Raw genomic sequence first — 42354 nt, 5'->3', positions numbered from 1 at the left:
GACCGGCTGCTGGCGCGACGCGTCGCGATCCGGCTCGAAGCCTGGGGCATTCGCGTCGACGACAGCGCCGGGCGGCCCTTCGCAAAGACTGTGCCGGGCGCCTTCCTGACGCTCGTCATCGGCGCTGCCGTTAGCGATTTCGCTCCGGCAGAAACGATGGCGCTGCTGCGTCATCCGCTCTGCAGGATCGGCTTCCAGGCATTTGACATTCGCCGCTACGCGCGCGCCCTCGAAATCAGCGCCTTTCGTGCGCCCTATCTCGGGCGCGGCCTCGAAGGCATCGCCACCGCACTCGATAATGCCGAACGGGACCGGGCGGGGGGCAACAAGCCTTTGCATCGGGCGGCGAAGCGGCTTTGGAAAGAGGACTGCGACGGCGCCCGCGAACTGGTCGCGCGCCTCGCGGCGGCCTTCGATCCGCTGTCGAAACTCTACGCCGCCGGCGGCAACGATGCGCTTTCGGCGTTCGCACGGGCGCACGCGGCAACAGCCGAAGCTTTGGCCGTTCTTCCGGAGAGTGAAGTTGCTACGGCAAACGCGCAAAATCCGCTTTGGCAAGGCGAGGCCGGAGAAACCGCGACGCGTTTCTTCGCCGAGCTTCTGGCGCCGGAGACGCCGAGCGTCGATTTGCGCGCCGCCGACTACGCCGATCTCTATGCGACGCTGCTGTCGCGCGAGAATGTTCGCGAGCGAACGGCGGTACATCCGCGCGTTTCGATTTGGGGGCCGTTCGAGGCGCGTTTGCAGCAGCCGGATATTCTGGTCCTCGGTTCGCTCAACGAAGGCACGTGGCCGGAAGCGGCCGAGCCCGGCGCCTGGCTCAATCGCCCAATGCGCCGCGATCTTGGCCTGCCGTCGCCAGAAGAAGAGATCGGCCGCGCGGCGCACGATTTCGTATCGCTCCTCGGGGCCAAGACCGTATATCTGACGCGCGCCGGAAAGGTCGACGGTGTTCCGACCGTGCCATCACGCTGGCTGATGCGGCTGACGGCGCTGCTCAAGGGCATGAAGCTTGCGAACGTTCTCGAGCCCGATCAGCCGTGGCTCGCTTGGGCGCGCGCACGCGACCGGATCAAGCATCACCTTAAAATCGAGGCTCCGGCGCCGACGCCCGCCGTCGTGCTTCGTCCACGTAAGTTGAGCGTGACCGAAATCGAGCGCTGGATTTCCAACCCCTATGCGATCTTCGCCCGCCGCATCCTGAAGCTCGAACCATTGCCGCCGCTCGGCGCTTCGCCCGATCAAAGCTTGCGCGGCAGCCTCGTGCATGAGGTGCTGCGCGAGTTCGCAAAGACCTTTCCGACTACTCTGCCTGCCGAGCCGCTTGCCGAACTCGAAAAGATCGCGAGCGCGGTACTCGAAAGCTATACCGGCCACCCACGCGTCGCCGCTTTCTGGCTGCCGCGACTGAAGCGCTTCCTGAAATGGTTCGCGGATGGTGAGGAAGAGCGGCGCGGCGGCGTTCGCGCCGTCTTTGCAGAGACGACAGGCAGTCTCGTACTGGGCTCAGGCACATTGCCGTTCACGTTGTCGGCGCGAGCCGACCGGATCGACGACAAGGGCGCGGCTCTCGTTATCACCGACTATAAGACCGGCATGATGCCGAACGATGCAGCCGTCAAAGGCGGGCGCGCGCCGCAGCTGCCGCTCGAAGCCGCGATCGCACTCGGTGACAGCGGATTTCCGAACCTCTCGGGACGTTCTGTCGAAGCCCTGCGCTACATCCGGGCGTCCGGCGGCGAACCGCCCGGTGAAGAACGGCTCGTTCGATCCGATGATATCGCCGGACTTGCAGACACAGCGCGCCTCGGACTTGAACGTCTCATTGCGGAATTCGACAACCCAACCACGCCTTACCGGGCGATACGCCGGCCGGGTTACAGCTACGACTACGACGCCTATGCGCACTTGGCGCGCGTCGCGGAATGGTCGGCGCATGTCGATGAAGAGGCGGCGCCATGAACCTCGAAACCAAAAAGCTACCCGCCGATGCTCTCCGGCAGCTCACCGACCGAGCGCAAAGCGACGCCGCCGATCCCAATGTTTCGGCCTGGGTCAACGCCAACGCCGGCACCGGCAAGACGCACGTTCTGACGTTGCGCGTGCTGCGCCTTCTGCTCGCTAGTACGTCGCCGGAGCGCATCCTTTGTCTCACGTACACGAAGGCCGCCGCCTCGGAGATGTCGAAGCGCGTTTTCGACTGGCTGGCCGGATGGGTGACGGCCGACGACGCGACGCTCAGGAAAGAACTCGGCGATGTAATGGGAACTCGTGTCTCCGACGCTGACATAGAATTCGCTCGGACGCTCTTTGCCCGCGCCATCGAAACGCCCGGCGGCCTCAAAGTGCAGACGGTCCATGCCTTTGCCGAGCGGTTGTTGCAGAGATTTCCGCTCGAGGCCGGTGTGCCGCCGGATTTCAAGATCCTCGACGAAGATGCGGCGCGTGACCTCAAGGCTCAAGCGATCGAGCGAACACTGATTGAAGCTACCGCCGCGCCGTCGACGTCGCTTGGCAAAGCACTCGATGTCGTGGTGCGCTACGCCGCGGACGCGCAATTCGATACGCTGATTTCGAACGCCGTCGCGGAGCGGCGTTGGCTCGAAGCTATTAGCGGGCAGGCGTTCGGCAAGGCGGAAGATGCGCTCGGCACAATCGAAAGCTTTCTGCGCCAAAGCCTCAAGGTTCGCGCGGGTATTGACTGTGCGGAGATTCACCGCGAATGCGCTGGCGTCTTATCCAAAGACGACATACGCGAAATTTGCGCGGCCCTATCGACCGGTACCACAACCGATGAAAAAAATGCCGATCTTCTTCGGTCAGCCGTGAAGCTCGCCAACGCCCAGGCCCGCGCCGACAAATTGTCCGATTATTTCCTCGTCGAAAAAGGAGAGGCGAAGCGCAAAAACCTGATGACGGCGGCGGTCGGACGAACGCGACACGATCTTCTCGATCGGTGCCAGCAGGCTCAGCAGAGATTTTTCGACCTGTCGCAAGAACTCAAGGCACTGATGCTGATCGAAGCGTCTGCGGCGCTTTACAGGCTCGCGGGCGCCGTGCTGCAGCGTTACACCGATGCGCGAAGCGCGGCCGGCGCGCTCGACTTCGATGACCTCATTCTGAAGACGACGTCGCTGCTCAGCGGAGAGCATGGCGAGGCGCAATGGGTGCTTTTCAAGCTCGACGGCGGTCTCGACCACATCCTGGTCGACGAAGCGCAGGACACGAGCCCCGAGCAGTGGCAGATCGTTTCGAGCCTGGTGCGCGAATTCTTCGCAGGAACCGGCACAAGCGCCGTTTGCCGAACAGTATTTGCGGTGGGCGATGAGAAGCAGTCGATCTATTCGTTTCAGGGCGCGGCGCCAAAGATGTTTGCCGAGACGGGGGACCGCTTCAAGGGGCTGGCACTTAGCGCGCTGATGCAGTGGAAATCCGTGTCGCTCAATCTGTCGTTTCGGACGGTCGCACCTATCTTGGGAGCTGTGGATCAGGTTTTTAGCGATGCCATCCGCACCCCGGGACTGACCGCCAGCGGCCGGTTCGTCCCTCACGCTGCGAACCGTTTTGGGCAGGCGGGCCTCGTCGAAATCTGGCCGACCGAGAAACCGGATGACACCGTATCGGCCGATCCGTGGGCGCCGCTCTCCGACACGAGCGAGCGCTCGCCAGCCAATCGGCTGGCCGACCGCATCGCCGACCAGATCAAGCGCTGGATCGATGGGGACGAACGCTTGATTTCGGAAGATCGCCCGATCCGCGCCGGTGACATCCTGATCCTCGTCCGCAAGCGCAATCCGTTCGCCGTGCCGATGGTCGCCGCATTGAAACGACGTGGCATTGCCGTAGCGGGCTCCGATCGGATCGCGCTGACCGATCAGATCGCGGTACAGGATCTGATCGTACTCGGCGATTTTCTGACGTTGCCGGAAGACGATCTGGCGCTCGCGACGGTGCTTAAGGGCCCGATGTTCGGTTTGGACGATGACGATCTGCTGGCGATTGCGCCAGGACGAACGAAGACCCTTTGGGGTGCGCTGCTCGACAACGCTGACGCGAAGCCAGCCTATAAAGTCGCCGTCGAAACGCTAAAGCGCTGGCGGGCCAAGGCCGACTTCACGCCGCCCTTCGAATTCTTTTCAAGCATCCTCGATCGCGATGGCGGGCGCGAAAAGATGCTGTCGCGTCTCGGCCCGGAAGCGGCGGATGCCATCGACGAATTTCTCGACCTGGCCCTGCGCTTCGATGACGGCGCGCCGCCGTCGCTGACGCAGTTCCTTGCCAAGCTCCGCGCCAGCGAGCCGGAAGTGAAACGCGACATGGATCACGGCCGTAATGAGGTGCGCGTGATGACCGTGCATGGCGCCAAAGGCCTCGAAGCGCCGATCGTTTTCCTTCCCGATACGTGCACAATCGCTTCGGGCGGCAATTCGACGGCTGGCATCGTCAAGCTCTCTCACCTCACGCGTCCGGACGGCTTGCCGGATCCAGTCGTGTGGACGGTCAAAGGCACGACGCGCATCGATCATGTCCAGACGGCGCGCCGCGAAAGGGATGAGCGCGATCGTGAGGAGCGCAATCGCCTGCTCTACGTTGCGATGACGAGAGCGCGCGATCGCCTTTACATCGCAGGTTTCGAAGGCAAACGTGGGCGTGCGGACGGATGCTGGTATGACCTGATCTTCGATGCGCTGAAACCCGGCCTCACCGAAGTCGATCTTGGGGATGGACAGTTGGTTTGGCGCAACGAAACGCGGCAGACCGCCGACCCAGAGAAATCGCGAAAGGAAAAAAGCCGTCAGCCGAAAGAGGAGGAGCGCCCGGCGTTCGCAACGCATCCTGCTCAGCCCGAGCCAAAACTTTTGGTACCGCTGGCGCCTTCCCGGCTCGAGCCTTACGCGCCCGACGCGGAAGGCGAGCCATTGATGCCGGCAAAACGCGACGCTGCCGCGACCAATGACGGCCCTTCTCCGCTCTCGGGCAATGTCGAGAACAGATTCTTGCGCGGAACGTTGACACACGCGCTTTTGCAGCATTTGCCGGCCGTGCCCGAAGCCCAGCGCGAGACGATTGCAAAAGCCTTCATCGACAAGCGCGGCCAGGTACTGAACGCAAAGACGCGCGCCGGCATTGTTCGCGAAACCCTGGCGATTCTGACCGAACCGGGGTTCGCCGCGCTTTTCGGTCCGAATAGCGTTGCAGAGGTTCCAATCGCTGCCGTCATTCCGCGCCCCCGAGGCAAGGGTCCGGGACTCGACCTTTCCGGGCAGATCGACCGGCTCGCTGTAACGGACGATCACGTGTTGATCGTAGACTACAAAACGAATCGGCCGCCGCCGTCTGAGGTTCGATTTGTCGCCGACGCCTACCTCTACCAGCTGGCGGCCTACCGGCTGGCGCTTGCTGAGATCTATCCGCGGCGTTTGGTTCGGGCGGCGCTTTTGTGGACGGATGGCCCGCGTTTGATGGAGATACCTACGGAATTGCTGGACAGCTATACCGAACGCCTCTGGGACCTAGATGTCGCAAGCCTTGACGCTACCTAACGCAGTACCTACCTTTGCTTTCGGTTTTCTTTTCAACGCGCGGCGTCGAAACGGGATCGGCCGGTGTCCGAGCCCGTAAATGGAGAATTATCAATGTCTAACGCTGTCACAGATGCAAGCTTCGAGCAGGAAGTCTTGAATTCGAACGAGCCGGTCGTGGTCGATTTCCACGCCGTGTGGTGCGGGCCCTGCAAAGCCATGGCGCCGGCGCTCGATCAGGTCGCCAAGGAACTGACGGGCAAGGTGAAGGTCGTGAAGGTCGACGTCGACGAGAACCCGATGATTACGGGGAAGTACGGCATCCGGGCGATGCCGACGTTGCTGATCTTCAAGGGCGGCAAGGTCGCGGCGCAGCACACAGGCGCGATCGTGCAGAAAAAGAAACTCGAAGATTGGATCAATTCCAGCGTCGCGGCTGAAGTTTAAGCAGCCGACAATCGTAAAATTGGAAAGCCCCGCCTTGCGCGGGGCTTTTTGTTTGGCGCGGTCAGTTCGCAAGTCCATCGGCGGCCGGCACGACAACGGCGAAAATGTCGTGAAGCGCCGTCAAGCTCGCGTCGTGCAAATCCTTGGCAGAGACGACGCCTCCAGTCGGATTGGGAAGCGATCGCGTTGCCGTGGCATTGCCGACGACCGTGGCGCGGTAGCCATGATTGAACGCGGCGCGCGCCGTCGAATTTACGCAGACGTGCGTCATGAATCCGGCAAGCGTCACTTCCTCGACTCCGAATTCCTTCAGCACCTCATCAAGGTTCGTCTTTTCGAAAGAGCTTGGATAATTCTTGACGACGACCGGCTCGCCTGCTCGCGGCTTCACGACATCGGCGATGGCGCCGATGCGATCGTTCAGGTCATAAGGCGATCCCGCGCCCGCGTCGTGCTGAATGTGAATAACTGGGCGGCCGGCATCGCGGAAGCGGTTGAGCAGCCGTTGACATTGAACGAGCGCCGGCTCGACGCCCTCAAGCTGCATCAGGCCCTCGCGATAGGTATTTTGGCAATCAATGAGGACGAGCGCGGATTTGCCGACCGTCGTCGGCGTATGCCCCATGCCGGTAATTTCGCGTAAGGTCTTCGATGCAGGCATGGTCGGGTTCCTTTGCATTCGACGACCCCCTTCCCTTGAGAGGAGGGGAACGTCTTGTATCTCCAAAAAATCGAAATCGGCTCAGAGAGGCGGATGATCGACGCCTGTCGGCGGTGGGCCCATCGTGTCGAGTTCATCGGACTCGGCGTCGCTGAATACGCGCGACCGCGTCAGGAAGCGCACGCCTTCCGGTGCTTCAACCGAAAATCCTGAGCCGCGGCCCGGCACGACATCGATGATCAGGTGCGTATGCTGCCAATATTCGAACTGCGACTTGCCCATGTAAAACGGCTGGCCACCGATTTCGCCGATGTAGACGTCCTGGGCGCCGACTTTGAATTCCTTACGCGGATAGCACATCGGCGAGCTGCCGTCGCAGCAGCCCCCGGACTGATGAAAAAGCAGCGGGCCATGAATGACCTCGAGCTTATTGATCAGGCTCAAAGTATCCAGCGTTGCCGTCACGCGATCGACCATTGGATTCCTCAAAAGTGCTAAGTAGAAAAGGGCATGCACCAGATGTAATGGCGCATGCCCTCAATTTCTAAACTTCAGCGAACATCAGAAGAAGCCAAGCGCCTTCGGGCTGTAGCTGACGAGCATGTTTTTCGTCTGCTGATAGTGATCAAGCATCATCTTGTGATTTTCACGGCCGATACCCGACTGCTTGTAGCCACCGAACGCGGCATGCGCCGGATAAGCGTGATAGCAGTTCGTCCACACGCGACCGGCCTTGATAGCACGGCCCATGCGATAGGCGCGCGTACCGTTCCGAGTCCACACCCCTGAGCCAAGGCCGTAGAGCGTGTCATTTGCAATCGCGAGGGCTTCCTCGTCATTCTCGAACGTCGTCACCGCCAGAACGGGTCCGAAGATTTCCTCCTGGAACACGCGCATCTTGTTGTGACCTTCGAGAACTGTCGGCTCGACGTAGTAGCCGGTTGCAAGTTCGCCTCCGAGGTTGGCACGCTTGCCGCCGGTCAAAACACGGGCACCTTCGCCCTTGCCGATTTCAATGTAGCTCAAGATCTTTTCGAGCTGGTCGTTCGAAGCCTGGGCGCCGATCATCGTCGTGGCATCCATCGGATGGCCCTGCTTCACCTTCACGACGCGCTGCAAGGCGCGATCCATGAACTTCTCGTAGATCGACCGCTGGACGAGTGCGCGGCTCGGGCAGGTGCAGACCTCACCCTGGTTCAGTGCGAACATCGTGAAACCTTCGAGACATTTGTCGAAGTATTCGTCGTCGGCATCCATGACGTCGGCGAAGAAGATGTTCGGCGACTTGCCGCCAAGCTCCAGCGTGCAGGGAATAATGTTTTCCGAAGCGTACTGCATGATCAGGCGGCCGGTCGTCGTCTCTCCGGTAAACGCGATCTTGGCGATGCGCTTGTTCGAGGCAAGCGGCTTGCCGGCTTCAACGCCGAAGCCGTTGACGACATTGAGGACGCCGGGCGGAATAATGTCGGCGAGCATTTCCATCAGCACCATGATGCTCATCGGCGTCTGCTCGGCGGGCTTCATCACGATGCAGTTGCCGGCGGCAAGAGCAGGCGCGAGCTTCCACACCGCCATCAAGATCGGGAAGTTCCACGGAATGATCTGGCCAACGACCCCGAGCGGCTCATGGTAATGGTAGGCGACGGTGTCGTGATCGATCTCGGAGAGCGAGCCTTCCTGCGCGCGAATGCAGCCGGCAAAATAGCGGAAGTGGTCGACGGCGAGCGGCAGGTCGGCGTACGTCGTCTCGCGGATCGGCTTGCCGTTGTCGATGGTTTCGACAAGCGCCAGCACGTCGAGATTTTCCTCCATCTTGTCGGCGATCTTGTTCAGGATGCGGGCGCGCTCTGCGGCCGACGTCTGGCCCCACGCATCGCGTGCCTTGTGCGCCGCGTCGAGTGCAAGTTCGATATCTTCAGCAGTCGAGCGTGCGATTTCGCAAACTGCCTGGCCGGTGATCGGGGTGACATTCGTGAAATACTGTCCGCGGACAGGAGCAACCCATTTGCCGCCGATAAAATTATCGTAGCGCGGCTTGATGACCTGCCGGCCTTTCAACTTGTCCATAGCTACATGTTGCATGGCGTATCTCCTCCGGGAAAAGGCCTGTTGGGGCTCGGTATTTCTTCATTTATAGCCCAGACGCACCGAGCCTCGCCAGGGGCGCTGTCTTGTCCCTTAGTAGGGGCGCGCAGTTGCCGATCCGAATTGTATGACTTTCAGCCAGCAAGCGGCGCAACGAAGCTTGTACTTTCGCTGTCGCATTCGTCGCGAAGCACGTGACGTCATGGCGGCACATCACGTTGTTTCGCGGACAAACTATTGCAGCTCTTGCTGCAGCGTCAGCACGTGTCCGGCAAGATAAAGCGAGCCGCATATCAGCACGCGCTTCGGACCTACAGGAAGTGCCGCGATGGTTTGCAACGCACTCATCACGTTTTCGCGATCGAGTGCCTGGATACCGGCCCCACGTGCGATTTCAGCAAGGTTTTCCTGACTGTGGGGCGTCTCGTGCGCGCCGGGGATCGGAACGGTGTAGATGGCCCGCACTAGGCCACGAAACGGCGCCAGGAAGCCGAGCGCATCTTTCTGTCCCATCATGCCGACGATGAGATAGACGGGCTTCGGTGACTTCTCATCGAACGCAGCGAGGGTGTCGGCGAGCATATCGCCCGCCGCCGGATTATGTCCGCCGTCGAGCCAAAGTTCCGCATCTTCACCGAGTACGCTCGGCAGTGGGCCGGAAACGAGGCGCTGCATTCGTGCGGGCCATTCGGCGGTTCGCAAACCCACTTCGATGGCACGTTCGTCGATGCCGAGCGACGGAATGTTTTCGGCAAGCTGCAGCGCCGCTGCGACGGCGGTGCCGGCATTGATGATCTGATGACGGCCGATAAGTGCCGGAAGCGGTAGATCGAGCAGGCGGTCATGACGCTGCACGACAAGGCGGCCGGCCTGTTCGTAAGCATCGTAGTCGCGACCCCAGACCGACAGCGTCGCGCCGACAGCGCTGGCGCGCGCCTCGATGACGGACATAACCTTGTTCGATTGCTGCGAGATGATGCCCGCAACTCCGCGTTTCAGAATACCCGCCTTCTCGGCGGCGATCTTGCTCAACGTCGGCCCGAGCTTCTCGGCGTGGTCCATAGAAATCGGCATGATGACGGTGAGCGCCGGATCCGGAATGACGTTCGTTGCGTCGAGACGGCCGCCGAGGCCGACTTCGAGCAGCAGCACATCGGCAGGCGTCTCGGAGAAGGCGAGGAAGGCCGCGGCGGTGGTGATCTCGAACTGCGTGATGTCGTCACCGTCGTTCACCGCCTGCACGCGCATCAGCACGTCGACGAGCGAGTTTTCGTCGATGGCGCAGGCCTTGCCGTCGGGACCGGCCAGCGCGATGCGTTCATGAAAGCGCACCAGGTGGGGGGAAGTGTAGATGTGTGACCGCTTTCCCGCGGCTTCGATGATGGCGCGGAGGTACGCGGTCAATGAACCCTTGCCGTTTGTCCCGGCGATGTGGACGACGGGAGGCAGTTTTCGTTCGGGATGCCCGAGTTTAGCGAGCAGGCGCTCGACGCGCCCAAGTGACAGGTCGATGAGCTTCGGGTGGAGAAGCATCATCTCAGCGAGCAACGCGTCGCTGTGCGGGCGAGTTGTCGATAGGGTCATGGCGGCGCGTACTATACCTTCAAAGCCAGCTGAAGCGATCAGGGTCCTCGCGGCGCATCTTTCGGGTTCGACGGCGAGAGCTCTTCACGTCGCGACTTGTCGACCTTGGCCGGCTCGAATCGCTGGCTGTTCGGCACCACCTCGGGCTCGACGACACCGCCCGTCTCGCGCGCTGCCGTCTCCATCACTCTGCTATCAATGGAAGCGCCGTTCATGTACGGCTTGCCATTCATCATCTTCCGCGTGTCTTTGACTTTCGTCGCCTCAACGCCGCTCATCAGCAGCCTGCAAACGCGCGCCAACGTTTCACGCAATTGATGGCGATGGACGACCATGTCGACCATGCCGTGAGACAAGAGGTATTCGGCGCGCTGGAAGCCGTCTGGAAGCTGTTCGCGGATGGTCTGCTGAATGACGCGGGGGCCCGCGAAGCAGATCAGCGCGCCCGGTTCGGCGATATGGACATCGCCAAGCATCGCATAGGAGGCGGTGACGCCGCCCGTCGTCGGATCGGTGAGAACGACAATATAGGGTAGGCGCGCGTCTTTCAGGCGCTGCACGGCAATCGTCGTGCGCGGCATCTGCATCAAGGACAGAATGCCTTCCTGCATGCGCGCACCGCCTGAGGCTGCGAACAGGATAAACGGAGTTTTGAGTTCGACGGCCCGCATCATACCGGTGATGAGGGCTTCGCCTGCCGCCATGCCGAGCGAACCGGCCATGAAGCGGAAATCCTGCACAGCGGCAACGATCGGCAAAGTTTCTAGCTGACCTTCGCCTACGAGGACGGCATCCTCAAGTTTCGTTGCTGTCTTCGCGTCCCTCAGCCTGTCGGTATACTTGCGACCATCGCGAAACTTAAGCGGGTCCTGCTGCACGGACGGCACTGCGACTTGTTTGTACTCACCGCCGTCGAAAAGATGTTGCAGGCGCTGTTGGGAATCCATCCGCATGTGATGGTTGGAGCCCGGCACAACGAATTGATTGGCCTCGAGGTCTTTGTAAAAGACCATCTGCCCAGTCTCGGGGCATTTCACCCAAAGATTGTCAGGGACGTCACGCTTCGCCGTCGACAACAGCCCGCTGATCTTCGGGCGGACAACGTTGTTGATCCAGTTCACTCGTGTTGGCTCCTCGTAGGCCGCCGCAAATTGTGCTTACCGCCTTGACGTGCGGGCACGATGCCAGGCTCTCTGGGCGGGTCGCACAATTTAGCGCCCACCGGGGGGCTGCGCTAGGGCACTGCACAAATATGGGTGCAGCAATATTTATCCAATAGAGCCAATCGGCACAGCATGCTAGTCGGCGCGCAGGGCAGAACTTAACTGTTGCACCAGTTTATGAACGTTTTTGGGTGTTGCGGCCGTCGCCTGACCCTTCGAATTTAACGATTTTTCGATCGTCGAGACGACGGCAGAGCCTACCACTACGCCGTCAGCGCCCCGCACGATGGCCCGAGCCTGTTCACCCGACCTGACGCCGAAGCCGACCACGACCGGCAGGGCGGTCTCGGATTTGATCGCCGCTACCTGTTCGTGAACATCGTTCACTACAGGAGAAGCCGCCCCCGTAATGCCGGTGATCGAAACATAGTAAAGAAAGCCGGAGGTATTTTTCAGCACTGCCGGCAGCCGCGCCTTGTCGGTTGTAGGGGTAGCGAGACGGATGAAGTTGAGACCTGCCTTCAAGGCCGGCAGGCAAAGTTCCTCATCGGCCTCGGGCGGCACATCGACGACGATAAGCCCGTCGACGCCGGCGGCGCGTGCATCGGCGATGAAGCGGTCGTTGCCGTAAACATAGATGGGGTTGTAGTAGCCCATCAAAACGATCGGCGTGGTCGTGTCGTGGGCGCGAAAGTCGCGCACCATTTTGAGGGTCTTGACCATCGTCTGGCCGGCCTTCAGCGCTCGCTGCGAAGACGCCTGAATAGACGGACCGTCGGCCATCGGGTCTGAGAACGGCATGCCGAGTTCGATGACGTCGGCACCGGCCTTTGAAAGACCGGCGAGAATGGCGGCACTGGTTTCGAGATCCGGATCACCCGCCGTGATGAAGGTGATGAGCGCCGGACGCTTTTCTTCTTTCAGCGCCGCGAAGCGGGCGTCGATGCGAGTCGGTTTGGTCATGCTCAGATTTTCAGCCCCAGGTGCTTGGCGACGGTGAAGAGATCTTTATCGCCGCGGCCACAGAGATTCATCACGAGCAGATTGTCCTTCGGAAGCGTCGGCGCGAGTTTCATCACGTGCGCCAACGCGTGGCTAGGCTCCAGCGCCGGGATGATGCCTTCGAGCCGCGTGCAGAACTGCAGCGCTTCGAGCGCCTCCTTGTCGGTGATCGCGACGTAGGTCACGCGGCCGGTATCCTTCAGCCACGCATGTTCGGGGCCGACACCGGGATAGTCGAGTCCCGCCGAAATCGAGTGGCCTTCAAGAATCTGCCCGTCGTTGTCTTGCAATAGATAGGTGCGATTTCCATGCAGAACGCCGGGCGAACCGCCGGTCATCGATGCGGCATGACCGTTATCGACATCAAGTCCGTGGCCGCCTGCTTCGACGCCGTAAATGGAGATGTCCTTGTCGTCGAGGAACGGATGGAACAAGCCGATAGCGTTCGAGCCGCCGCCGATGCAGGCGACGAGCGTGTCGGGCAAGCGGCCTTCCGCTTGCATCATCTGCGTGCGCACTTCTTTGCCGATGATCGACTGGAAGTCGCGCACCATTGCGGGATAGGGATGCGGACCGGCCGCCGTGCCAATCAGATAATAAGTATCACGAACGTTCGTCACCCAATCGCGGAGCGCTTCGTTCATCGCGTCTTTCAGCGTGCCGGCGCCTGACGTCACCGGGTTGAGCTTGGCACCCAGAAGCTTCATGCGCGCGACGTTCGGCGACTGGCGTTCGACGTCGGTGGCGCCCATGTAGATTTCACAGGGCATGCCGTACTTGGCGCAGACCGTTGCGACGGCGACGCCATGCTGACCGGCGCCCGTCTCGGCGATGATGCGCGTCTTGCCCATGCGGCGCGCCAGCAGGATCTGTCCGAGGCAATTGTTGATCTTGTGCGAACCGGTGTGATTGAGTTCATCGCGCTTGAAGTAGATTTTGGCGCCGCCGAGTTCAGCGGTCATGCGCTCGGCGAAATAGAGCGGGCTCGGCCGGCCTGCGTAGTGCAGATTGAGATACGTGATCTCTTTTTGATAGGCGGGATCGGCCTTTGCCGCGTCGTAGGCGCGCTCGAGATCAAGGATCAGCGGCATCAAGGTTTCGGCGACGAAGCGGCCGCCGAAGAGACCGAAGAATCCCTTTTCATCGGGACCGGTCGTATAGCTGTTGAGAGCGACTTCCGCTGATTTTTTCGATTTGGTCGCCATACAAAACCTCGTTCTATTTCCCTCTCCCCATGAAAAATGGGGAGAAAGAAATCTTATCCCTGCTTAGCGGTCTTTACCGCCTGAAGAAAGCGGCGGATCAGCTCGATGTCCTTGACGCCCGGCGCACTTTCGACACCCGACGAAACATCGACGGCCGTTGCCCGCGTCAGCGCGATCGCCTCGGCGACATTTGCCGGGCCGAGGCCGCCCGAGAGCATGAACGGCATGCGGCCGGCTACGCGATTGAGAACGTTCCAGTCGAAGGTTCGTCCGTGGCCACCGGGCCGAGCCGCGCCGGGCGGCGCCTTCGCGTCGAACAGGATCACGTCGGCGCTGCCCGCGTATTGCTGCGCTCCGGCAGCGTCATCGGACGTCGCGACCGCAATGGCCTTAATGACCGGCCGTCCAAATCTCTGCTTGATTGCCGCGACGCGTTCAGAAGATTCTGTTCCATGAAGCTGAAGGTAGTCCGGCGACACCTCATCAATGATTTGCGCGAGCGTCGCATCGTCGGCATCGACCGTCAAAGCCACGATCTTGACTCTGCCGCGGGCATGCCGCGCCAGTTCGCTTGCCTCGTCGATTTCAAGGTGGCGCGGGCTCTTTGTGCAGAAGACAAGGCCAACGTAGTCGGCACCGCTTGCAATGGCCGCGTCCAACGCCTCCCGCGTCGTGATCCCGCAAATCTTTGCTTCGATTGTCATCGGGTTGAGCGCGTCAAGCCACCGGTTTGCCCGCCAGGCGACGCTTTTGCCAGCGTTTCAAGGCAATGAAAGTCCAAACCCCTTCGACCAGGCCGAACGGCCACGCGCCCTGCAGAAAGCCGTAAACCGATCCGAGTGCGCAGGCGAAGGCAAAGCCGAGAACGCACCACGGGCTCGTATCCTCAAACGTATAAAAGAGCAGCATCAGTGAAACAGCCAGTAGGCCGAAGAGCGACAGCGCGTCGAATGTCATTCAGAACCTCGCGGCATCAGCGGCTGGCGATCGCCAAGTCGCTGGCCGTTGATGCGTTGGCTTCACGTTCCCGCTCCAGCCGATCAGCTTCGGCCTGCCAGCGGGCCGCTCGACGACCTTGCGTGCGCGCCGTCTGCCGCCAACGGCGCTGGCCCATCCATGCCGCCAATCCGCCGATGATGACGCCGAGGAGGAGCGCGCCCAGGAGATAAGCATAGAAAGGCAATTCAACCGACAGCGCAGGATTTTCCGGCCGGAACGGATCGAGGATCAGCGCTACGGGTTGCCGGTTCGAAACCGCGATCGCGACGAGAACGGCGCCAAGCGGAAAGGCAATAAGCAGCGACAGTATACGCTTCAGCACAAGCCTACCTCGGTCTCTAGAAACTCTCGGCGGCGTTATGCTCGCCTAGTGCTTGCCGCCGTTGAGCTTGTTCAAACGGTCGCGAAGCTCTTTGCCGGTCTTGAAGAACGGCACAAATTTCTCAGCAACAGAAACGGTCGTTCCGGTGCGGGGGTTTCGCCCTTGCCGCGATGCGCGATGCTTGACGGTGAAGGCGCCGAAGCCGCGAAGCTCGACGCGGTCGCCGCGCGACAATGCATCGACGATTTCGTCGAAGATGACATTGACGATGCGCTCGACATCGCGGTGGTAAAGATGTGGATTGGCTGTCGCAATCCGTTGCACAAGCTCCGACTTGATCACGTTTCGCTCCCCAGCACAGCGATCAATTCTCGTTATTTTTCAGCAGGGTGCCAAACTGAGAGCAGACCGTCAAGGCCGAGAGTCGAAATCGTGCGATCACGGAGCAGAAAATTTCCCAGGTCAGCGGCGGCCGAGCCGAATAACCAGCCGGCAATGCCCGAACTCATGCCGGCAAACCCGTAACCCCCGCTCGATGAGGGCTTCCAATCGACGACCTTGGCGGCCGCGGGGACGTTTTTCACCTCTTTAAGCCATTTGACGGCCTCTTCCTCGCCGCCGATCTGATCGACGAGTTTGACCTGAAGGGCCTCGCGGCCTGAGAAAATACGGCCATCCAGGAGGCCCGGAATTTCGGCGGCTTTGATGCCCCGGCGGGTTTCAACGAGGCCGACGAACCATTTGAAACCGTCATTTACCATGCCTTCGGCGACCTTCCTGCTGGCGTCATCCAGGGTCTCGAACGGCGAGGGCGAAGCCTTCAACGGGCCGCTTTTGACCTCGTTCATCTTGACGCCGATCTTGTCCAGCAGCTGCACGACCTCAGGCCACTGCACGATTACGCCAATCGAGCCGGTTATAGAGTTACCGCGGGCAACGATGTGGTCGGTTGCAAGGCCGGCGATATAGGCCGCCGACGCCGCGACGGTGCCGAATTGGGATACGACCGGCTTCTTCTGGGCGAGCGCACGCAAGCCTTCGTAAAGTGCTTCGCCGCCGGTCGTCGTGCCGCCAGGGCTGTTTACATAGAGAAGGACGCCAGAGACGCTGTTGTCGTCGGCGATGTCTTTCAGCATTTTGAGCTGGTCGCGATCTTCGGTGATCGTACCCTCGAGGGTGATACGGGCGATCTGTTTCTCGCCTGCCAGCGTTGCAAGCTTATCGGTGCCAAGCGTCATAACGCCGATGGCGATCGCGATCGCGGCGAGCCCCGCGGCGCGCCACAAGGTGACCGAGCGGCGAAGCCGGCGGCGGTCGAGAACGGTTTCTGTTTCAAGCATGGGGGGCTGCTCCATCAGAATGTTGCTGCTTGCTTTGACGGCAACTCGGCGCGTTGCGCTTCGTCAAACAAGGGTCGGTAAGGTTCAAAGCGCGAACCGCCGGGTTGCCGCTTTGCCGCGCAAAAGTTAGGCGCGCGGCAGACTTTACCGCGCGCCTCGATTGTTCGAAATAAGTTTCGATTTGTGCTTACTCGCTCTCGTCTTCGGCGCCTTCGCGCTTCTTGATCGCTGCCTTGAAAATGTCGCCGAGAGAGGCGCCCGAGTCCGACGATCCGTACGTCGCGACGGCCTGCTTCTCTTCGGCGATCTCGAGTGCCTTGATCGAAACCGCAATGCGCCGTGCCGCCTTGTCGACGGAGATGACGGCCGCATCGACCTTGTCGCCGACGTTGTAGCGTTCCGGGCGCTGCTCGGAGCGGTCACGCGAAAGGTCGCCGCGCTTGACGAATGCCGTCAGCTCGCTGTCGGCAATCTTGACCTCGATGCCGGCCTCGCCCACTGACGTCACGGTGCATGTGACGGCGTCGCCCTTCTTATATTTGGCCATCGAATCGGCCGGGTCGCCCGCCAGCTGCTTGACGCCCAACGAAATGCGTTCTTTCGCACCGTCGACATCGAGCACCACGGCTTTGACGTTGTCCCCCTTCTTGTAATCCTTGATGACCTCATCGCCGGCCTTCTGCCAGTCGAGATCTGAGAGGTGCACCATGCCGTCGATGCCATTGTCGAGACCGATGAACAGACCGAACTCGGTGATGTTGCGGATCGGACCTTCGACGACCGAGCCCTTCGGATGCGTGGTGAGGAAGGAATCCCACGGATTTTCCTGCGTCTGCTTCAGGCCGAGAGAGATGCGCCGCTTCTGCGGATCAACCTCGAGAACCTGAACCTCGACCTGCTGGGTGGTCGAAACGATCTTGCCGGGGTGCGTGTTCTTCTTCGTCCAGCTCATTTCGGAGACGTGGATAAGACCCTCGACGCCCGGCTCGAGTTCGACGAAGGCGCCATAGTCGGCGATGTTCGTCACCGTGCCGTTGACGCGCGAGCCGACCGGATACTTCGCCTCGATTGCCGACCAGGGGTCCGACTGAAGCTGCTTCATGCCCAGCGAGATGCGCTGCGTTTCCGGATTGATGCGGATGATCTGCACCTTCACCGTATCGCCGACGTTCAAAATCTCGGACGGGTGGTTGACGCGACGCCAAGCCATGTCGGTGACGTGCAACAGTCCGTCGATGCCGCCCAAATCGATAAAGGCTCCGTAGTCGGTGATGTTCTTGACCAGACCGTCGATGATCTGACCTTCGGCGAGGCGCGCGACGATTTCGGTGCGCTGCTCGGCGCGGCTCTCTTCGAGGACGGAACGGCGCGAGACGACGATGTTGCCGCGGCGGCGATCCATCTTCAGGATCTGGAACGGCTGCTGCTGATGCATCAGCGGCCCGATATCGCGCACGGGGCGAATATCAACCTGCGAGCCGGGAAGGAACGCCACTGCTCCATCGAGATCGACGGTGAAACCGCCCTTGACCTTATTGAAGATGACGCCGGTAACTTTCTCGCCCTTTTCGTAGAGGCGCTCGAGGCGCGTCCAGCTCTCTTCGCGCCGCGCCTTGTCGCGCGACAGCACGGCTTCACCGAGTGCGTTCTCGACGCGCTCCAAGTAGACCTCGACGGTGTCGCCGACCTTGAGATCGCTCGGCTGACCATTGAGGCCGAACTCCTTCATCGCGACGCGGCCTTCCATTTTGAGGCCGACGTCGATGATCGCCATGTCTTTTTCGATGCCGACGATCTTGCCCTTGACGACGGAGCCTTCGAACAGATCGTCCTTGGCAAGGCTTTCGGCCAGCAGCGCGGCAAAATCTTCGCGCGAGGGATTCATGTCTCTCGATACTTCAGCGGACATTCGTTCTCCTTGTTAACGGCAGCGCCTTGGGGCGCACTTGGCCCCGGGCAGCAATTGGTTTCGATGTTGAAGCGCCAAAAAGCGGCCTCACGCGTTGCGCGAAGCCTCACTTCGAAGCGTTGGATGTCTGGATGTGATGCCACCGCGATGGGCGCTTAGCCCTGCCGGTCAGAATTCGGAACCCGCTATACAGGTTCCAACCGGCTGATCTTCCTCATGACCAATCCGACGGTGACGCCGAATGGCGGGGATATAGCGGAGGGCGTCTTTGGCCGCAAGGGGTGTCAGGCCGTAAAGGGCCGGCAATCGTGGCGTTGCGTGGCAAACGCAGCAAGCCGGCTGCCGCCGATGGGCGTCTTTAATCACCAGGCGATTAGGCGATGACGGGAGCGACCTTACCGATAATTGGGGGCGGGTGCCGGTACGCCCGAAAACGCCAGCGGAGCAGGCCGCTCCCGTCCAAACAGGCTGGCAGGTGATTCTTACTGACAGATTAAAATGTCAGAACACGTCATATCAGGTCCGGCAAGACGCCGTGCCATGCCGGAGATTTATACGGCCTGGCCATCAACTGACCGCTAGCGAGAGGTAAACCCGGGATGACGGTTTTCCGCAGGTTACAAAGTGAACATCGTCCAGCAATTCCTCAGACGTGCAGCAAATGATCTTTTCACGTCTCAAGTGCTCAAAATGCAGACCAGCAGCTTAAAGTGGTCAGCGTACGTTGAATGTTTGGGGGTCGCTGGGGGGCCGCTGTCGTGCGTCAGCTCATGAAGAATTGGGGCGTCGTCTGTGAGCGCTTGCGTTTGTCTGGCGGCCGTTTCAGCCGCGCCGCTCAATCGGTCCACACGCAGCTTTTGAAGATCGTATCCCGCCCCGCCGCAGCGACCGCAGTCGCCGTGCTAATCGTCTTGCTGATCACCATGCAGCGGTACTTCGATCACGGCGTCATCCCGTCCGTCACCAGATCGCTGACACCGTTCATTGTGACGGCATGGGCGATCGGCATCACTCTACTCCTGCGTCGTGACAGTTTTCCGACGCTTTGCTTCTACGTCCTGCTCGTAGGATTTGCGTGCTTCCTTGAATTTACGAATTTTGGGGCGCCGAGACTTATCAATTCCTGGCTCGTGCTGGCGGGCTTAGTTCTTGCGATTGAGCTTGTTGCGATCGGCGCCATGCGGTCGGTTCCGCGTATTTTTCGGGCGGCGTTCTCGATACTCTATCGTGTCGTGATCTCCAGCGTGCTGCTCGGAGTTCTTTGCTACAACTTGCGCTTTAACGCCTCGATATCCGGTCAAACAAGTCAGGCGCTGCTGCAAACGACCCTTTTCGAAGCGCGTGAGTTTCTATCGATCTACGTCGACGCGCGTTCTGTTCTCGTCGTAACGGCCGCCTTATTGATCATCATCGCCTGTGGCGTAGCGCAACATCGGTTGCGCGATGCGGATGTTCCCAGGAGTGCGATCATTGCTATCGCCATCGTCGCCTTGACCCAGTTCGCGTATCTCTATCGGCCGAGCGGTTTGGATACCGCGACTGTCGGATATTTCTATACGTACTACACGGAACTTGCCGCGCTTCGAACGATCGTGGCGGCGCGTCAAAAATCGTTGCCTTCGATCGGCGCGCACAAAACGACGAAGGGCGAGACGTATGTGCTCGTCATCGGAGAATCACAGAACAAAGACCATATGAGCCTGCACGGGTATTCGAGGAAAACGACGCCTTGGATCGACGAGCAGATATGTCGTCCGAACTGGGTGAGCTTCAATCACGCCTATTCCAACTACGTGCAGACCGTTCCGGCGCTAAGCTTGGCTCTGACAGAGGCCAGCCAGTATAACGGAAGGGCCTACATCAGCTCGCCATCGATACTCGACGTGGCGAAGGCGGCAGGCTTTCGAACGTTTTGGCTGAGCAATCAACAAGGACTGGGGGAGTGGAACAATCCGATTACAGCCATCGCAGAGACCGCTGACGTCTATATCAAGATCAACAGCAACATCGGCAAGTCGCTCGATACCGACTACTACGACTCCAAGCTCATCGAGAAATTCGCTCAGCTGAAAGGCCAAATACACAGCAGCGATAATAATCTGGTTGTTTTTCATCTGATGGGGAGCCATGGCGACTACTGCGACCGGTATCCGCAGAGCTTCGCCAAATTCGGCGACGGAAAGTCTAAAAAATCAAAGGCGTTCTACAACGTGCTCTTGTCGGGGAACAAAGAGGTGCGCCGCCGGGAGATCGACTGTTACGACAACAGCATTGCGTTCACCGACTACGTGCTGTCGCAGATTTTCGCCGAGGCGAAGGAGCTTCCTGGTTTTCGCGCATTCGTCTATTTGCCGGATCACGCTGAAGCCGTAGATGCCGGGCTTATGCACGACCCTCAACGGTTCACGTTTGCGATGACGCACATCTCGTTGCTGGTCTGGTTATCCGATGCGTTCATGACGAGCGAGGCAGATCGCGCCAAGGCGCTCCACCAACACGAAAACTCCGTTTGGACCAATGATCTTCTTGACGATCTTCTGGTCGGCTTGACAGGAATAGACGCCAAGAACCATGACACCAGTTACGATCTGTCTTCAAACGGCTATCGCCTCGATTGGAATTCGGCGCTCACCTTTCATGGAGCCAAAAAGGTCAAGGACGACCCGCAGGTCTTGTCCGCCTCAGCGACGGGCTTGCCCGGCACGACTTCAAATTCGCTTTGCGAAACCCACCTTGTAACTTCGTCGATCCACAAATTAGAGAAATACCCCTGGCGATCTCCCCGGCGACGGCGAAGTTAGAGACGTGAGCTGATTTGGGCTCACGTTCTTTTAACCGCTGCAGGTGACCGCCGTCGAAAATCGTCTCAGTGCGAGCCGCCTGTAATCGTGCTTGATCGTCGATTTGCTCCCTGTGCGGGAGGCGGCGAAGGGCGAAAGGTCGGCGTTGACGGGGCACGCATCGAATTCGCGGCACCGATGCCTGCGGCGACGCCTCCAAGAATATTGGTCAGCGCATCGACCGCGCTTTGGTTCGATGCCTGGGGCGAGTTACTGCCGGCATTGAGCGTATATTTGTAGGATCCGCCGCACGTCAGACAGCAATCGCTGCATCCTTGCTGTGCACCGTATCCGGCGCCCCACCATGAATTCCTATTTCCTCGCCGCCATGCGCCGTAGCAGATCTTCTCACCTTTGCGGCAATTGAGGCGATAACTGTGAACATCGCTATCGGACAGAATGTAAACTTGGTCGCCGCCCGGCCATGCGCGATTGCGATATGTTTGCGAATAGAAAGACAGCTCAACCGCGTAAGTATCTAAACTTTGGACCTCGACAACGAGCGTCGTGCTTTGCCTCTCGCGCTCTTCAGCCAGCCGGCGTTCTTCCCGCTGCCTCTGCAAACGTTCTGCCGATTCGCGTGCTTGCCTTTCATCTTCCTCGCGTGCTTCCCGTTCCCTCTCAGCATCGGCCGCCGCGTTCTCGGCTTCCACGAGGCTTTTGTCTTTGTGATTTCGATCCGTCAGCACGCAAATGAAGCGTTCTTCATCTTTTCGATAAGCGAGAGGCTTGAACTCACCTGTTAGGACATTCGTCTCGAGTCCCTCGACGGCTCTCCTGACAATTTCGTGGGCGCGAAACGTTGCCGCTTTCTTGGCCTCTTCTTCGGTGTCGCCCCGTCCGCACGCAATTCCAATGAATTTCAGACGGTCATCTGTGCCCCAATACTTTCCTAAAAAAATTCCTGTCTGACTCTTTTCAAGTTTTGCGGGTTGAATGTAGCCGCTGATATCTCCCGTCTCGATGTTCCTGCAGGAATATTGGTAGCGGCCCTTATCATCGTCATCGCATTCGGTAGTTTTGAAATCGTACGTTGCGAACCTCTCGAAGCGCTTGAGATCGTCTTCGGATTGCCCGCCAACTGCCAACGAAGGATCAAGCAAACAGGCGCCCAACACAATGATGAGACGTTTCATCTATATCCCTTCCAGCATTCTGGCCAGATCGAGAGGCGCTGCTTGGCAGCCTCCTCATTGACTGGCCGCCCCGACAAAAATCTCCTTTGGCAACATCAGATCATTCCGCAGGTCATCGCTGCGGCGGCAACATGTATTGTGCGGAGGCGGATCATCTGTCCCCAACAAATTGGGTCACCGGCCGGGGCTATAATAGGAAAACGGGATTCAGAATCTGCAGCGGCAACGGATAAGGCCGCTGGGTGTCAAGACGTAAGACAGCAAGCAGCTCGCGCGCAAATCCCGACGCGGTCGATCGCGAAGCGTCGCGACGTTGTTAGTTGATTGTCGTGGGGCCATCTTCCGATCCCCGCCCCTCAATCATCCGCGCCGCTTCGGGCGCCTGATCGGCTAGCGGTGGTGTTGAGGCGAAGCGCTTCGCCGCCGGCCGCGAGGGGCCGACGGCTCGCCCGCTGTCGTAGATTGCTCCGGGCTAGCGCGAGATGCGCGTGATCTTGGAGCCTTCGAGCGTCAGGTTATACATCAGGCCCTTGGGATCGAGGATGAAGCCAACGACGGGGCTCGTGATCTTGTTGGTATCGATGGATCCGCCGATCCCCACCGTGATGATCGCGATCGAGCCGTCGACTCCGACCTTCCATCCAGCCGTGCGCCGGAATTGATTCAATGCCTGCTCGGTCATGAACATGATGACGACGGAGCGCGCCTGAACACCAAGCTGAAAGCCAAATGATGCCGACAACGTATTGTAGTAGCCCGCCGTGCGGCCGCGGATGCGCAACGCGCCTTCGCCGTATTCGCCGCCGACGCCAAACCCCGCCTTCACGACGGACGGGAATACAAGAATACCCACGGCGTTGTGTGCGAGTTCTCGAGCGCCGCCGATTTTGTAAAAGAACCGATCCAGCGTTTCGCTCACGCCAGCGTCGATCTCAGGCGCCGACGCTGCCTCGCCCCTCGGGGCTGCCGTTACGATTGCGACCAGTGAAAAAAGTGCGATCCAAATCAGCTTCCGCGACATTGTAATTCTCCCTCGGCTCCCCTGAGCCAGTTCGTGAACCTGCTTCGTGGCTGAATTCGGGGTTCTTGCGCCAACCAGATCTTGCCGCGATGCCAGCCACACGAATCAGCCCTATTTATTCGAAAGATAGGGCCGTGCTTGCTCGATTGGATTCATTAAAAGGGGCTTGTGGTCCAATTCCGACAATGGTCGCTTGCACTCATTTGCCTACCTTTTTCTCAATTATCTTCATCGCCGCCACAAACGCCTGATCGGCGTCGAGATCGGTGGTGTCGAGGAGAATCGCATCCGGGGCGGCGGCGAGCGGGGCGACGCTGCGGTTGCTGTCACGGGCGTCCCGGCGCCGAATGTCGGCGAGCAATTCCTCATAGGTGATTGTGTCGCCGCGGCCGTGGTGTTCGAGAAATCGGCGGCGGGCCCGGGCTTCGTCGGACGCTGTGACGAAAATTTTGACGCGAGCGTCGGGACAAACAACCGTTCCGATGTCGCGTCCGTCGAGGACCGCGCCTTTGCCCTGCTGCGCGAATGTGCGCTGATAATCGAGCAGCGCCGCCCGAACCTCGGGGATCTTGGCAATCATCGACGCGTCGTCGCCAGCACGCGGGCCGCGCAGGTGGGGATCGCAGAGGGTTGTGGCGTCGATTGCGCGTGCTGCGGCGATGGCCGCGCCCAAATCCTCAAGGCGGCCACCCTTCACGACGACGTCGCGCGCCACGGCACGATAGAGGAGCCCCGTGTCGAGCCAACCGAGGCCATAGTGTGCGGCGATGCGTTTTGCCAGCGTACCTTTGCCCGACGCCGCCGGACCATCGATCGCGATGATCAACTTGTATCTCCTCTTATTACTCAGGGCGCCTGACACCCAGCCGCCGAGCCCGTATGCCGCCACGCCGACAAGCATCGATAGCCCGGCGCCGAAGAGCGACATCGATAAGATCCAGGACGTCTGCTGCGCGGGCGTCGTCGTGATGCCGCTGATCGTTTCGGCATCAAAGGCGATGAACCATCCAATCAGAAACGCGCCGGGAACGAGCAATACGAGCGCCGCAATCAATCCATGCCGCAACAAGCGCACGTATAGGTCGCGCCCCCTCGACGCCGACCAGGCGCCCACTACCGCCAGCACCGCGACAAGGACGACCGGCGCCGCGACCTCCAAAGCCGTCATCGACAGATAGCCCAGAGCAGCGACATCGCCGACGGCCGGCGCCACGCTGGTCACGTGCCCGGCTCTTCGAAGCGTGCTCCGAGGCCCTGCAGGATGCCGCGAAACTCGGGGAAGCTGGTGGCAATCATCGCTGAATCGTCGACCACGATCGGTTTATCGCTGGCGAGCCCGGCGGTCAGAAATGCCATCGCGATGCGATGATCGAGGTGCGTCGCGACGAGGCCGCCGCCCCTGATTCCGCCGCCGCCTTCGATCATGAGGCTATCGCCCGCGACGCGCGCCACGACGCCGTTCGCCGCCAAGCCTGCGGCGGTTGCCTGAAGCCGGTCGCTTTCCTTGACCTTGAGTTCGGCGAGGCCGTCCATGCGGGTCTCGCCTTGGGCAAAGGCGGAAACCGCGGCGAGCATCGGATACTCGTCGATCATCGATGGGGCGCGCTCGGCCGGCACGCGCACGCCCTTCAAACGGGACGCGCGCACGCGGATATCGGCGATGGGCTCGCCGCCTTCCTCACGCTCGTTCAGAAATGTAACGTCGCCGCCCATCTCCTGAAATGTCGTGTAGAGGCCGGTGCGCGTCGGATTGATGAGGACACCCTCGATCGTAATGTCGGAGCCGGGAACGATCAGCGCGGCAGCTGCCAGGAACGCCGCCGAGGACGGATCGCCCGGAACGACAATATCGCGCCCGGCGAGTTCGCAATCGCCCTTGACGGTGATGTGCGTGGCGCCGTTCTGCTGCTCGGTTCGGACGCTAGCGCCGAAGTGGCGCAGCATGCGTTCAGTATGATCGCGCGTCGCCTCGCGTTCGATGATCGTCGTTTCGCCCGCCGCATGCAGCCCCGCGATCAGCACCGCGCTTTTGACCTGCGCCGATGGCACCGGCAGAGCATAGATGATTGGCATAAGATCGCTGGCGCCGCGCAGCGTCAGCGGTAGCGTCTCCTTGCCTGGCTCCAAGACCTGAAGGCCCATTTGCATCAGTGGCGCCAGTACACGCCGCATCGGCCGTCGCGACAACGACGCGTCGCCCGTCATTTGAACCGTGATCGGATGGCCGGCGATGACACCCATCATCAAGCGCGCGCCGGTACCGGAATTACCGAATTCGAGCGGGCCCTGCGGCTGGTGAAGTCCGCCCGGTCCGCGGCCTTTGACTTCCCAGACGTCCCCGTCCTTTGCCGTCGAAGCCCCGAGTGCGGCGACAGCGCGCGCCGTATTGATAATGTCCTCGGCCTCCAGCAGACCGCGAATACGAGTCGTTCCGGTCGCCAGCGCCCCGAAAATCAGCGCCCGGTGCGAGATCGACTTGTCGCCCGGCACGCGAAGCCGACCCCGGAGCGGAGGCGCACGCATTGCCGACAAAGGTTTCGCGTTCGAAGTTTTCAAAAGTCGCAATCCAGGGCTGTACCGGGGGCGGAATCGCCCGTCCGGCGGGGTCAAAGCTCGGCGATAGAGGCCCCGGCCGCGAGGCTCTGTCAACGCCACCCCGCCGTCGGCGTCAAGGTGGCCTCGACGCCGCTGGCGAGGGCACACCTTTTCGTTTTGACAGGCCGCATAGCGTGTGGCAGACGGGCTCCTTGATTTTGCGGATTATCCGAGGCTCAGTTTAATGGCAACCAAGCAAGCGCGTGGGACAAAGCGGACCTGTCAAAACTGCGACGAGCGCTTTTATGATCTCACTCAGGAGCCCATCATCTGCCCGTTCTGCGGCGCCAAATATGTGATCGCGTCGTCGCCCGCCGCACTGGCGGCGCTTCAGGCCGAACAGCGCGAACTCAGCGCCAGAAAGGCAAAGAAACCGGCGGCCGTCGAGGAGGCCGAAGGCGAATTGCCGGCCGTCGAAGGCGATGAAGCGCTGGCGGATGTCGAGACCGAGGATACAACGACCGGCGAAGACGACGAGACCTTCCTCCAGGAAGAGGAGGAAGAGGGTGGCGATGTCACCAACATCATCGGCGGCCCGGCCAGCGACGAAGAGCCCTGACGGTCACGACGAACGTCCTTGATGTTTCGGTCCGGACGACTTATCAGGCGAAACGCAGCCGGGCGGTCAGCCCTCTGCACACCCACGGATTTGGGGCCATAGCTCAGCTGGGAGAGCGCTTGCATGGCATGCAAGAGGTCAGCGGTTCGATCCCGCTTGGCTCCACCAATCCTTCGCTAAGTCGTTGATGCTTCTGACTTAGCGATCCTATCGAACGCGACGACATCGCCGTTCGGCGGCAATTCAATGTCTTTATCGACGACATCGATCACTAGCGGACGCCGCACGTCCGAGGCGGCAAGTCCGGGGATCAGTTTTCGAGAAGCTCGCGAATTTTTGCGCCCAGAGCCTCGACGGTAAACGGCTTGCTCATCATCTGCATGCCGGGGCCAAGAAAGCCGCTTCGAACCCTTGCCTTCTCAGTGTAGCCGGTGATGAAAAGAACCCTGAGATCGGCGCGGTGCTGACGCCCGATTTCGGCAAGCTCGCGTCCATTCATGTTTGGAAGGCCGACGTCGGTAACGAGCAGATCGATAGGCTGATCGGATTCCAGATGCGGGATCGCTGAAGCCGCATCCTTCGCCTCGATATAGGAGTAGCCGAGCTCCTTGAGCAATTCCGTTACGGTGAAACGCACGGAAGCGTCGTCCTCCACAACGAGCACCCTTTCACCACGACCTAGCGGAGGCTGTGTTTCGCCAGGCGCAGCCGCTTGCAATTCGGAATGGAGTGCGCGCCTGAGATAAATCTTTGCCGTCGTGCCGCGGCCGACTTGACTGCTAATCCGTATGTGACCTCCGGACTGTTTCACGAACCCGTAGATCATCGACAATCCGAGTCCGGTTCCCTTCCCGATTGGCTTCGTCGTGAAGAAGGGTTCGAAGGCCTTCGCGATGATATCGGGAGACATGCCCGTTCCGGTGTCGGTGACGGATACGACCACGTAGTCGCCGGCCGGCATTTGATCACCCTGAACGGTGGACGACGCCTCCAAATGTTCATTCGTCGTCCGAATCGTGAGCCGTCCTCCGTCCGGCATCGCATCCCGAGAATTGAGCGCGAGATTTAAAAGTGCATTCTCAAATTGATTGGCATCCGTCAGCGCCATCCACGGCTCATCGGTCAGAATGAACTCGACGGTAATGTTCTCGCCGAGCGGCCGCCGCACGATTTCCTGAATTCCGGCCACAAGAGCGTTGATGTCCTGCGCCTTGACGTCGAGCGACTGGCGCCGCGCGAACGCAAGCAGACTATGGGTGAGCGTTGCGGCGCGATGGGCCGAGTTCAGTCCGGCCTCGATGAAATCATCGACACCGTCGGTACGGCCGGCTTTCAATCGCCGTTGGATGAGACCTAGCGATGCGATGACGCCGGTCAGCATATTGTTGAAGTCGTGCGCAATGCCGCCGGTAAGCTGTCCGACAGCCTCCATCTTATGAGCCTGCCGAAGCTGGTCCTCGGCCCGAGCGAGCGTCTCTTCCTGTTGCAGCTGTTCGGTCACGTCGCGCGCGACACAATAAAAAAGACCGGCCTGAGGAACCGCTGTCCATGACAGGGACCGATAGTCGCCTCCGCGCGTGCGCAAGCGGTTATTAAAAATAAACCCTGCTACGCTGTCGGCGTTGAATGGTGCCCGATTGGTCTCGCGATCGTCCGGATGCTGCAACCACTCCGAAGTCCGGCCGACTATTTCATCGGCGCTCCAACCAAGAACGCGCGTCCAGGCTGGGTTCACGCTCTGCCAAACGCCATTCGTATCGGCGATGGCGAGGAGATCCTTCGAGAGCTGCCAGATACCGTCTCGTTCGCGGGTGCGCTGCTCGACCCGGCTTTCCAGCGTCTCATTGAGAGTGCGAAGGCTTTCTTCGGTACGCTTCGAGTTCGTGATGTCATAGATCACGCCGCTGAAACGGACGCCTGCTGTTTCGGCGTCACGCGAACACTCGCCCCGCTTGGCGAGCCAGCGCACCTCGCCGGTATCAGGCCGAATGATGCGTAACTCCGAATTCACCTCGCCGCCATCGGCATGCCGCATCGAAACACCGATGAGAGGCTGCTCGCCCGGATGCACGACGGCGTTGATGGTGTGGACAGGTAGATCGTGGGCGGGATGTAGCCCCAAAAGACTGCAGAACTGGGCGGAGACGGTCGCCGTACCAAAGCCGTCTACATATTCGAACGTGCCGATACCTCCTGCCGTTTGCGCGATACGCAAACGTTCTTCAGCGAGTTTGCGCTCGGTAATATCAACAAGCACACCGCTAAATCGGATCGGGCGATCCTCGTCGTCATACTGACAACGCCCCCTTGCCTGCACCCATCGCACCGAATGAGGGGCCAGCATAATGCGAAATTCTTTCGAAAAAACCTCTGCTCCGCGAAGTATTCCGCCGATGGCGAGACGAACGCGCGTCTGATCCTCGGGGTGAACAATCGAAAAAAACAGTTCCGGACTTACGCCCCGTGCCGCTTCCTCCGTCGAGATTCCGTAGAGCGCCGCGAAGCGAGAATCGCCGACAATTCTATTCTCGCCGATGTGCCATTCCCAGGCGGCAGCCGCCCCCGTGAGCGACAGCGTCAGCCGCAGACGCTCGTTGACTTCGTCGAGTTTCCTTTGGCTGGCGCGTAACGCGGCATCAGTTGAATTTTCCCGACTTCCCGCTGCGATACTGATTTGCGTGGAGACGAAGAACGCCGCCTTGGCATCGACGAGGACCGGGAAAATGGAAACGGTATTCCAATAGGCGCTGCCGTCCTTACGATAATTGAGGATATCGGTTTCAATTTCGCGGCCTTCGCGAAGAGCAGCCGCAATTTTTGCGACAGTTTCAGGATCCGTGTCGCGCCCCTGCAAAAACCGGCAGTTTAGGCCGAGGACCTCTTGTGGCTCGTAGCCCGTGAGGTGGCGGAAAGCTTCATTTGCGAAAATGATTGGATTGTCGGGCAAGCGCGCGTCGGCAACGATCATCGACACAGGGTATCGTTCCAGCGCCGGCAAAATTGGCCCAGCGAGCGCCGAAAATTCGCGAACTGCCGCGGAGTAGTCCGCCAAGGTGTTCGTATTGTTCGACTCGTCGCGCATTGTTTGACCCAAGCCGCTATCCTCGGAATTCAATGGGCGTCGATCTCGTTGTCGTTTTCATTCATCACGGATGCAATGAATTCCCCCAACAGCACCTTCAAGTTGGAGAGAGACGGAAGGTCCATCAATAGGGCTATATAACCTCTGACATCGAGGTCCAGGATGGAGAAGTTGATATACAGAAACAACACCAATCCGCTGCTATCCGGGGGATCCTTTAGTTCGAAGAGGCGTGCACCGGAGCCGCGCACGACCTCGGGCAATGATATGGTGAGCGTTTGACGCAGGATGTTCGCCATCGTCGCGAGGCAGCCGTTGAGAATGACGTTGCCAGTCTCCGCCAGTGCTTCGTCTTCGACATCTTCGGTCTCGGCGTCTCCAGTTATAGCGCGGATCAATTCCAAGCTCTTGGCTTGCGGAAAGATCAGCAAAGCGCGGCCGGAAAACGAGCCCGAAAATGTCTGCCGAACCGCGACCAGTTTGTCGCCCTCGCGCTCTCCCACGAGCGCTGCCGCGGTCTTCTGGTTGAGAACCTCGACCGAGGGGACCGAAAGCAAGACCTGCTTGCCAACCATCTTGCGCAAGTTCGCGGCGGCGCGACTAACGCCGATATTGGCGAGTTCTGCAAGGGCATCCCGCTCGAGTTCCGTAAGATCTACCTGCGTATCGGGGACGCGTGGAATTTCCAAAGACATCACGTGCTTTCGTTGGTCAAAGCCTCGGCGGCGTTGACGAGAAATTCTCGCAGTCCTTCTTGAGTCACAGGCTTGGCAACAAACGCGGCGTCGACGGCCTTTGCCATCGCTACGATTTCATTTTGAATGTTTGCAGTGAGAAGAGCGATGGGCATCGAGGGACGCATCCTGCGCAAGTCTCCAGCCAGCTCGATCCCATTTCTACCGGGCATATTGAAGTCGAGCAGCACGACGTCGATCTGACGTTTGCCAACCAGCTCCAGGGCCTCAGCGGCATTGTTGGCTTCGACCCGTTCCCATTTGGGTTGTATTGCGTTGACGGCTTTGCCGGCCACGATGCGCGCCAGCTTGCTGTCGTCAACGATCAAGATCGTCGTCATTCCGGGCTCCAACTGAGCTGTTATCTCTTCGACACTATCAGGAATTATCGGGGCCATGACGCCCTTTCTTCGGTTTGTTCCCCAGAGCGGACAATGCCGCGTCTATGTAAACTTCGTACTCGGAGATTCGATCCGCCGCCCACCTTCGGATCGAGTAACTTTCTTTACCAATAACGCGTTCATCCGATCATCTCCGGGAGATCCAGAACCAGCAAAACGCGGCCATCGCCAAGAAGTGCCGTACCTTGAACACCGGGCATGCCTGAAAGCAGGCCGCTCATGGGTCGCAGCAGCACATCCAATCGTTCGCCGACGCTATCGACTTCAACGCCGACGCTTTGGTTCCCTGATTTGACGATCAGCACTTTCGCATCGGCATCGTGTCGCGGACAATCCGGCAGTCGCAGCATGGCTGATAGCCGCAGCAGAGGAAGGGTGCGATCTCGCAAAACGAAGGCCTCGCCACTGCGAATGGGTAAGATGCGATCGCGAGGTATCCGGCAGGTTTCGGACACCGCTTCAATCGGTACTCCGAAGCGGTCTTCTCCGGACGCGACCATGACTACGGTCGAAACGAGAACGGCCTGCGGCAGCATCATTTGAACCGTCGTGCCCGCGCCTGGAGTACTCGTCATGGAAACCCGCCCGCCAAGGGAAGCGATCGCGGCGCGCACAACATCCATTCCGATGCCCCGCCCCGAGATATTGGTGATGCTGTCAGCGGTGCTGAAGCCCGGCATGAAGATCAGATTTGTGGCCGCCTCATCGTCCAACTCGTCTATCGCCGCGTCGCTCATCAGGCCTTTGAGCTTAGCCGCTTGACGGATCTTGGCCAGGTCGAGGCCCCGGCCATCATCACTGACCGCAATGATGATGTGTTCGCCGTCCGGGCGTGCCTCCAGTGTAATGAGGCCAGCCGGCGATTTGCCCGTGGCTTGGCGGGAGGCCGCATCTTCAATTCCGTGATCGACGGCATTGCGCATAACGTGCAGGAGCGGTTCGAAGAGGCCTTCGACGATCGCCTTGTCGGCTTCAACTCCGTCATCTCTGATCTCAAGACGCACGTCCTTGCCGAGCTTGCTTGCGGCGTCGCGCATCCAGCGCGGAAAACGACCGAATGTCCGGGCCAGGGGCGTCATTCGCAAGTGCATGACCGCGCGATGCATGTCGCCTGTCAGGCGTTCGAAACCTGCGATGTTGGCGGCGAGCGCATGCAAAAGTGCAGGGTCGGCATTGGCGGCTTGGGCCGCTACGTGTTCCAAATTGTTTTTAGTGACGATCAGCTCTCCGACCAGATCGACCAGCGAGTCGATACGGGCCGCATCGACACGGACGATGCGCGCGACGTTATCGTCGGCTTTGCCGTTGCCAGCAGGCACAGATACGAAGGTGGCCGGCAAGGCATCGCCCCGGTTAGCGCCGGACACTGTCTCACCGGCCGACGCCGTCGTCTGCAACGCCGCAGTCAGTGTTTCGCTAAGGCTTTGTCCTTCGCGTTCCGCACTTGCCGGCAAACGCCCCGTGCTCGCGATTGCCTCGATCCAACGCTCTGTCGCGTCGATGCATTCGAGCACCGCGTCGATCATACTGCGGTTGACCGCCGCTTTCTCGGATCGAAGCGTGCCGAGCAAATCTTCGGCCGCATGAAGCGCGACGCCCATCGGCGCAAAATCGAACAGCCCTACGGAACCTTTGAGCGTGTGAACGGCCCTGAACACGCTGTCCAAACGGGCGGCGTCCGACGGATCGTGCTCAAGTGCGACCAGGTCATTGGACGCCTGCTCGACGAGTTCGCGGCCTTCAATCAGGAACTGTTCAAGGAGATCGTCCATCTCTATTCCGGCCGTTGATAGACGATTGCGTCTTCGAATCTGCGCACTTCAAAGCGATCGGAAATGCGGGCCATAGATTCGCTATGCCCGAGGCAGATGAAGCCGCCACGATTTAGGGACTCGTAGAGGTTGTGAGAGGCGGCAAGTCGCGAGGCGTCATCGAAATAGATCAGGACGTTCCGGCAAAAGATGACATCGAATAATCCCTGGCGTGCAGTCGACGCCGCGTCCACCAGATTGACCTGAGTGAATTTCACGGACTCTCGCAAATCCTTGATGATCCGCTGACTTCCATCCACCTGCTCGAAGTATTGTTTGACGAGCCCATGGGGAAGGCGCGAAATCGCGCGGTCGCCATAATTGCCGGTGCTGGCTTCGGCCAATACGCGGGTATCGACGTCGGAGCCGACGATCTCGATATTGTAGGCATCGACAAGCCGCCAATTTTCCAGCAACCAAATTGCAATGGAATAGGGTTCCTCTCCCGTGGCGCAGGGCACGGACCAGATGCGGATGAGATCGCCAGGTCCGCGGTGGCGCACGATCTCGGGCAACAGCGAGCGGCTTAGACAGCTCAGCTGGTGAATTTCTCGGTAGAAGTAGGTTTCATTGACGGTGAAGCTATTGATCAGCTGCTCTGCTTCCGAATTGCCGCCGCGCAGAATGGCAAAGTAGGCGGAGAAGCCGTTGGCGCCGACCTTGGTCATGCGCTCCGCCAACCGGCGTTCGATGTAAAACCTCTTGTTCTCTCCATAGAGAATGCCGGTCCGGCTATACAAAAACTCGCAAAAGCGGCTGAGATCTTCCGGGCTCAACGGCGGAATGACGGGTTTGCTCATCGCGCCCAGTCCACCAAAAAAGTCGCGATCTTATCGACCGGCGCGACAACTTCCGCGCCACCCACTTTCACAAGTTCGCCGGGCATCCCCCACACAACCGCGGTTTCTTCCGCTTCGGCAATCGTTCGGCCGCCTTCAGACAAAAGCCGGCTCATCGCGGTCGCGCCGTCGTCTCCCATGCCGGTCATCAGCACTCCGACGAGCCGGTTTGCGCCGAGATTCTGCATCGCCGTCGACACCAGCCGATCGACGCTCGGGTGCCAGCGGTGTTCGGCGCGCGGCGCCGCGGCCGTCACGAACGGTGTCTCTCCGTGCTTGACGACGATGATGTCCGCATCGCCCTTGCCGATGTAGACGTTCCCTGGCGCGAGGGACGTCGGTCCCAACACTTCCTGGACGGTCAGGGCGCACAGGCGATCCAAACGACGGGCGAGAGGTCCGGTGAACGAGGCCGGCATGTGCTGCGCGACGAGAATGGGCCACGGAAAATCGTCAGGTAACGGCGAAAGCAGAGCGTCGAGTGCCGGAGGCCCCCCCGTCGACGAGCCGACGACCACGACGCGATCGAAAGGACCCGTACGCGCGCTCGGGACAATGGCTGCCGGTCTAGGAGAAGGCCGTGGCGTCCGGAGTTGAAACGCAGACAACGTTCCTGGCTCCGCGGCCGCTCCGGCGCGCAAGCGAACGCGCTCGGTCAGGCGAAGGCTGGCGCGCAGGCGTGCCTTGGAGGCTGAACGTACCTTCTCGATCAGGATCGGACCAAAGTCGTCCATTGCCAGCGACATGGCGCCGTCGGGTTTTGTGATGAAATCGACGGCCCCCAGATGCATGGCTTCCAATGTTTGTTCGGCGCCCGCTTCGGTGACTGCCGACAACATAACGACTCGCGTCGGGCGCTCGACCATTATGCGATCGAGACACGCCAAGCCGTCCATATTGGGCATGTGGATGTCGAGCGTCACGACATCAGGCTGAAACTCATGAAGCCGGGCTAGTGCCTCGACGCCATCGCGGGCGAAAACTACCTTAAAATCTTCCTGCGATTGAAAAACGTTGCCGAGTAGACGCCGCATGAGAGCTGAGTCATCGACGGCCAGGACTTTGATCACGATCGTGGCGCATCCCCGGTGCCGCTGGCGATGTCATTCAACAAATCGCGTTCGGCGCGGTCAAGCAGAGCCTTCGGGTCGACGAGCAGTATCATATGCCCTTCCCGCTCGATCATGGCGATGCGGTTCACGACTGGGTCAGCATCGACGGCGAGTTCGGGCGCAGGGCTCAGCTCGCGAGTCGGAACGGTGAGCACTTCCGAAACCGTATCGACAAGGAATCCAGCCTGCAGTCCGTCGATCGTCACGACGACGATACGGCGGCGGCTGCTGTCCTTCTCGCCGGGGACGGAAAAGCGCTGGCGCTGGTCAATGATCGGCACTGCCTTGCCTCGTAAATTCATGAGGCCTCTGACGAACCCAGGCGCGCGTGGAACTCGCGTCAGGTTATCAGGACAACGCACGATCTCGTCTACGGATCCAATCGGCAGACCGTAAAACTCCTCACCAAGCTGAAAGATGATGAACTGCTCGGCGTCTTCCATTTGCGTTTGGCCATTGGACATTTTGGGTGCCTCGAGTTTGGCCTGGGCCAAGACCCGCTTCGTGGTTTCGGCATCGAAAAGCTTTGCCGGCGCCAAAATGGAAATCAACCGGCGTCCGCCGTCCAACCGGCAGATTGATTCGATCTGCGCCTCGCCCTGGGCGCGCGTGAGAACCGGTGGGACGGGATCGAGCGCATCAGGGCGCGCGCGCAAAATTGCGTTCACGCTATCGACGACAAGAGCCACTGAGGCCCCGCCAAGACGGGTAACGATAATGCGGTCTTTTTCCCTATTTCCTTCGCGGTTCGGAAACCCGAGCAGAACGCGTGCCGATACCAACGGAACGAGTGAACCTTCCATTTCGGCGACACCGATCATCGCCTGGTCGGTGTGGGGCAATCCGGCCACTACATCGGGAATTGCTGCAACGCTGACGATCTGATCAAGTAGCAGGGCATATTCCTGATTGGCCAGCTGGAAGGAAAGAAACACCAGCTCCTCGTGCACCGCATCTCGTGTCACGTCGGCGTCGTCCGTTGCGACGCTGCGATTTCTTGGCGGCCGGGACGGCAGCCGGAAATTCCTGTCCAGCAGCTCCTTGAGATCGATGCGTCTACCGTCGGAAGATTTGGTGAGAGCGGTTACGGCGTCGACCAGCAACCCGACGGGCGTTCTGCCTTTCACGACGATCACGCGTGCCGATTGCAACGCCAAAGTGGTTTTGCCGCCAAGCAGCCCATTGAGGGACAAGATTGGAAGCACCGTGCCACGCAAGTTCGCGACACCGAGCAAATCGGCAGGACTATGGGGGACGCGCGTCGTGACCGGTGGCCGGATGATCTCGACGATATCGGAAGCCGGCAACGCCAACCGCTCACCGGCTGCCGTAAACTGCAGCACATCATCCGTGCTCGACGTGGAGAGCGCCTTGGGCATTGCTCAGGATTTCGTACTTTGAAGTTCGTCGGCCAGGCTGGCTATGTCCTCGATCGCGGCGGCGAGTTCTTCAGCGCCTTTGGCCTGCTGACGTGCGGCGGACGCGCATTGCGCAGCGGCACCGCTGGCTTCTTCGCTCGCGGCAGAGATCTGCTGGGTGCCGGCAACGACTTGCCTGACGGAATTCAGGATCGAGTCGGCTGCGGTCAAAAGCTCGGCGGAGCCCCGCCCCAGATCAGTAAGTTCGGCTTCAACGCTTGTGAGCCGGTCGACGACTGCCTGGTTTTTGCGGATTTCGGCCTGCGCGGCTGCAGCCATCACCTCGAGATCGCGGCGTACGGCGGCAATCTGACTCTGGATCGCGAGTGCCACATCTTTTGCCCGGCCTGCGTTTTCCGACGATTGCCGAGAAAGGTTGCGAATGTCGGATGATACCACGGCGAAGCCGCGGCCAAACTCGCGGGCCCGCGCTGCCTCAACCGAGCCGCTCACCGCCAGCATGTTCGTCTGCACGGCGACGAGGGCGATACCATCGACGATTTTTTCGATGCGCCGGCTCGACTTCTCCAGGGTCGCGAGCACATTGCTGACGGACATCGTTTCGTTGAAGCCGGCGGAAATGGCGTTGCTCAGGTGCGAGACGGCCTCCCGGTTGGCCGTAATCTTCGGCGCCAAATTGACAATGCGTTCGCTTGCCTCGGCGGCGGCAGTGCGCATCGAAACGGCGGCCTTTTCGATCTGCGCCATTGCGGCGCTCGACTGCTGGGTGGCAGCGGCCTGGGCCTGGGCTCCGAGGCTGATCTGATCGATGGCCTTCAATATCTCGCTTGCGGCGCCCGACAACTCCTGAACCGTCGCCGACAATTCTTCGGCAGCCGACGCGAGCTGCTCGGCATCTGTCGCCGCCGTGCTCGTCTCGTTCTGCAGGCCCTCAGCCAATTCGGCCAAGGCGAGAGCCGTCTGCTGGCTCTGATCCAAAGCTTTGCTCTGCTGCTCTACGGCTTGCTGAGCCTCGGTTGTCGCCGACGACTGTTGCTCGGCCGCGCTTGCAACCGATTCGGCACCCTTCTGGGCTTCGCGCGCGCCAGCTTCGGCGGCTTCCGTTGCAATCAAAGTGGCCTGGGCACCATCGGCAATGACGACCATGTCCTTGCGAATGACATCGAGCGCGCCAACGACCTCGCGGCCGCTCTGCGCTTCTCGCCGGGCTTGCTCGGCGGCGGCCTTGATGCGCGCGGCGACCGTTCGCACTTCCGAAGCGACGAATTCGGCGAGCTTCTGCACCTCTCTAGCGCTGTTCTCGGAGGTTTCAGCAAAGGCACGTACTTCGTCGGCAACGACCGAAAATCCACGGCCGTGGTCGCCGGCGCGAGCCGCTTCGATTGCCGCATTCAAGGCGAGAAGATTGGTTTGATCCGATACGTCGCCGACGGCCCGTGTAATTTCACCGATGTTAGCGGCCTGCGCCTCGAGGGTGCCGACAATATCCACGGACCGGAGTTGGCGCTCTGAATTTTCTTGAACTGCTGCAACGAGAAGTTCGATCTGCGAACCGGCTTCGGTCAGGAGCGCTTGCAAACTTTCCGCCTTACTGCGCGATGAGTAAGCGCGCTCGCGACCCTGAGCGAAAATGGCGCCCAAGCTATCGACGGCGGCTTGAGATTCCTGAGAGGCGCCGGCTGCCTCTTCTGCGGCGGCGGCGATTTGTTCGAGAGAGCGGCGAAGCTCTTCGGCGGACGCGGCGGCTTCTGTTATTCCGGCAGCCAATTCTTCCGTCGCCGCCCCAATGCGTTCGGCGGCCTTCTCTTGCTTGGCCCGCGAACGATCCCGTGCGCGCTTCTGAGCACTCGCGATCTTGTCCCGGTCAGGAGCAACGGCCGTCTCCTGGGGTCGCGCTGACGTTGCGGCCGGCTTATTGGTCAAGGCCGACGTCTTTATCAATGCCATTGGGTTCCTCGGGATCGAAAGTCTAAATAGCGGGGGGCTGCCACTGCTTGGCAGAACCGGCTATTCCTAAGGCAAAGGCCGATATCTACGAGATTACTGCCTTGGATTGTGGTTACCAAGGGAGCGCACCCCGCCAGGACTTAAATGCCCGGCGAATACTGCTGGTTCCGTTTGCTTTGCAAAAACCCGAAGCAAGGAACGTTTGCAAGCGACACCGCCCACCGTCGCAATACACCTGCACGACATTGTATTTCGCCCACGCTGCGGACGTTTGATTGGCGCCGTCAGATTACCGATCTCGACATTTTTTTTATGTAGTTTTCCATTTTTTATGTAGTCTCCGCGCGATCGATCCGCGTGGCACAACCGCGGGCGGCAAGGGGATGGAAGCCATGACAAATATACGCGCCAATCTGGGTTGGCTGGGCGTCGCCGTTCTGGGAGCCGTTTCGCTCGGCATCCTGGCGTTGTCGCGTGGTGAAACAATCAACGCTGTCTGGCTCGTCTCCGCCGCGATCTGCAGCTATTTGCTCGCCTTTCGGTTTTATAGCCTTTTCATCGCCGAACGCGTGCTGCGCCTTGATCCGAACCGGCTGACGCCGGCCCGCCGCTTCAACGACGGGCTCGACTATTGCCCAACCGATAAAAGCGTTCTCTTCGGCCATCACTTCGCGGCGATCGCGGGCGCCGGTCCATTGGTCGGGCCGGTGCTGGCGGCGCAGATGGGGTATTTGCCCGGAACGCTGTGGCTGATTGTTGGCGTCGTATTTGCAGGTGCCGTGCAGGACTTCATCGTGCTGTGGGCCTCGACGCGCCGCGACGGCCGTTCGCTCGGCGACATGATCCGCGCCGAGCTTGGCGAACTCGCAGGCACGATCGCGATGATCGGCGTGCTGCTGATCATGGTAATCTTGCTCGCGGTGCTGGCGCTCGTTGTCGTCAAGGCTCTGAAAGAGAGCCCATGGGCCACCTTCACCGTGATGATGACGATCCCGATCGCAGTATTGATGGGCGTTTACGGCCGCTACATTCGCCCCGGCCGCATCGGTGAGATGTCACTGATCGGGTTTGTGTTGTTGATGCTGTCGATCGTCTACGGGCGCCACGTTGCGGCTGATCCCGTGCTCGGGCCGATGTTCAATTACACCGGCGAGCAGCTCTCGATGATGCTGATCGCGTACGGCTTCGTCGCCTCGGTGTTGCCGGTCTGGACGCTGCTGGCACCGCGCGATTATCTCTCGACGTTCCTGAAGATCGGCACGATCTGCGGCCTGGCGCTCGGTATCTTCATCGTCATGCCGGACCTGAAAATGCCAGCGATTACGAAGTTCATCGACGGCACGGGCCCCGTCTTCGCCGGCAACCTGTTTCCGTTCCTCTTCATCACCATCGCCTGTGGTGCTGTGTCGGGATTTCACGCCCTCGTCTCGTCCGGCACGACGCCGAAGATGCTCGACAACGAGATGAACGCACGCCTCATCGGCTACGGTGCGATGCTGATGGAGAGCTTCGTTGCGATCATGGCGCTGATCGCGGCGTCGACGCTGGAGCCGGGCCTCTATTTCGCAATGAACAGCCCCACGGCCCTGATCGGAGCGACGCCCGAAACGGCAGCTGCGGCGATCACCGGCTGGGGCTTCACCGTCACGCCCGACATGCTGAAGGACGCAGCGACGACCGTCGGCGAAAGTACAATCCTGTCGCGTACCGGGGGCGCGCCGACGCTCGCAGTCGGCATGGCCGAAATCCTTTCGAACGCCATCGGCGGCAAGGGCCTGATGGCGTTCTGGTATCATTTCGCGATCCTGTTCGAAGCACTTTTCATCCTGACGACGATCGACGCCGGAACGCGGGTTGCGCGTTTCATGATCCAGGATCTCGTCGGCATGTTCCGTCCGTCTTTCAAAGACACGCGCTCTTGGACGGCTAACATCGCCGCGACGACGATCGCCGTTTCGGGATGGGGATACTTTCTCTATCAGGGTGTCGTCGATCCGCTCGGCGGCATCAATACACTGTGGCCGCTGTTCGGCATCGCCAACCAGATGCTGGCCTGCATCGCGCTGATCCTATGCACCGTCGTGTTGTTCAAGATGAAGCGCGAGCGCTATGCCTGGGTGACGATCGTGCCGGCGGCCTGGGTGGCGACATGCACACTGACGGCGGGTTGGCAGAAGATCTTCAGCGAAAACCCGGCGATCGGTTTTCTTTCGCACGCCGAGAAATTCGGCAACTCTCTGAGCTCCGGCCAAATTCTGGCGCCGGCCAAGTCCATCGGCGACATGAGCCGCATCGTCTTCAACGACTACGTCAATGCGACGATGTCTGGGTTGCTGATTATCCTCGTTGTCGCGATGGCGGGCTTCGCGTTGGCGACGATCATGAAAGCGCTGGCCGATCCGAGCATCTCGGCGAGAGAATCTGCAATCGTGGCGGCGGAGTGATGCCGATGCATAAAACCGATACATCGCTCCTGTACAAGACCGGTAACTGGATCGCGAGAACGGCACGGCTCATGGTCGGCGTGCCTGATTACGACGCCTACGTTGCCCATCGAAAGCTCGCGCATCCGGGCGAGCCGGTGATCAGCTACGAAGAGTTTTTCCGCGAGCGCCAATCGAGCCGATATGGCGAGAACGGCGGCAAGATCAGCCGTTGCTGCTGACGCGGCGTCCGTTGCGGCAGAGGAGCAAAGATGCCGGTTCATAACGTTCTTGCCATCGTGCTCCTCGGTTTCGTGGTAGTCCCCGTCGCCGCCGCAGAATTCAAAGAACCGCTGACATTTTTCGGCAGCTACCACAACCAGGATTACAGCCTGTTCTACGGATGTATTCGCCAAAACGCGATCGATCGCGTGAGCGCCTTCGCCGGTAAGTAAGGCCCGCCGCGCGGCGCATGGACACTATGGTACAGTAGAGATTGCTCCTGCGGCCGCCTACAGCTACGAGGTGCCCGCATGGCACCTCCTCTTCTGACACTCAAAGATATTCACCTGACATTCGGTGGCACGCCGCTGCTCGAAGGCGCGGAATTGACCGTCGCGGCGCGCGATCGCATTTGCCTCGTCGGCCGCAACGGCTCGGGCAAGTCGACGCTTTTGAAGATTGCCGCCGATCTCGCCGAGCCCGACCGGGGGGAACGCTTCGCGCATCCTGGCGCCAGCATTCGCTATCTGCCACAGGAGGCAGATTTCGCGGGATTCAATACGGTACGTGCCTACGTCGAGGCGGGCCTTGGTCCGACCGACGACCACTATGCAGCCGAGTACCTAATCAGCGAGCTTGGGCTTTCCGGCGATGATGAGCCCGAGCGGCTATCGGGCGGAGAAGCACGCCGCGTCGCGCTGGCCCGCGTTCTTGTCGCCAAGCCTGACGTGCTGCTGCTCGACGAGCCGACGAACCATTTGGACCTGACCGCCATCGAGTGGCTCGAAGCGACTTTGCAGGCGACGCGATCGGCGCTTCTCCTCATCAGCCATGACCGGCGCTTTCTCGAAAATCTCTCGCGCGCAACCGTTTGGCTCGACCGCGGTCAGACGCGGCGTCTCGAACAGGGTTTCGCGGCCTTCGAGGACTGGCGCGACAAGATTTTCGAGGAAGAAGAAAGCGAGCGCCACAAGCTCGATCGCAAAATCGTTCGCGAAGATCAATGGATGCACGGCGGCGTCACCGGGCGACGCAAGCGCAACGTCCGCCGCGTGAGGGAACTTCGCGCCATGCGCCAGGAAGTGCGCGAGCAGCGACGCGCCGTCGGCAGCGTCCGCCTTGATGCGTCAGAAGCCGGGCTTTCCGGCAAACTCGTTGTCGAAACGACCGATGTGGCTAAAGGCTACGGCGGGGATGATATCGTCAAGGGCGTGACGCTACGCGTCATGCGCGGCGATCGGCTCGGCATCGTCGGCCCCAACGGCGCCGGCAAGACGACGCTGCTCAAGCTGCTGACCGGCGAAATCGCGCCCGACCGCGGCGCGATCCGGCACGGGGCTAATCTCGAAGTCGTATCACTCGACCAGAGGCGCGACGAACTCAATCCGAATTGGACGGTTTCGGACGCACTCACGGGCGGGCGCGGCGACCAGGTCATCATCAATGGCAAGGCACGGCACGTCGCGAGCTACATGAAGGATTTTCTGTTTCTTCCAGAGCAGCGGCTATCGCCGATCCGCGTGCTCTCAGGCGGCGAGCGGGGGCGGCTGATGCTCGCCAGGGCGCTGGCAAAGCCGTCGAACGTGCTGGTTCTCGACGAGCCGACGAACGACCTCGACCTCGAAACGCTCGATCTCTTACAGGAGCTATTGTCGGATTATACCGGGACGCTGCTGCTGGTCAGCCACGACCGTGATTTCCTTGACCGGATCGTCACTAGCGTCCTAGCGCCGACGGGTGATGGGCATTGGACCGAATACGCCGGCGGTTATTCCGACATGATCGCTCAGCGTCAGGGAGAGGAATTGTGGAAGAAGGGACGCGCCGAGACATTTCGGACGGTTCGCAATTCCAATGGCGATGTTTTGAAAGCTCCGCAAGCTGCGAAGGCAAAACTCTCATTCAAGGAAAAGCATACGCTTTCGGCGCTGCCTGCGGAAATCGCCAAACTCGAAGCCGAGATCGAGGCGCTTGCCGTCAAGCTCGCTGATAACGGACTATATGAGCGTGACCG

34 protein-coding genes and 1 tRNA gene are annotated in these 42354 nt (G+C 60.2%); 10 read left to right on the top strand and 25 right to left on the bottom strand.

The features are described 5' to 3' along the window. From addB to trxA, 3 genes are all read left to right on the top strand, one after another. Nucleotides 1-1962, top strand: a 1962-nt coding sequence (gene addB, locus VN623_RS01250) for a double-strand break repair protein AddB (protein ID WP_325567292.1), incomplete at its 5' end; no start/stop codon positions are given. Next, on the top strand, nucleotides 1959-5543 hold the full coding sequence (addA, locus tag VN623_RS01245) for a double-strand break repair helicase AddA (RefSeq protein ID WP_325567290.1): 3585 nt from the start codon (nucleotides 1959-1961) through the stop codon (nucleotides 5541-5543). The genes addB and addA, both read left to right, overlap by 4 nt. Nucleotides 5544-5636: 93 nt before the next feature. Further along, nucleotides 5637-5969, top strand: a complete 333-nt coding sequence (gene trxA, locus VN623_RS01240) for a thioredoxin (RefSeq protein WP_325567288.1) — start codon at nucleotides 5637-5639, stop codon at nucleotides 5967-5969. A gap of 61 nt (nucleotides 5970-6030) precedes the next feature. Here the strand turns inward: trxA and VN623_RS01235 are convergent, their stop codons facing one another. The 13 genes from VN623_RS01235 to rpsA all read right to left on the bottom strand — a co-directional run bounded on the left by VN623_RS01235 (nucleotide 6031) and on the right by rpsA (nucleotide 18239). After that, complete coding sequence (locus VN623_RS01235) at nucleotides 6031-6630, bottom strand: cysteine hydrolase family protein (protein ID WP_325567286.1); 600 nt, start codon at nucleotides 6628-6630, stop codon at nucleotides 6031-6033. Nucleotides 6631-6711: 81 nt separating this feature from the next. Continuing rightward, nucleotides 6712-7107 carry a DUF779 domain-containing protein gene (locus tag VN623_RS01230; RefSeq protein WP_325567284.1) on the bottom strand — a complete coding sequence of 132 codons (396 nt, stop codon included), beginning with the start codon at nucleotides 7105-7107 and terminating at the stop codon, nucleotides 6712-6714. Between the two features lie 84 nt (nucleotides 7108-7191). Further along, a complete protein-coding gene (adh, locus tag VN623_RS01225) occupies nucleotides 7192-8712 on the bottom strand; it encodes an aldehyde dehydrogenase (protein ID WP_414653141.1) in 1521 nt (506 codons plus the stop codon). Nucleotides 8713-8949: 237 nt separating this feature from the next. Further along, nucleotides 8950-10299, bottom strand: coding sequence for a folylpolyglutamate synthase/dihydrofolate synthase family protein (locus VN623_RS01220; protein ID WP_325567282.1), 1350 nt, complete (start codon nucleotides 10297-10299; stop codon nucleotides 8950-8952). 38 nt (nucleotides 10300-10337) lie between these two features. After that, nucleotides 10338-11420 carry an acetyl-CoA carboxylase, carboxyltransferase subunit beta gene (gene accD, locus VN623_RS01215; RefSeq protein WP_325567280.1) on the bottom strand — a complete coding sequence of 361 codons (1083 nt, stop codon included), beginning with the start codon at nucleotides 11418-11420 and terminating at the stop codon, nucleotides 10338-10340. Between the two features lie 177 nt (nucleotides 11421-11597). Beyond that, a complete protein-coding gene (trpA, locus tag VN623_RS01210; RefSeq protein WP_325567278.1) occupies nucleotides 11598-12425 on the bottom strand; it encodes a tryptophan synthase subunit alpha in 828 nt (275 codons plus the stop codon). Between the two features lie 2 nt (nucleotides 12426-12427). Beyond that, on the bottom strand, nucleotides 12428-13669 hold the full coding sequence (gene trpB / locus VN623_RS01205; RefSeq protein WP_325567276.1) for a tryptophan synthase subunit beta: 1242 nt from the start codon (nucleotides 13667-13669) through the stop codon (nucleotides 12428-12430). A 53-nt stretch (nucleotides 13670-13722) separates the two neighbouring features. Further along, on the bottom strand, nucleotides 13723-14373 hold the full coding sequence (locus VN623_RS01200; RefSeq protein WP_325567274.1) for a phosphoribosylanthranilate isomerase: 651 nt from the start codon (nucleotides 14371-14373) through the stop codon (nucleotides 13723-13725). A gap of 13 nt (nucleotides 14374-14386) precedes the next feature. Then, nucleotides 14387-14626, bottom strand: coding sequence for a hypothetical protein (locus VN623_RS01195; protein WP_325567272.1), 240 nt, complete (start codon nucleotides 14624-14626; stop codon nucleotides 14387-14389). A gap of 16 nt (nucleotides 14627-14642) precedes the next feature. Beyond that, a complete protein-coding gene (locus VN623_RS01190) occupies nucleotides 14643-14990 on the bottom strand; it encodes a lipopolysaccharide assembly protein LapA domain-containing protein (RefSeq protein WP_325567270.1) in 348 nt (115 codons plus the stop codon). A 45-nt stretch (nucleotides 14991-15035) separates the two neighbouring features. Beyond that, nucleotides 15036-15332, bottom strand: coding sequence for an integration host factor subunit beta (ihfB, locus tag VN623_RS01185; RefSeq protein WP_325567268.1), 297 nt, complete (start codon nucleotides 15330-15332; stop codon nucleotides 15036-15038). A 32-nt stretch (nucleotides 15333-15364) separates the two neighbouring features. Then, nucleotides 15365-16330, bottom strand: coding sequence for a signal peptide peptidase SppA (gene sppA, locus VN623_RS01180; protein WP_325567266.1), 966 nt, complete (start codon nucleotides 16328-16330; stop codon nucleotides 15365-15367). Nucleotides 16331-16517: 187 nt separating this feature from the next. Then, entirely contained in the window at nucleotides 16518-18239 is a 1722-nt protein-coding gene (rpsA, locus tag VN623_RS01175; RefSeq protein WP_325567263.1) for a 30S ribosomal protein S1, read from the bottom strand. A 758-nt stretch (nucleotides 18240-18997) separates the two neighbouring features. Here rpsA and VN623_RS01170 point away from each other — a divergent pair. Further along, on the top strand, nucleotides 18998-21040 hold the full coding sequence (locus VN623_RS01170; protein ID WP_325567262.1) for a phosphoethanolamine transferase: 2043 nt from the start codon (nucleotides 18998-19000) through the stop codon (nucleotides 21038-21040). Between the two features lie 65 nt (nucleotides 21041-21105). Here the strand turns inward: VN623_RS01170 and VN623_RS01165 are convergent, their stop codons facing one another. The 4 genes from VN623_RS01165 to aroA form a co-directional block, all read right to left on the bottom strand. After that, nucleotides 21106-22215 carry a hypothetical protein gene (locus tag VN623_RS01165; RefSeq protein ID WP_325567260.1) on the bottom strand — a complete coding sequence of 370 codons (1110 nt, stop codon included), beginning with the start codon at nucleotides 22213-22215 and terminating at the stop codon, nucleotides 21106-21108. A 472-nt stretch (nucleotides 22216-22687) separates the two neighbouring features. Further along, on the bottom strand, nucleotides 22688-23236 hold the full coding sequence (locus VN623_RS01160) for a BPSL1445 family SYLF domain-containing lipoprotein (protein ID WP_325567258.1): 549 nt from the start codon (nucleotides 23234-23236) through the stop codon (nucleotides 22688-22690). A 199-nt stretch (nucleotides 23237-23435) separates the two neighbouring features. Then, entirely contained in the window at nucleotides 23436-24062 is a 627-nt protein-coding gene (gene cmk / locus VN623_RS01155) for a (d)CMP kinase (RefSeq protein WP_325567294.1), read from the bottom strand. A gap of 392 nt (nucleotides 24063-24454) precedes the next feature. After that, on the bottom strand, nucleotides 24455-25759 hold the full coding sequence (gene aroA, locus VN623_RS01150) for a 3-phosphoshikimate 1-carboxyvinyltransferase (protein ID WP_325567256.1): 1305 nt from the start codon (nucleotides 25757-25759) through the stop codon (nucleotides 24455-24457). Nucleotides 25760-26015: 256 nt separating this feature from the next. Here aroA and VN623_RS01145 point away from each other — a divergent pair, with 256 nt between their 5' ends. Together VN623_RS01145 and VN623_RS01140 are read left to right on the top strand one after the other, a co-directional pair. Continuing rightward, complete coding sequence (locus tag VN623_RS01145; RefSeq protein ID WP_325567254.1) at nucleotides 26016-26390, top strand: TIGR02300 family protein; 375 nt, start codon at nucleotides 26016-26018, stop codon at nucleotides 26388-26390. A gap of 92 nt (nucleotides 26391-26482) precedes the next feature. Beyond that, nucleotides 26483-26558, top strand: a tRNA-Ala gene (locus VN623_RS01140). A gap of 142 nt (nucleotides 26559-26700) precedes the next feature. Here VN623_RS01140 and VN623_RS01135 read toward each other — a convergent pair. The 8 genes from VN623_RS01135 to VN623_RS01100 form a co-directional block, all read right to left on the bottom strand. Next, nucleotides 26701-29484, bottom strand: a complete 2784-nt coding sequence (locus VN623_RS01135; protein WP_325567252.1) for a PAS domain-containing protein — start codon at nucleotides 29482-29484, stop codon at nucleotides 26701-26703. 17 nt (nucleotides 29485-29501) lie between these two features. Next, a complete protein-coding gene (locus VN623_RS01130) occupies nucleotides 29502-30167 on the bottom strand; it encodes a chemotaxis protein CheX (RefSeq protein ID WP_325567250.1) in 666 nt (221 codons plus the stop codon). Continuing rightward, nucleotides 30167-30604 carry a response regulator gene (locus VN623_RS01125; RefSeq protein ID WP_325567248.1) on the bottom strand — a complete coding sequence of 146 codons (438 nt, stop codon included), beginning with the start codon at nucleotides 30602-30604 and terminating at the stop codon, nucleotides 30167-30169. Before VN623_RS01125 ends, VN623_RS01130 begins: the two co-directional genes overlap by 1 nt. Before the next feature lie 122 nt (nucleotides 30605-30726). Continuing rightward, nucleotides 30727-32379 carry a chemotaxis protein CheA gene (locus tag VN623_RS01120; protein ID WP_325567246.1) on the bottom strand — a complete coding sequence of 551 codons (1653 nt, stop codon included), beginning with the start codon at nucleotides 32377-32379 and terminating at the stop codon, nucleotides 30727-30729. Between the two features lie 2 nt (nucleotides 32380-32381). Beyond that, on the bottom strand, nucleotides 32382-33218 hold the full coding sequence (locus VN623_RS01115) for a protein-glutamate O-methyltransferase CheR (RefSeq protein ID WP_325567244.1): 837 nt from the start codon (nucleotides 33216-33218) through the stop codon (nucleotides 32382-32384). Then, nucleotides 33215-34327 (bottom strand): chemotaxis-specific protein-glutamate methyltransferase CheB, encoded by a 1113-nt coding sequence (gene cheB, locus VN623_RS01110; RefSeq protein ID WP_325567242.1) that lies wholly within the window; start codon nucleotides 34325-34327, stop codon nucleotides 33215-33217. The genes VN623_RS01115 and cheB overlap by 4 nt, the downstream gene beginning before the upstream one ends. After that, the gene (locus VN623_RS01105) at nucleotides 34324-35748 is read right to left on the bottom strand and encodes a chemotaxis protein CheW (RefSeq protein WP_325567240.1); all 1425 of its coding nucleotides are present in this window, start codon (nucleotides 35746-35748) and stop codon (nucleotides 34324-34326) included. Before VN623_RS01105 ends, cheB begins: the two co-directional genes overlap by 4 nt. Nucleotides 35749-35751: 3 nt before the next feature. Next, the gene (locus VN623_RS01100; protein ID WP_325567238.1) at nucleotides 35752-37695 is read right to left on the bottom strand and encodes a methyl-accepting chemotaxis protein; all 1944 of its coding nucleotides are present in this window, start codon (nucleotides 37693-37695) and stop codon (nucleotides 35752-35754) included. 392 nt (nucleotides 37696-38087) lie between these two features. Here VN623_RS01100 and VN623_RS01095 point away from each other — a divergent pair, with 392 nt between their 5' ends. From VN623_RS01095 to VN623_RS01080, 4 genes are all read left to right on the top strand, one after another. Next, nucleotides 38088-40139 carry a carbon starvation CstA family protein gene (locus tag VN623_RS01095; protein WP_325567236.1) on the top strand — a complete coding sequence of 684 codons (2052 nt, stop codon included), beginning with the start codon at nucleotides 38088-38090 and terminating at the stop codon, nucleotides 40137-40139. Nucleotides 40140-40144: 5 nt separating this feature from the next. Further along, nucleotides 40145-40360: a YbdD/YjiX family protein gene (locus VN623_RS01090; RefSeq protein ID WP_325567234.1), complete on the top strand. Its 216-nt coding sequence runs from the start codon at nucleotides 40145-40147 to the stop codon at nucleotides 40358-40360. A gap of 30 nt (nucleotides 40361-40390) precedes the next feature. Next, nucleotides 40391-40573: a hypothetical protein gene (locus VN623_RS01085; protein ID WP_325567232.1), complete on the top strand. Its 183-nt coding sequence runs from the start codon at nucleotides 40391-40393 to the stop codon at nucleotides 40571-40573. Nucleotides 40574-40651: 78 nt separating this feature from the next. Further along, nucleotides 40652-42354, top strand: a 1703-nt coding sequence (locus tag VN623_RS01080) for an ABC-F family ATP-binding cassette domain-containing protein (RefSeq protein ID WP_325567230.1), incomplete at its 3' end; no start/stop codon positions are given.

It is taken from the genome of Hyphomicrobium sp. (genome assembly GCF_035572195.1).
Classification (GTDB): Bacteria; Pseudomonadota; Alphaproteobacteria; order Rhizobiales; family Hyphomicrobiaceae; genus Hyphomicrobium_B.
This window is presented reverse-complemented; position numbering and strand designations above follow the sequence as displayed.

What these genes read in the sequence shown, in the direction of transcription:
- addA (WP_325567290.1), top strand. Translation starts at nt 1,959, where the DNA reads ATGAACCTCGAAACCAAAAAGCTACCCGCCGATGCTCTCCGGCAGCTC.
- trxA (WP_325567288.1), top strand. Translation starts at nt 5,637, where the DNA reads ATGTCTAACGCTGTCACAGATGCAAGCTTCGAGCAGGAAGTCTTGAAT.
- VN623_RS01235 (WP_325567286.1), bottom strand. Translation starts at nt 6,630, where the DNA reads ATGCCTGCATCGAAGACCTTACGCGAAATTACCGGCATGGGGCATACG.
- VN623_RS01230 (WP_325567284.1), bottom strand. Translation starts at nt 7,107, where the DNA reads ATGGTCGATCGCGTGACGGCAACGCTGGATACTTTGAGCCTGATCAAT.
- adh (WP_414653141.1), bottom strand. Translation starts at nt 8,712, where the DNA reads ATGCAACATGTAGCTATGGACAAGTTGAAAGGCCGGCAGGTCATCAAG.
- VN623_RS01220 (WP_325567282.1), bottom strand. Translation starts at nt 10,299, where the DNA reads ATGACCCTATCGACAACTCGCCCGCACAGCGACGCGTTGCTCGCTGAG.
- trpA (WP_325567278.1), bottom strand. Translation starts at nt 12,425, where the DNA reads ATGACCAAACCGACTCGCATCGACGCCCGCTTCGCGGCGCTGAAAGAA.
- trpB (WP_325567276.1), bottom strand. Translation starts at nt 13,669, where the DNA reads ATGGCGACCAAATCGAAAAAATCAGCGGAAGTCGCTCTCAACAGCTAT.
- VN623_RS01200 (WP_325567274.1), bottom strand. Translation starts at nt 14,373, where the DNA reads ATGACAATCGAAGCAAAGATTTGCGGGATCACGACGCGGGAGGCGTTG.
- VN623_RS01195 (WP_325567272.1), bottom strand. Translation starts at nt 14,626, where the DNA reads ATGACATTCGACGCGCTGTCGCTCTTCGGCCTACTGGCTGTTTCACTG.
- sppA (WP_325567266.1), bottom strand. Translation starts at nt 16,330, where the DNA reads ATGCTTGAAACAGAAACCGTTCTCGACCGCCGCCGGCTTCGCCGCTCG.
- rpsA (WP_325567263.1), bottom strand. Translation starts at nt 18,239, where the DNA reads ATGTCCGCTGAAGTATCGAGAGACATGAATCCCTCGCGCGAAGATTTT.
- VN623_RS01165 (WP_325567260.1), bottom strand. Translation starts at nt 22,215, where the DNA reads ATGAAACGTCTCATCATTGTGTTGGGCGCCTGTTTGCTTGATCCTTCG.
- VN623_RS01160 (WP_325567258.1), bottom strand. Translation starts at nt 23,236, where the DNA reads ATGTCGCGGAAGCTGATTTGGATCGCACTTTTTTCACTGGTCGCAATC.
- aroA (WP_325567256.1), bottom strand. Translation starts at nt 25,759, where the DNA reads ATGCGTGCGCCTCCGCTCCGGGGTCGGCTTCGCGTGCCGGGCGACAAG.
- VN623_RS01145 (WP_325567254.1), top strand. Translation starts at nt 26,016, where the DNA reads ATGGCAACCAAGCAAGCGCGTGGGACAAAGCGGACCTGTCAAAACTGC.
- VN623_RS01130 (WP_325567250.1), bottom strand. Translation starts at nt 30,167, where the DNA reads ATGTCTTTGGAAATTCCACGCGTCCCCGATACGCAGGTAGATCTTACG.
- VN623_RS01125 (WP_325567248.1), bottom strand. Translation starts at nt 30,604, where the DNA reads ATGGCCCCGATAATTCCTGATAGTGTCGAAGAGATAACAGCTCAGTTG.
- VN623_RS01120 (WP_325567246.1), bottom strand. Translation starts at nt 32,379, where the DNA reads ATGGACGATCTCCTTGAACAGTTCCTGATTGAAGGCCGCGAACTCGTC.
- VN623_RS01115 (WP_325567244.1), bottom strand. Translation starts at nt 33,218, where the DNA reads ATGAGCAAACCCGTCATTCCGCCGTTGAGCCCGGAAGATCTCAGCCGC.
- VN623_RS01105 (WP_325567240.1), bottom strand. Translation starts at nt 35,748, where the DNA reads ATGCCCAAGGCGCTCTCCACGTCGAGCACGGATGATGTGCTGCAGTTT.
- VN623_RS01100 (WP_325567238.1), bottom strand. Translation starts at nt 37,695, where the DNA reads ATGGCATTGATAAAGACGTCGGCCTTGACCAATAAGCCGGCCGCAACG.
- VN623_RS01095 (WP_325567236.1), top strand. Translation starts at nt 38,088, where the DNA reads ATGACAAATATACGCGCCAATCTGGGTTGGCTGGGCGTCGCCGTTCTG.
- VN623_RS01090 (WP_325567234.1), top strand. Translation starts at nt 40,145, where the DNA reads ATGCATAAAACCGATACATCGCTCCTGTACAAGACCGGTAACTGGATC.
- VN623_RS01085 (WP_325567232.1), top strand. Translation starts at nt 40,391, where the DNA reads ATGCCGGTTCATAACGTTCTTGCCATCGTGCTCCTCGGTTTCGTGGTA.